We start from the raw sequence: 57,671 nt of genomic DNA, 5'->3' as shown, positions 1-57,671 counted from the left end.
GTGTTATTCATTTTATTAATCATCGTTGGAGCTTCTTGCTTCTGCTAAGACTAAACAAACTATCGGAAAAGACACTCTATATGGGTGTCTTTTCTTTATGGAGTAGAATGATGAAAAGACAGATTTACAATGCTAAGCGATTTGTTGGTACTACTCCTATAAAAAAACATGCCTTTATGACCTATCTTCTTATTTTACTGAAATACTTCATCTATTCATTCATGTTCTTCGTATTCATTGATGAATAACCAAGAGCTTCTTATACTCCTCGAATGTTCTCAGTCTTTTTAATTCCCTTCTCTTTTCTATCTACATAATCTATTTTAAAGATTCTACACATAAAAAAAGAAAGTGAAAAAAAACACTTTCTTTTTGTTAAAATCTACATATCTATTCTATTTTTTCTAAAGCACCTGTTTTCTTATTTACTCCATAGAAAACTGTTTCATGCTTAGACCAATCTGTTACTTTATATCCGTATTGATCTTCAGTTTCAAATTCTTCTACATATACCGCAGTCCCTGGATGACCTTGAGCTTTTAAGAATGAATTTACAATAGACAATCCAACCTGGAAATTAGGTACTTTTAGAGTAGTAGCTTCATTATTCTTTTTCTCTTCTACATTAGACGCTTCTGTTTTCACTGGCTCTTGTTTTTGTTTCTCTTCTTGTTTTTGTTTTTGTTTTTCAGCAAGTTGCTTCTGCTGCTCTTCTCTTTTCTTTTGTTCTTCTCGTTTTTTCTGTTCAGCTAACTTCTTTTTCTCTTCTTGGTCTTTTGCAAAAGATTTTGCTTCTTCTTTAGCCTTTGTAACGAATTCTGACCACTTCTTTTCTTGCTCTTTAATTAATGGATGATCAATAGTGAACTTCATAAGACCATCTTTCGTTACTTCATCAACATTACTCAATTCTTTATTTTTAAGAACTTCTTCAACCAACTTCATATTCTTTTCGTTTTCTTGCAATTGAGATTGGAGTTCTTCTGTCTCTTTTTCAACACTTAATAGAGATTTTGTAATTTGTTTTTCAAATTGATGTTTAGGTAGCTCTTTTATTTTATTAACTTGCTCTAGTGTAATCTTCGGTGTTTCTGTTTTTTTCATATCATGTAAACGATCCATCTCTTTAGACAGAGTTTTTAAATCATCTGTTTTCTTATCTTGTTTTAACTCACTAGCTTCTGCATATAAATCACTAGCCTTCTTGTAATCTTGTTTTTCCATTAAGGAATCTGCTCTCTCAATAATATTATTCACTTTCCCACTTCCTAGGAAGTAATTAGCTCCGAATCCTAGTGCTAGAACTAAGATGACCAATAATGGGATCCATAAAGCTTTTTTCATACGTTTGTAACTCTCCTTTTTAATTTCTTTTATTAATATATACAACATATTAAAAGTACAACTCATTATAAACCACTATAGTGGAAAAATGAACCAAAAAACTTTCGTAAAATAATTTGTTGGAAGTTAGGGGTAGCGTCACATTACTATCAACTTAAGAAATTGATTGTTCCCCAAAACGAAGGACATGAGCAGATCTTATGAATGCTTGTGAAAAGGAAAATTTTTCGTTATAGGGGGCAAAATCTTAGATTGATGGGCATATAGCGCTATCCTCTGTTTTGCTAAAACTAAATACGCTTAAAACATTTATTCAAGAACAAGATGTTACCAAAAATTATTAACATGAAAATTGCTAATGAAATAATTAATCAACTTATAAATCATCATGTAAAAAAAGAATTAACTCTAGAGCAGAAAATGAAATTGCTTCTTTTTTTCATTATCAGCTACTAACACATATCCACAGAAGGTTAAGTATGTGAAATTCCTCTTGACCGCTGAGTAAATTCTTATAAATTGAATTACAAAATTTCCCCTTTTATTTTTTTGCTATAGTAGTTTATAATAAAATGTATTTCAATATATAAATAGGGTGATTTTAAGATGATAAAATGTAATGACTGCGGAAATTCCATATCTGCAAACGCCGAGTTTTGTGTATACTGTGGATCAACAAGACCTTATAGTAACATTGATTTAATATTCGATTTTGTATCTGCCGGGGTATCTTTAGTAGGAAGAGCGCTACAATTGATTCCATTAATAATTCTTGGCGCTTTTTTAGAATATATAATTTTTAAAGAGCTAAAATATAGCTGGATATTTTGGACGAGTAGTGCCATTCTCTTTTATATTTATTTTAAATATAAAAAAATATCCGTATTTTTATTCCCTATTATTCTTGGAATCATAATATGCTTTATGAGTATACTTTATGGATTTTTGATAGGTTTTGTCCTGCTCTTGGTTAACTACTATTACTATAAAAAAACACAGTAACCAGAAATATAGTTGATACTCTAACAAGAGAACTACGTAACATACGTATATGCCTTATCATCTTGATCATTGTCATTGCATTTTGGGATCGTGAGAAAACTGTGAAAATCACTGACCATGGTAGTGATCCTAGCTTAAACATTAGCAATATGACCCAAGTTTCCGATAATACATTTGCCTATAAAGACGAATCGAATCAAATTAAAATATTTAAGTTTGACCCGGATACAAATGAAATAAAGCTAATAAAAGAGTTTTACGTTAACGAATATTAATTACATAAAGGCACCTCAAGGTGTCTTTTTTATTTTCAAAAGGACCTGCTCATGTTTATACGTTAAAACATAAAGTAAATGGAATCCGTTAAAAAACACGAGTGACCCTTTGTTTTCCCCTCTTATTAAAGGAGGAACTATTATGGGATTTGGTGGTAGTTGCGGCGGAAGCTGCGGTTTTTCTGGAGGATTTGCACTATTAGTTGTGTTATTCATTTTATTAATCATCGTTGGAGCTTCTTGCTTCTGCTAACAAACTATTGGAAAAGACACTCTTATATGGGTGTCTTTTCTTTATAAACTAAAAAGTATGAGAATCCGATCCTTTAGACATAATTACGACTAAAGGCTATTTTTGTATGTAAATAAATGAAAAAGGAGCTAATTATATGGAACATAATAAAAATGGAATGCTTGCTTTAATCGTTTTGTTTGTAGGACTAGCTTTTTTTGTTTTCGGTATGGTTTATCATTTATGGGGAACGGTTTAAAAATAAATAGTACTTCATTTAGAAGAAATTCAGAAGCAACATCCTGGACTCCATCTCATTAAACACTAATAACAATTTCCCTAGCTATGTAACCCCTCTCTTATGCTTGAGGGATTTCTACTTTGACACAATTATAAAAAAAGGCCCCATCACTGGGGCACTCAAAAAATAATATAAGTAAATGAATTAAAACAAATAACAGACAACTAAAATATATACAATAAACATCATATAATCTATATATATGCAACATTACATAAAAATATTTACTATTACATGCTATACTAAAAAAGGAGTCGACAATCGTTATTTTCTTCTTATTATTAAAGCAATATGGATATATCTTCTTAACTTCATTTGGATTGTACAAGCAAAAGAAGACATCGTAATCGATGTCTTCTTTTCTTATACTTTTATGAATTTTTTTGCGAAGATGCTCTCCAAGCACGAAAAGATGTTGGGCGTCCAGAATGAGCTCTTTGCTTTGCAGCAGCTGATTTTTCTTCAATATTCATTGGTTTTTCTTCAATAGTCGCTGGTTTTTCTTCCACAATCACTGATTTTTCTTCAAGAATAGTCACAGCTGTTTGCATTTTTTCCAGCTGTTCTTTTAAAGCTTGCTGTTCAATCTTTAAATCCGTAAGTAATCGTAAAATCATTTCAGAATTGGCCATAAAGATCCTCCTTCCCCCAATACACAGAATAAAATAGAATATGTCATCAGCATAATACCCGTGACAAAAATAAGGTCGTCAATTCTTATTAACTCTAAGCACTTTTTATTTTTCAAAAGGACCTGCTCAAGTTTATCCGTAAAGACATAAAGTACATTAAATCCATTAATTAATGGTCTTTAGGGAAGGAGGAGTTAATATGGGCTATGGCGGTAGTTGTGGTGGAGGCTGCGGTTTCGGCGGCGGATTCGCTTTACTTGTTGTACTATTTATTTTATTAATCATCGTAGGAGCTAGCTGTTGGGGCGGCGGATTCGGCTGCTAATAAGAGGCACTCTTGAGAGTGTCTTTTTTTTGTGTTTTTTGATGTACAACCCCTTTGCATTCGCACATTTTAAAATTGACATAGTACTTCATGCACTATATACTGTTAACAACAGTATACTGTCATTAACAGTGTTAATTCTAATTCATTCAAGGAGGTATATCCATGAAACATACAGGAAGACATACAGGTGCATTTCTTTTGTTATTTTTAGCTGAAAGTGATAATTATGGCGGGCAATTATTGCAAAAGTGCGAGGAAGAACTTCCAGTCAATCCAATCGATAGCGCCATTTTATATCGTACGCTAAAGAAATTAGAAAACGAAGGTGCAATTGAATCTTATGTAAGTACAAATCATCAAGACAAACCGAGAAAGATGTACAAAATTACGCCTGCTGGAAAGGAACAATTGGCAGATTTCCAAATGGATATTGAAGAAAAAATGAAGAACTTATCCTTTTTCATAGACAAATATAAGGACTTAAAGGATTCCGACCATGATTAATGGCGTGATCCTTTACACTTTGGCCATTATTCTTACGGGGATTTCTTTTATGAAGGACCGCAATAAAACGAAAAGAGCTCTAATGAAATCGTGGAAAATGTTTCGCAATCTTCTACCTGCGATGCTTTCCATCATGCTCTTCGTTGGCTTATCGCTTTCTATATTAACACCGTCTTTCATCTCTTCTATTATTGGGGAGCAATCTGGATTTCTCGGCATTGTTTATTCAGCGATACTCGGATCCGTTGCACTTATTCCAAGCTTCGTCGTATTTCCACTCGGCAATACATTAGTCCAACACGGCGCAGGCCTTCCTCAAGTTGCGGCACTTATGTCTACACTCATGTCAGTAGGAATCACAACATTACCGATGGAACAAAAGATATTTGGGCGAAGCTTTGCTTACGCACGTAATGCGTCTGCATTACTCATGTCACTTCTATTCTCCTATATTATTTGGGTGGTGATGGTATGAAAGAACTAAAAAGATACCGTTTCTTTTTCATCTTACTACTGGGGCTCATTGTATTAACTTTTATAAATCAATCTTTAGGATGGAACGCATTACAATTAACAGGAAATAGCATTTTAGATATGCTATTTCTACTCCCACCTGTCCTACTATTTGTAGGATTACTTGATCAATGGGTGAAAAAAGAAACGCTCATGAAATATATGGGGAAAAATTCCGGCGTATACGGAATTTTATTCTCTCTATTATTAGGTGGCATCGCAGCTGGTCCTCTCTACGTTGCCTTCCCAATTGCAGCACTACTCTTACAAAAAGGCGCAAGCATTCGGTACATCGTATTTTTCTTAGGCGTTTGGACAACTGCGAAATTGCCAATTCTCGTGTATGAATTTTCTTCATTTGGCACTACCTTTACACTTATTCATGTTGGTTTCGGTTTAGTATTCTTTTATGTAATGGGGATTATTTTTGAGAGGTTTTATGATCAGGGGCAGTTGCTAAAGTATGATGTTATAGAAAAAATGTAAGGTTTTTCGAAAATCTTACATTTTTCTACATTATTATATTGTATTTTCGAATATTTGAATGTAAAATATTTCAATGTAATACATAATATTGGGAAAAGGGAGAAAATCATGAAAAAACTATTAGTTTCAGCAACAGCGTTCACACTTTTAACTGTGGGGTACAGTTCTTCTGCATTTGCAGCAAAAAATCCAAACGACAAAAACTGTGGTCACTTCAAAAACAAGCAAGAAGTTATGGAGTTCTGGCACAACAATGGATATAGCGCAACTAACGACCCTCACGATCTAGACCGTGATAACGATGGTTTACCTTGTGAAGTTAAAAAAGGGGATTATGACCAATTTATAGCTAGTAAACAAACTACTAAAAAAGATGAAAACAAACCACAAGAACAAACTAAGCAAGAACCTGCTAAACAAGAAAACACTAAACAAGAGAATACTAAGCAGGAACCTGCTAAGCAAGAAAACAAAAAGCAAGAACAAACTAAACCTCAAACAACTGTAAAAGAAACAAAGAAAGACACAAATACAGCTGTGAAAAAAGATGATAAAAAACAAGGCGAAAAATTGCCAAATACAGCATCAAACGGTGTTACAATGATGTTAGCAAGCTTAGGTTTAGCTGCAGTTGGATCTGTATTAATGTTCCGTCGTAAAAAAACAAACGCATAAAATAATTCCTTTAAAGGACAGGATTCCCCTGTCCTTTTAAAATGGAGTGATATAAATGAGAATAAACCAATGGATAGGCTTATGTTTATTTATCGTTGGAATTTCGATTTTTTCTTATTGTTTTATAGAATGGTATAGTGCTAGAAGCTCCGCAGAATCTTTAGCTACAAGCGAAATAAAGAAATACGAAACACAAATACTAATCACAGCACAATCTGAAGACAATAACGATCAAATAGACACTCCTCAAAACAATGAAGAAATTGTACAAATTCCATCTTCAGAAGTAAATTATCAATTAGGAAAAAAAGTAGCCTACTTAATCATTCCTAAAATACAAAAGAAATACTCCATATATTGGGGAGCTGATGATAAAGTACTAAAAAAAGGTGTGGGCATGTTCATTAGTGAATTAACGACTACACCATCTGGAAATGGTCATACAGTTTTAAGTGGCCACCGAGATACTGTATTTACTGGTTTAGGTCAATTAAAGGAAAATGACCAACTTATTGTAGAATACGAAAATAAGACCTACACATATAACATTAACAAACATTGGATAACAGACGCAGAAGATCGAACGGTTATTGTGGAAAAAGATGAACCAACATTAACCTTAACAACCTGTTACCCTTTTAACTACATTGGTGATGCCCCAGATCGATACATTATTGAAGCATCTTTAATTTCTACTACTTAAAAGGAGTTGTCCCACGAGTCATCTTTTGACCATGTGACACCTCCTTTTTATTTTAGAAACATTACCATAACCTTAATTCGATACAGTATAATAAATGTACAATGAAAAAATTCCATATTTTGTATTGCGCTATTTTTTGGAGGTGATTATCTTGAGTAAAAACGTGAATTTACTTCTTCAAATAGTAATTGGAATTATCATTATGATCGCACCCATTCTCATTACAGGGACTATGTATGATGTCACTAAAACGATGGGTGACTTATTAGTTGCAGAACTTATTATAAGAACACTATCCCTTATTATCGGCCTTTTAGTCATTAGTAAAGCTTTACATCGTTACTCTCAATAGTTCTTCATACTAAAAAACAGACAATACATATACCACATTTCCCTTGGCTGTTTGAACTATTTTACAAAAGAAATAAAAAAAGACATCTTTAATCGTAAAGATGTCTTTTTTATATAAACCTTAATTCTCGTTCTGTAAAACCCTCGCTGCCTTTACTCCCTTTTTCTCTTCTTTTAAAAACAGCGATACGATAAATGCAACAACGATAAAGACTAACCCTAGTGTAAACGCACCTTGGAATCCTGAAGTTAAACCGTTTAACTTCTCTACTGGATCCATTGGATTTGCGGAACTTTCCATATAGCTAGTTGTTCCTGAAGACATTTTCGAAATAAAGATAGCTGTACCAATTGCGCCAGCTACTTGTTGTAACGTACTAAACAGTGCGGTTCCGTGCGGATATAAATCTGGTTTTAATTGATTTAAGCCGTATGTTTGTGCTGTCATGACAAACATGAGTCCAACCATTAATACGCTATGCATAACGATAATTTGTACCATTGATGTATCAGGAGTAATACCCTTAAATAAGAACATTGCAATCCCCACTAATACAATACCGGGAACGATAATAACTTTCGGACTAAATTTATCAAATAGTTTACCTGCGATTGGCCCCATTATAGCGCTAATAACACTTCCCGGAAGCATGATGATTCCTGATTTAAAGGCTGTAACGAGTAAAACTGTTTGCAGGAACATCGGTAATAAAGTCATCGTTGAAAATAACGACATCATTACAATGACAATTAATCCAACTGATAATGTAAACATCGGAACTTTAAATGCGCGTAATTCTAAAATTGGATTCTCAATTTTCAATTGTCGAACGACGAAAATACATAATGAGATAAGCCCAACAAGTAAAGTGCCATACACTTTCGCATCAGACCATCCTAAATCACCCGATGCACTAAAGCTATACACAAGCCCGCCAAATCCTAATGTCGATAAAAGGATAGATGGATAATCTACTTTTGGCCTTGTTAACTCTGAAACATTTTGAATGTATTTCATCCCAATCATAATGGAAATGATCACGATCGGAATAACAATGTAAAATAACCAGCGCCAATTTAATGAATCCACAATTACTCCAGATAATGTAGGTCCAATTGCTGGAGCTGCCATCATTACAAGTGCGATTAATCCCATTGTGGCACCACGTTTTTCAGGTGGACAAATGATTAAAATCGTATTCATTAATAACGGTGTAATTAATCCCGTCGCTACAGCTTGGACGATACGGCCGACTAATAAAATGGAAAATGTCGGTGCGAATCCCGCAATTAATGTACCGACTAAAAATGTTACCATAGCGATCAAAAACATTTGTCTCGTTGTGAGCCATTGCTGAAGTAACGCTGTAATTGGGACTAAAACCCCAACTACTAACATGTAAGCTGTAGAAAGCCATTGAATCGTTGAAGCTGTTACGCCAAATTCTTTCATTAATACAGTTAACGCATTACCAAGTAACGTTTCGTTTAATAACGCAACCATTGCCCCTAAAAGTAATGCAATTAAAATGGGGGTATGTTTCATATTAGAAGTATCAACTTTGCCACTTGCAGGGCTCTTAGTTGTCATATTCATTTACAGATTCTCCTCCTGTTTCTTACTTAAAAAACTTTAAATACACCGGAACACATGTAATATAATATACATATGTAGATTAAAAAGGGAGAATCAATTTTCAGCCACTGTATATTTAATCTACAAAAAAGGAGAATTGTAGATGAATGATAATGAAAAACAAATTGATTTACGTATTAGACGTACACATAAATTATTGTGGGATTCCTTATTTGAATTAATGACGCAATCAAAACAGAAATATAGTACGATCACGATTAACCAAATATGTGACCGCGCGATGGTACACCGAACAACCTTTTATAAACACTTTGAAGATAAGGATGCTTTATTAGCATTTGGATTTAAACGATACAGCAAGATGATTGGTGAAATACCGGTTTCAGATCGATTAAGTAAACCATTTCAAGTAATGGAACAATTTCTACATCATGAAGAAATCGGTAAAATATTAGAAACGCAAATGTCTGATGAACAATTTATTAACCGGACACAGTATTTAAGTCACGAAACGAGAAAACAAGAAATAGAAGCGTTAAATCAACTTTGCAAAAATCATACGATGCCAAATGATTTAATCATTGAATTTTATTCAGGGGCAATCACCTCATTAAGCGCATGGTGGTTTAAAAATGAAAGAAAAGTTTCTGCGGCTGAAATGGATAGGTATCTCCACCAACTTATTAACCGGGATATTTTTCAGTTTGGAGAGGAATAACTTCCCCATCAAAAAAACGCCTATATGAAATAGGCGTTTTTTTGTACATACTACGTACCGAGTCTCTTCAATTTTATATTTATAGCCTTTATTAAGACGGACCATAACCAATAAAATGAGCAATTATAACTGCTATTAAACCAATTGAGTATTCAATTATAATTAAAGGAAGAATCCACCTTGCCCACCTTGTCCATGAAATTCCTGCAATTGCTAATCCAGCCATTAGCGTACCACCTGTCGGAAAAATAATATTTCCAATACCATCCGCGAATGAAAAGGATAATACTGCTGTTTGGCGTGTAATGTCCAATAAATCTGCAAGTGGCGCCATGATAGGCATTGTCAACATCGCATGGCCACTACCTGATGCTAAAATAAAATGAATAGCTACTTGGAAGTTGTACATTCCGACAACACTTAAAAAAGGAGACACATGTTTCATTTCTTCCGATACTTGATACAGTAGCGGGTCTATAATATGCCCTTGATTCAATACAACTAAAATAGCGCGTGATACACCAATGATTAAAGCTCCCCCGATTAAAGATGCCGATCCTTGTGTAAAAGATTCTACAGTATCATCAAGAGATATCTTGCCAAGGATTGCAATGATTATAGTTAAAATAATAAATAAGGCTGCAATTTCTTTTATATACCACTCGTACTTAATAACACCCAATACAAGAATAATATAATTGATTAAAAAGGCCGTTAATATCCATTTATGTCTTTTTGTTAACTTTACTTTCGCTGTTAATAGGCTGTCTTGCTCATTTGTATCGAATTTTCCGTAAATTCCGTTTGCAGGATCCCTCTTTACTTTCATAGCATGACGATAGACGAATGTAACAGCAATTACATATATGACTACGAATAAAATGAGGCGGAATCCCATCCCCGAATACATAGGAAGACCCGCTATCCCTTGCGCAAGCCCAACTGTAAACGGATTCATAATTGCAGTTGTAAATCCGACGGACGCTCCCACTAGTACCATCGCGGTTCCTGTTATCGTATCAAATCCAACCGCAAGAGCTAGCGGGATGAATAGAGGTACATACACTAAAGCTTCCTCAGCCATTCCCATTAATGATCCGCCAAGTGCAAAGAACAGCATGATAATAGGAATCATTAACTTTTCACGATTAGCGAGTTTTTTTGCCATCGTTGAAACAAGAGCCTCAACCGTACCAGATGCCTTTAATACACCAAAAAAACCTCCGATAATAAGAATAAAAAAGATAATATTAGCAGCTTCTACCATCCCTGTAGGAATAGATTTTACTGTATCAAAAAATCCAAGTGGCGTTGATTCAATCCATTTAAATGAATTTGGATCTACTGTTGTATACCCATTTTTTTCAATCTGTTCATATTTTCCGGCCGGCAATATATGTGTAATCACAGCCGCAATAACTAACAAGACAAGTAACATTGCAAATACGTTTATTTTCCATTCTTTTTTTTCCTTTTTTTCTTCTGGCTCGAATGAAACTGCCTTCTCTGATACTTGACTCATATACCAATCCCCTTTGCAATAAAGTGAAACTTTAATCATTGAGGGTGTTCTTCCCCCAATGATTATTACTTTTACAAGCAGCCGGCAGTCTGGTTGCCCCACTACCATGACGTACCAAGCTATCCACCAATTCTTTTATTTATAACACGCTAGGATTTTACTACATTTTTACTAATTTCATTTACAAATTGGTTAAATAAACGTTGCTGCAAGACATCCCTTTCCGACATCATTTCTGGATGCCATTGAACCGCTGCTACATAACGATGAGCTTTGGATTCAATAGCCTCTATTACACCATCAAAGGACCATGCGCTCGCCTCAAAATCTTTTCCTAATGTTTTCACTGCTTGATGGTGAAAAGAATTAACCATTACATTTTTTTGGCCAATAGCCTCATAAATTTTCCCCTCTTCCAGAAGATCTACAGAATGAGAGCCTTGCCATTTACGGAACTGTTCTCGAACATGGAAATATTCTGGCCCCATCTCGTGCTCTAAGTCTTGATAAAGAGTTCCACCAGCTGCAACATTTAACACCTGTAATCCTCGGCATATTCCTAGAATAGGAATATCTTTTTCTAAAGCCTGCTTTGCCAGATTTAATTCAAAATTATCTCGTTCTTCCTCTACAGTACCTATATACGATTTTGGAGTATCACCGTAATAAATTGGATTGATGTCCGCGCCACCAGCCAATAACAATCCATCTAATTGATTAAGTGTGGACTCAATTTGATCAACTTCCTCAATTGGAAGAAGAACAACCGTTGCACCTGCTCGTTGAATTGAACGAATATAGTCATAAGAAAAGATAGCCATATCTTGACCTGGTAGCCCTCGTAAGCCCTCCTTCCCTATTTCACTATGATCAATATAATACCCAGTAACACCAATTAGTGGTTTCATTTTCTCTCACCTCATAATTTAAATGGTTTCGTTGTCTTTCTCTGTTGAAATTGTATACTCTTAACCTCCCTTTTCTAGCAAGTGGTAAAGAAATAAATATGTAAATTACGACTCTACTCATTTCACTATTTCTTTACACACCATTGATATAAGCAAATATCGTGCCAACATCGAAATTAAAGTGATTATTTACATATTTTTAAATATTTTGTCGTTTTATCGGTGTTTACTATGTTGAAATGTATTATAATTGGTTATTAATTGGCTACATAATAACCAATTAATAACCAACTTTAGACCAATTACATTCAACTAAAGAGGTGTTCTATGAACAAATTTGAAACCAACCACATTGTATTGATCACCGTTTTAAAAGAAACACGAAAAGCCCTACATCAACAACTAACGGAGATGGTAGGTGACCTCATAGATATCGAAAGTTTTTCTGTAGAAGAAAGTATTCCAAAAGTATTTCATTCTACATTAATTGTATTACCGAATACATTTACGATAGAAACGGTAAAAGACTTTATTGGGGAAAACTGCGAAGTAATAATAGCAAAACGAACATTAAATTACGAAAACGTGGACCAGCTTTTATTTTTACCAGAAGGAACACAAGCCCTATATGTGAATGATAATCATGAAACAGTATACGAATCAATTGAAACGATGCGTCAATTAGGGCTGAACCACATTGAATATGTCCCATACTATCCTGGAAAAACGAATATACAAATGATTAAGCTCGCAATTACACCTGGCGAACTTGAAATTATCCCTGACTTTGTAGAAAAAGTAATTAATATTGGTCATAGATTAATAGATATTACTACAATCATGTCCATTCTAGATCGATTTCATTTAATGGAGGAATCAGGTAACCACGTTTCTGAAAGATACTATCGAAAAATAGTAGATTTAACAAAGAATTTAGCTAAAGCTCATCGACAACTGCATCAAGTAATTGATGGTGTTGGTGATGGCATACTAGCTATTGATTATGAAGGAAGAATTGTTGTCTTTAATGAATTTCTGGAAAGCATGCTGAAAATAAAAAGCAAACATGCTATCGGTCATCCGATTGATGCCATTATTGATAATATTGATTTAGTAAACTTCATCCTTTCAAATAAACAACAAGAAAGCGGGATATTTGTTGTAAACGGCTTGGATGTAATAGTGGAACGTCTACATATAAATGATCAATCAATTATTGTTACTTTTAGAAATGCCCTTAAGGCTATCGGATTTGAACGGAAATTAAGAAAAGAATTTGTCAAAAAAGGTTATGTAGCAAAATACAATTTTCATAATATTGTTGGCATTAGCTCTACTATTCAAGACACGAAACAAATTGCCAAAAGGTTAGCTAATACTGATTTAACTGTATTAATTGAGGGTGAAAGTGGTACCGGAAAAGAGTTGTTTGCAAGTGCTATTCATAACGCTTCCCAGCGAAATAGCGGCCCTTTTCTTGCTGTTAACTTTAGTGCTTTATCGGATGATTTAGTCGAGAGTGAATTATTCGGTTATGAAGACGGAGCGTTTACCGGAGCAAAAAAGGGCGGGAAAATGGGATTATTTGAACAAGCAAATGGCGGCACTATTTTTTTAGATGAGATTGGAGATATTAGCCTGAAACTCCAAGCACGACTACTTCGAGTATTGCAGGAAAAAGAGATCATGCGCGTTGGAGGAAGCCAAATTATCCCGATAGACGTTCGGATTATTGCAGCGACCAATAAAGATTTACTGAAAATGATTCAAGAAAATGTGTTTAGAGAAGATTTATACCATCGGCTTAAAGTACTCTTTATACACCTTCCCGAATTAAGGGCGCGCCGAAATGACATTGAATTATTGGCTAAACATTTTGTTGCACTATCGGACCCTAAAGTCAAAATTGAACAAGAATTAATTGAAGAACTTCAAGGATATCCATGGTACGGAAATGTAAGAGAACTTAAAAATACGATAGATTATATGCTTGCTGTCCGTACCGGAAACCAAATAACAAAAAATGATTTGCCTAATCAACATTATTTTCAAAAGCCTCCACATAAGAAAACAGATAGTGACCAGGGCAAGAGTATAACACCCTTTTCTACAAGTCCAAACGCTCTTGATCAAGAATCACTTTTCATCCTTACCCTCATCATAAATTATGAAGAAAAAGGAAAAACAATCGGAAGAAGAATTATTTCTGAAAAGAGCCAAGAAGTCGAAATGAAATTAACTGAGGCACAGGTGAGACATCGGTTGAACTTCCTGAAAATGAAAGGGTATCTGGAAATAAAAAGAGGTAGAGCAGGAATCAATCTAACAAGAAAAGGTTTGGAGATTGTACGTAATCTTTAGTCAAGGTTCGGATTTTCAGATACATAGAGGCTGTTTTATAAACAGCCTTTTTTTTGATCGAATAAAACGTCGATAAATTTAAGTTACAAATATTCAGAATTAATATTAAAATGAAGAATGGGGATAGGGGTATGGGATTTTAAATTTTATACATAACGAGGGAATAGAAATGAAACTACAATTAAAAGCGGATTTAGGGCTACTACTAGTTACATTCTTCTGGGGTGCATCCATCTTACTTACAAAGGTTGGACTCGAAGGCATAGAAGAATACAATTTAATCGCATTACGATTTATTATCGCCTTTCTTTTATCAGGTTTAATATTTTACAAACATTTATTCAAAATCGATTTTAAAACTGTAAAATATGCATTTATACTCGCTTCAGTTTTATTTATCGTCTACATTTTTGCGACTTTCGGCACAAAGTATACGAGTGTTTCAAATGCTGGTTTCTTACTATGTCTCACAGTCATTTTCATTCCGATATTATCAGCTATATTTTTAAAACACATTCCGGAAAAGAAAGTTATAGTAGGCATCTTTTTAACGATAATAGGAATCGGCTTATTAACATTAACGAGCGAATTCAAGATCGGTAATGGCGATATATTTTGCATACTGTCTGCCTTATTTTATGCAATCCACGTCATCATCACTGGCAGCGTAACAAAACATGTAAACTCCATTGCACTTGGAGTCATACAACTCGGTTTCGTCGGCCTATTTAGTCTTATTTTTTCATTCATTATCGAAACACCAAAACTTCCTAGCACAACCAACTCATGGCTAATCATCCTAGCCTTAAGCATCTTTTGCACCGCAGTCGCTTTCATCGTGCAAGTTATCGCCCAGCAATACACGACGCCTACACATACCGGACTTATTTTCTCATTAGAACCTGTCTTTTCCGCAGGCTTCGCTTTCGTTTTCACAGGTGAAACGCTCACTGGAAAAGGATACTTAGGCGCGACACTTATATTAGTAAGTGTGTTGATTGCTGAGGTGGATTTTAAGGGATTGTTGCGGGTTGGAGTTAGGAGGAATGTGGAGTAGGTAGTGAACATAACCCTGAGAAAATAATTTCCACTCACTACACCAGTATTCATCTAAACGATACTGGTGTTTTCATGTTGAGAGGCCCTTCTATTCCCACACCATATTTGACGAACACCATTATACGTTATATGGTAGAAAAGGAAATAATAGAGAAAAAGAGGGGTATTTATGAAAAAGATTAAAGTAATATTCACACTCGCCACATCACTACTACTTTTACAAGGTTGTAATAACACTCCGAGTAAAGCAAATGAAAATACGAACTCTACTACCGAATTACAGACTGTCCAAAAGGAAAAAGACTCCCTAGAAAAAACAAATAAAGAACTAACAAAAAAACTTGCTGATTTAGAATCTAAAACAGGTAAAGAGCAAAAGACATATGAATTAGATAAAAAATTAGCACAAAAAATCTACAGCATCTATACAGGCACTCCTTGGGACAATAGCCTTGAAGATGCGGGTTGGGAATTTAAGAAAAACTCCAATACAAAAGGTACAATCTCCACAAATCGCGGCGGCGGACAAGTTATACAAGTCCTTTCAAATTACGCTATTATGTTTGAAGTTGGCGGTTTAGATGCACCAACTATAAGTAAACTTAAAATCATTGATTTAAATACTGAAAAAGTAATGAATGAATATCCGGATCAAAATGCGAATGACAGTACAGAAAATAACAAAGAAGAAACTACAAAATCATCTTCAAAAGTTGATAAAGAGAAATTGAAGAAGCAGTTGACTGATAAGACGTTTGTTGCTCCTTCACCTGAAGAATCAGGATACAAAGCCAAAGAAATTATGGCTGCAGTGGAAGATTATTTGATTTCTAGTAAAAATAATCCTCAAGACTATCAAGTGGACGTAGAAGGTACAACTGATGATGGTAATACACTACTTGCTTTAAGACAAGATAATCACGCTGGAGCTGTAGTCGTAATGAAACGTTATGTACTAGATAAAAATGGGTATATATATGAATATGATTTTATCGAACAAAAAGCGAAAGATACACCTTTAACAAATATATATATTAGAGACCTTTTAAATCAAAGAGACTAGTTTACTAGTCTCTTTGATTTTCTCTACACATCCAAAATTATAACAGACTTTTCCTATTCAACATCCACATCATCCAAGAGATATGCGCTAATTCTTCCCCTCCACAAACCGCCCAAACTCCTTCAAAAACCTCAATTTAAAACTCCCCACAGGCCCATTCCGGTGCTTTGCCACATGAATTTCCGTCATCTCTTTCTGCACCGTTTCCTTATCGTAATAATCTTCACGATACATAAGCATAATGACATCCGCATCTTGCTCAATTTGTCCCGTCTCTCTTAAATCAGATAAAAGAGGTCGCTTATCTTGCCGTGCTTCTACCGAACGAGATAATTGCGATAATGCTACTACACAAACATTTAATTCACGTGCTAATACCTTAAGCTTACGAGAAATTTCACTAATCTCTTGAAATCGATTGCCCTTATGCTTCGGATCGCCCGTAATAAGCTGCAAGTAATCTACAATAATTAAAATCTTTTTATCACCGTGCTTCCTCTTTAACTTACGAGTTTGCATCCAAATATCTTGCACCGTAACCCCTGCATTGTCGTAAATCTCAAGTGGCAACTCACCAATCTCCGCAAATGCCTTACTCACCTTTTCCCAGTCCTCTATCGCAAAACGATGCTTCGGATTTTTCAGCCTACCTCCTGACACTTCACCTATGCAAGACGCCATTCTTTTCAGCAATTGCTTACTACTCATCTCTAATGAAAATAGTCCTACCACTGATCCAGACTTCGCCGCATGCAGTCCAACATTTAATGCAAACGCAGTTTTCCCCATAGAAGGACGCGCACCAAGGACAACAAAATCACCTTCCTGCAATCCGCACGTCATTTTATTTAGCGATGTATAACCAGTCTCAATACCCGTAATCTCTTTCGCATCTTGATGAAGCTCTTCATATAAATCTACTAGCGCATCCTTCAAATCAAACTCACATACACAGTCCTTTTCCTCTAACTCACAAAGTGCCGTAATCGTCTCACCAATAACCTTCTCATTCTTCTCCGCAATAAGACGCTCTCCCATCTTGTGCCCGAGAACACCCGCCTGATACATTTTCCAGGCACCTCGAACAAGCCCCTCATAATAAGAGAAGTTGGCAGTTGTAGGCACACCATCCATTAACCCTATAAAATACTCCATTCCCCCGATCCCCTCTAAAAACTTCGGATCTACCCTAGAAATGAACGTCACAAGATCAATTGGTTGCCCCTCTTCTTCCATTTTTCGCATTAACTGAAATATAGACTTGTGCACTGACAGAGAAAAATACTGCTCCGTCAAACGGCACTCCTTAATAAGCTCTCCATCAAGGAATAGAGAACCTAATACCGTCTTTTCCGCCTCCACATTTTGAATACTCATGGCCGCCACCCGCGCTCCGCTAAAAAGCGCTGCAACTCTTCCTCAGACGGCGCATTCTTCTCCCACTCCTCACACCTCGCCAAAAACTCCTCCGTCTCCCCCGTACTAACAGACGACTCCTTCTTCCGAAAGCTCGCCGTATCTGCCTCAACCTCAGAAACTTTCGTAAATCCTTTCCCGTGCCACCCTCTCAAAATACCCTTCACATAAGCAACCGTCCGCTTATTATTCTCAAACGCAATTTGAAGGGCCTTCAGCACGAGCTCCTCTGACAAATCTTCCATCCACGCACTCAGTTCCTCCACAGTATAAGGAGACAAACTTCCAAAATGTTGCTCATAAAAAGAAAACACGCGACTTCCCGGTTCTTCCTCTATAACCTCTTCTTCCGCCTCTGTCTCCTCGCAAACTGGCTCAACATCATCCATAGCCAAATCACTTGGCATACCGAAATGCGCTAAAAGCATCGGAACATTCAGCTCCTCCTCTACGCACTTCTGAAGAAACATATGTACAAACTCCTTATTCTTCACACCCTTAAGCTCGCGAAGCACACACTTCTCCACATTCGTATTCGTCACCGGATTATAGCGAAGCCAATTTAAAACGAATAACTCCCGCGTATCCGCATCATAAAGAATCTTCCCATAATCAATGAAGCGCTGCACAAGCTTATCAACAGTCTCCCGATTATAACCCGTCTCCATCTCAGCTAACCGCTTTGGAAAAGGAAAAACCCCACACTGCGTCGTCTTCGAACAAGTTAATAAGTAAACATAAAAATACCGCTCCTCCGGCGTCAAATCCAAAACAAAATCATCCTGCCAAAAATTCACCTGCACAGTACGATACACCGCCATCCCAATTCCTCCCGTCCTAATTCAAAAATGAAAATTTCCTCTTTGTACTATATATAGGAAGGAGGGCCGGGTTTTTGGCGTGTTATTTCAAATTTTTTTCGACTACTACTACGGTGTTTGTTGGTGTTTTTGTTTTGTTATGTTTTTTCTTAGTGATTTATTACTTGGTAGGGGCTTGTAAGGGGCTTAGGAGGGGCTAGTTTGATTAGGAAAGTTCTGTTTTGGAAGGTGCTTCGTTCTTCCGTTTAGTATCTTAAACTCCTTTGCTCTCTTTGTACTACCTGCAACAATAAATTTATAAGTTAAGTAATCGTACAAATTACCTATTGAATATCCATTAATAAAACCTTAAAGCAAGTAGGTGGTTTCTTTTGAAATTCAAAAACATCCCTTTAGAACATATTGAACTAGAAGATGAATTCCGAAAGAATTTAGAGGATTTTAATCTTGCTACAAGTATTAAACAAAATGGATTAATAGAACCACTTATTGTAGAAGAAAAAAATTCTAATTGTTTTATACTAGTCGAGGGTTATCGTCGTTTTTGGGCTTTAAAACATTTAAATGTTCCATTCGTAACATGCAAAGTGGAACAACTCACCTCAAAAGACTCTAGGGTTCTAAAACGTCTTCGTGTTGAATTAAAATCCAAGAAAAAAACAGGTTATGAGGTAGAACGAATGATTAGTTTTTTAATCGATTACGGTTATACAGAAGCAGACATAGCCAAGGAATGTAATATACAAAAAAAGACTGTAAAAAAATATATCAATGGCCAAGATGTTAATACTCTGTGGAAAATTAGAGCTGAACAATCTGGAGCTGGAAGACATGGATTAACAGAAATTCATCATTTAAGAAATATACATCCTGAAAATAAAGAATACGTAGCTGATATTTATATTAAACGTAAAATAAATGCTAATAATGTAGAAAGTATAAAAACACTTACCAAGTTAGATGAATTTAATAAATCCTCAAAGGATTTACAAAGAGACTGTATTAACGATATGATCGGAGATGAAAGTTTAAATAACGAAAGACTGAAAGATATCGTTTTTACAAGATCATTAAAACAACAATACACTCTCTCCGTACATCAATATATATTTGCTAAAATTCTCCGTCTATTCGATAAAGTAATAGATAGTTGCTGTCATAACTTTGTTAATCACCTTACTCCCGTACAAAAGAAAGATTTACAAAGAAAAATAAAAATAATTTCTAATAAAATTGGATTATCGCCTATTTCACCCACTCCTCCCCCAAAAACATTTTCCACTTCTCTTAAAAAGTATCAAGAACATACTATATTAGTTAATATCAATAAAAAGTCCTAAAACTCTACTCGATACTGAAATTATGTTTTTTTGAAAAAAATTGATATATTATTTAAATTTTATCAGTTAATAAAACAGCAACACTTATTTAAGCGTTGCTGTCCTTCTTTCAAATTATGTATGAAGATGATATCGTATATCCTCTTCTTTTCTAGCATCTATACTAAGAAAAATTGATATTCTCACCAAACAGAAATACCAATTTTTAGTTGCTACTACGTGCAGTAGTTTTTGTCTTGTTTTTTCTTAGTAATTTATTATTTAGTAGGAGGCTATTTATCGGTTACTTCGATTAAAAAAACTCGATTTGAGAAGCCACCTCGTTCTTCTGCTTTCCTTTTTCGGATGTTGTTGATTTCTTCTAGTGTTGTGCCTTCGTGTTCGGCTAGGGCATTTATTAGTTCTAGTAGGTCGGATAGCTCTTCTAGTTTATGTTCTTTTGTGTCTGCTTCTAAATATTCGGTTAGTTCTTCTATTTTATTGCAAATTTCGTTTATGTATTCGTCTTCGGGTAGAATTCTTGTTGTTGGTGTTTTTCCGTTAGCTTTTATGATTTGTGGGATTTTGTTTCGGATTAGTTTGTTGTAGTTTGGCATGTGGGTTTCCCTCCGTTTGGTTTTTCTTCTATAAAAAAGAGAACACTTTATATAAGTATCCTCTTCTAAAGTATATAACTTATAATTAACTTATGATAACCCATCAGTGGCATAGAAAGCTGCTAAAGAAGTCAATGTCATGCGATTTATTTTAATACTATCACTATCATAAACCACAACTTCAAACCTGTCTGTTTGCCTATTCTTTCTTACTTCACCTAATGCTGCAAATGGTACATTTTTATATTCGGTTAAATACCTCTGGATATGATGAAAATATCCTATTGCATCAGGACTATTCGCTGTAAATACTTCTTCAAATTTGAAATCTACTAAAACATTTTTATGTTCAATAGTTATCGTTGCATGTTTTTCGCCATAGCTTACAGATTTTAGAAAGCCATAAATCGTTTTTGTTTTCTTTATATCGGTATCTTTTATCCTATCAGCCACCTTACTACTTCCAAGCCTAGGCCTTACAGAATCGTCTACTTTTGAAGCAGTGCCCTCATCATTTAAATCTAAAACGATTGTCGTTTCTGGTTTCGGTGAAGAATTTGTAACTTTCTCTTTTGGGGGCTTATTCCTTCTTTCTTCCCTTCTTCTTCTCTTTTCTTCCTCAGTCATCGATAATAAATCGAATGCTCTGTCAAGTGAAGAACTTTTTTGTTTTCTAGTTAAAACCCCAAAAACTTCTCCTTCTTTATATGTTCCTGTTTTTCCCTTTACATTATCATTATGATAGTCACATTTGAGAGAATGTTTTTCAAATCTCCAATTTCTAAAATACCCACGCTGTAGCAAACTATCATATACAAAGCTCATTTTTGCACCGCAACCCTCATTAGTGCAAAACAAAAATCCCCTATACTTATTTTCATATTCTTGGGTTGTCATTGAGTCTACATTAATAGTAACTTCTTCTGTTTCTGTCCGAAAAATCACTTCATCAACACTCGCCATTGCGCTCACCTCTTTCAATATAAAAACAAGGAAAAAAACTCCCACTTAACACTTAAAATCTTTCAATCCTTATATTTATATTTTAAGAACATTAAAATAAATTGTCAAAATACATAAATTTATCATCCAATAAACATATGATATTAATTAAACACTAGAAACAGACACCAATTTATGAATTACTCATATACAAATAACTTACTCATACAAAACGTTAAGTACATAATCTTTAAACTCAAAATTCTATTTAAATCTTACGCAAAAAGGGATAGCCTCGTAGTGGCTATCCCTTTTTGTCAAGCATCAATCACTTAATAAATCTTTTTAGCATTTCAACTCAAAACTGTATTCCCTCAATTGTTTAGCATAATTTCTCTTAATACCAATAACAGATATTCTTTTAGGAATACCTGTTATTGGTTGTATATTGTAAAAAACTAAAATAAGTTGAGGAAATCCTACCTTTTCTAAACAAACTCATTATTCTTCTCATTTATATAGCTTCTATATCTATTTCTTCCTCATCTATTGACCACATAAATTTTTTAACTTCTTCAAAAGAAACTTTATGTATTTCCACTGATAGCAATAATAAATCAAACTCAACATTCGTAATTCCATCTGCTTTCGTTAAACGAGGAAAACCCTCCGTTACATGGTAAAACCACTCGTCCTTTATTTCAAAATAAATAGGATTCTCAAATCCACCAAGCGGATAACCGTATGCTAATAATTTATCATGAAACCTTCCAAGAATTTCAGGTTCAGTTTTCAGCTTTGCTTCTATCCGTTCAATCATGTCAATTACACTCTCACCGCTCACCTCTGAAGACTTAACTGTGATCACATGCAAAAAAAGATTTTTGTTAGTTGGTGGAGTTAATTGTTCTAATCCATTAATTCTAATAGTAACTGGATCTTTTCTCGTCGTTACTTTGGAATCCATATGACAGGAAGGAAAGTGAAAATCTTGAGATTCTTTGAAGGGTCCTTGCCACCCTACAATAATCTCGTCTAAAGAGAGCTTATCTTGAGCTAATTCAATGGCTCGTAGTTCTCCATAAAGACCCTTTTGTTTTTCAGGAGAGAGTGCTTTATCCCCATGCTTTTTAAAAAATTCTTGCCATAAATTAATCCGATTTATAGCATAAACTATCATCTTCTGCTCATCATTTATATGTTGCAAATAATGAAGCAAATCATCAGCTACTCGTAAAAACAAATCATCATTTTTTACACAGACACACGATAAAATAAGTGATAGTTTTGACCCTTCTGTAAAAGGGATCGTTCCCCAATCCAAACTAAATCCTTTACAGTTCGGTAGATTTCCCTTTAAATTATTCGCATTTTGCAATTCTACAGCGAAATAAATTTCTTTTTTTAATCGATGATAATATAAATAAAAATGATGGTACTTCGACTGTAATTTTCTTGAAATAATAGTTTCCGTTGGAGGTAGTTTGCTCTCGACATCTAACATTTTTTCTAACAAGCGTTCCATATAACCACTCCTTTTAGATTTAAATTGCATACATTTACAGCAATCAACAGAATACAACTACTGTCATACTACATTCCCACCTAGTACTTGATTAAGATAATAAATTTCATTAACAAGTGATTCTCGCTCCCCATATTCCTGACAATACGGTAGATTAAAGTGAAACCCAATCGGTGATTCAGTAATATACTTACCGTATTTATTTAACTGTTTATTGATAGGCTCAATACAGAAAGAATAAAGTATTAATTGTCCTCTGTTTCCTCTAAATTCTCTAACCTCTTCATCCGTATGTATCTCGTTACCTAATATCGGATACTTTTTTTCTAATTTTGTTTTCTCACTATCTGTCAAACCTAATTTTAAATGCCGTCCTGTAAGTGCACGTCCCTGTGAAAGAACATAGTGAATTTCTTCTCCCGTTTGAATAACTTCACACGAGCGTTTAGCTGTTTTGGTTGGATACCCACCAATATTCCCATCTTCTCCTCCCCTAGACAATTTAGGAATTGCTACATCAAACTTCAGTGTACTTCCATATTCATTCATTATTTCTAGAAGATACTTTTGAAGAAGAGTTGGCTCACAAAAACGAGCATGGTAACTATACTTATATTTCATTAAAAAATCTATGACTAATTGTGTATCAATAGCATGCCAACTCGTTTGCTCAACATTAGTAGGTTCTCCTAGAAGTTCAATAAATTGATTTGCTACTTTTCGATTCTGCTCAGTAATTTCATCATCTGCCAAAAAAGCAGCAACATCCTTCGATTTTCCTGAATAATTAGAATTGACAGTATATGCAGCTCTTTGGCGATTTTTAGCAGTGGGTTTGTATAATTTTTTCTTACATGTATCTATATATAACCCAAACTGTTCAGGTGTACTTTTCTCCTTGGCCATAGCCTCTAATTGATTAGATAATGAAAAAAGAGCTTTCGCTGATTCTTGCAAGTCATTATCAATTTCTTGTGTTGTATATACTCTCACTAGATCTCGATATCCTTTTCGATAACCGTAAAACCGTCCACACTGGAGCATAGTATCATAATGTAATGAATTTCTTGCAAAGTAGGAACAACTCAGCCCCTCAATAGTATATCCTCTACCTAAGATAGCTCCTCCCACACAGATAATTTTCAAAGCGTTCTCCGCCCTATGGAAATCTAATTTATCATCACTTTCTCCATTAATTTTTCGTACTTCTTGCAACTCAGCAATGAATTGCTTGACTGCTGCCATAATATCAGAAAAAGTAAAATTCATATCATATTTGACCTTGGTTTTAAAAAGAGACGTATCCAAGTTTTCCATCTTTTCAGATGTTACTACATAATCATCGTTCCACAATTCCTCAATACTTTTCCAAAACTGCGGAATTTGTGATTCTTTTATTTTATTAATGTAATTTTGAATAGCCTGTGTTACTACATCGTGCGAACTGACTCTTGTGCTGATATGCACCATCATTGAATGGTGCTTTTCACCCTGCCCTCTCAAAATCCTTATAGCACCAGACAAAATAAAAGAATTAATTGCCTCCACTAAAGAAGGGTTTACACCATTCACTTTATAGTCCCAATTGTAAAGGGTATCCCCTTCTACAAATTGAGAAGAATCTAGTCTTTTTGTATGACGAACCAGCGGCATTCTCGGTACACTCTCACCTTTATAATTGACACCAAAAAACTCAAAAGGTCCCATGTAAGTTGGCGGCGATTTTAATAAATACATAAAATCACTTGGAAATAAATCATCTTTCTGCTTTGAATCTGAATATATATCTGCAAATGGTGTAGCTGTATATCCACATACCACTCGTTTATTGAATAGACCTAAAATGTCACGTACTAGCCCATTAATAGAGCTTCTTTCTCCTTTATTTTTATGACTATTAATAGTAGCATTATCTGATTCATCATTTAGAAGCAGTAATGAAAGTTTTTCGAGTTTTCCAGTTTCTTGATTAATTAGCGGTAGGGTTTCTAACCATCTTTTAATAGCACTTAATACATGACTGTGTTTTTTTGATACAATTACTATTTGTTTGTTCCCTCGATAAACCGGCAAATGGGATACTCGTATTAAATTAAAATCTCCCCCTACTTCTCGAAATTTATTTTCTAATGCATTTTCATTATCAAATTCCCATTGTTCTTTGATAATGTCTTGTTTTGTGTACATTTCAATATTACTTGGCTTAGAAAAGCAATTACCAATACCAATAGTATGACCCGTTAAACTATCAACCCCTACTACGTCCATCTCCATTCTTCTTTGTGTTTGATTGCGTAAACTAGCAGGAACTCCTGATAAAACGATTATTATGTCATATCCAATATCAATTGCTTTATTTATAACTCCTGAGTAATTTAATGTTTTTCCTGATTGTACATTTCCTACTACCAACCCCTTAATAAAAAACTCTTTTTCTTCTTTTGGGACCGGTATATTCATTACAATATTGTCTGTTTCCCTATCTATATCTTCAACTACTTCCATCGTCATATCTTCCTTAGTTTTTAGAAGATGCTCTTTATATGCATCCCAGTTATTCCATTTTAAATTAGCTTTCAACTCACTCATTTTCTTTCTTTTTGTTTGAATTGTTTTTTCATCATCTTTTGTAAGAAGTTCTCCCTCTTGTTGAATAGTTAAAAATGTATTTTGATGCACATTCCCTAATAACTCTCGCTCTACAAACGGAAATTCTTGGATAAAAATAGATTTTTCTTGGCCAATCAGCAGACAATACGCATCTATTACCTCTCCTACAATCTCAATGACATTTTGTTGTTGAGTCCAGTCATCTATCAGTGATAGTCTCAAATTAAGCATGGAGCGTAAATAGTTTATATGTTGTATTTCAATCTTGTCTTGATTCATACAGTCTTCTCCTTTGTTGTGAAAAAGATAATTTTCTAAAAACATATGGCCGAACATGCTTAGAACATTATCTTTCAACTCTATTTGATTTCAGCCTTTACAATTATACTGTTTGCTATTTACCGGCCAAATATACCAACATTTTTAAATTAATGAAAAGTTTAGGGTTAAAGTTAAAATTTTCATTAAAAGCATTGTGATTATGAACAAATATTCATCTAACAAACACTTTAATAAAAAACGTCCAATGCATATTTAAATTTCTTATGCATTGGACGAATAATAATAAATCAAAATATTTTTCACTTTACCATTACAATACAGTTAAGGACATAATTTTATGATCACAAATTGCCACAGAATTATACACATACCCTACAAAATCTCTTTTATTTTATATTAACTGCATCTTCTTGCTTTATTAGTAATGCATGCGAATAAGTGTCTAGTATTATTTTGATGTTACCTGCCCTAATCCTTCAGAAATCACCTTCTTACTGCTGCCTAACTTTTTAATGTCTTTACAAAACGAACAGATTAATATTGCATTAACTTTTTTATTTTTGTGATATAAGGAGGGCCTTTCTGTACAAGCCGTTGCTTAAGCAATCTAAGCCATGCTAAGTATCACGTGCGCTAAAGTCCCTCCCAACCTTCCCCCATGTAAGACACTTAGGGGGAGCTAAGAGCTTAGGAATGATAAATTGATAAAGGAACAGTTTAGTTTATTGGTTTTTTTTGAAATTATGGAAATTCCATTACAAATATATTGAAAATATATTTATTAATAACCTTTCTTATTTTCATGTTAGGCTAATTCTATAAATGTACTTGAGGAGCGAAAATAGTATGAAAGCATTTAAAATGTCACTAGTCATAGGCATTGCTTTAATGATGTTAGCAGGTTGCGGAGATACAGAACAAGCCCAAGAACCAGCCAAGCAATCCCAAAAGAAGGTTAACTATGCTCAGGAATGGGATAAGAAAGAAGAGAAACGAATTAAGGAAGAACAGGAACGGAAAGCGGCTGAGGATTATTTTAAGAAGTACCCGTTCTTAAAGGATAGTTTAGGCTCTGATACACTCGAATACTCCACTATTAAAAAGATAGCCAAGAATGAGGGCTTGAGCTTGGAAGAGTATGCACAAGATAGATTAGAAACAATGCAGAAGGCTGAGGAAGCTGAGAAAGAGCGTAAAGAGAAATATAATGATGGAATTAACCCAGATACATGCGGGCTAGCTGAGAAAGCCGTAAACTACCAAAAGGAAGCTAGAGAGAATGGTGAAAAGGTAACTAACAATAGAGAGATACGAGCACATACAGAGGCTAGATGGAAATATGATAAATGTAAGAAACAAGGATTTATAAAATAAGAGGAGTTCTTTAGAAGATGAATAATTTATTTATGGTAATTAGTATATTGGGAGGATTAGCCTCCCTTATCCTTACAGGAGGCCTTTTAATCTCTTTATTTATGAAGCGTTTAAAACCAAGTAGAAAGAAATTAACAATTGCTTTAGTTACATCCGTTATTCTTTGTGTGGTTGGTGGTGCACTTTATGAGATAAGCCCAGAAGATAAGGCGAGAATGGCACAAGAAGCTGAAGCTAAGAAAGTAGCGAAAGCTAAGGCAACAGAAGAGAAAAAGAAGGCTCAGAAGGAAGAAGCAGCAAAGGCTCAAGCTGAAAAAGAGGCTAAGGAGCAGAAAAAGAAAGAAGAAAAGAAATTAGCAGAAGAGAAGAAAGCCCAAGAGGAAGTCCAAAAGAAAGAGGAAGAGGCAAAACGTAAGGCCAAGAAAGAAGAAGCTGATAGAATCAAAGCAGAAGAAAAGGCCCAGAAGGAAACCGAGAAAGCAGAACGGGAAGCTCAAAAAAAAGCTGAGGAAGAGAAGAAGAAGGCTGAAACTGAGGCTAAGAAAAGAGCTGAGGAAGAAGAAGCTAAGCGCCTAAAGGCTGAGAAGGAAACTAAGGAAAAGGCTGAGGAAGAAGAAGCCCAGCGCCTAAAAGCTGAAAAGGAAGCTAAGGAGAAGGCTGAGAAAGAACGTAAAGCCCAAGCTAAGAAAGAGAAGGAAGAAAGAGAGAAAAAGGCAGGTATAAAAATAAAGATTGAGCATTATGATACTTGTAACGGAAGCGGTAAATACTGTGATAGAGGTGGATTCAACGATGGCTCATTTGATGCGTTAGCAATTGGAATGAATCCAGAGGAAGTAACTAAAACACTTAGAAGAAATGCAAAGAACGCAACCATAGAATATACGAAAGATAATTCTGGTAATTATGTAGAAGTAATCCAATACCATTTTGAAAGTGGTTGGTATTTCTTAGACGCCTCTTTTAAAGATGGGAAACTATACTATGCTGAGAGAAAAGAGATAAAACCTAGTAAGGATAAAAAAGAGGAACGCCGTATACTAGATGGAAGAGAAATACTAAAATAAATTTATAAAAGGTTGCGCATAACGGAAATTAATAGAGTATTTAATAGTGTCGATTCTTCCATTAATGCCTAATGCCTGTAGTAGTAAAAAAGAAGCCAACCTATATTATTTTGATATGCGCCCCTAAAACGGGACACATATCAAAATACCTAAACCACCTGTTCCCTAAATTCTTTAAGGGATAGGTGGTTTAATTTTTCTTGAATTCGCACATAGCCCTATTTTTCGAAGAGTAGCGGTTACTCTTCGATTAGAAAGACTCGATCTGAGAAGCCGGCTCTTTCTTCTGTTTTCTTTTTATAGATTTTGTTAATTTCTTCTAGTATTGTGCCTTCTTGTTCGGCTAGGGCGTTAATTAGTTCTAGTAAGTCGGGATAATTCTTCGAGTTTATGTTTTTTGTTTTTGCTTCGAGGTATTCTGTTAGCTCTTCTTGTGTTTTCTTGCAGAGTTCTTCTATGTATTCATCTTCGTTTAGGATTCTTGTTGTGGGTGTTTTTCCGTTGTTTTTTTATTATTTGTGAGATTTTGTTTCCGATTAGTTTGTTGTAGGTTCTTTCCGTTTAGTTTCTCTTTTTTGAAAAATAACTTGCTTTGAAATGCGATAAACTAATCAAATACCACTAATACCTACTCCAGATAATCATGATAAAATATTCAAATCATAAATTACACATCTATTTCATTTCCACGTTAACATTCATCATAAAAGCTGCATCCCCAATAATTAGAGATGCAGCTTATAAAATTTTCTATTATTAGAGACTCGATTGCAATTCATAAGCCTCAATATTTTTATTCACTAAGTCATAAATTAAATCAGCCATTTTAGAGGAGCGATCTTTAATCGCATCTTTATCAAAATGTCCTTTTGGATTAGGAACATACTTCGTTTCCTTTTCATTTACTAAATTAACAAACTTTGTGTTCTTCCCACCCTTTGTTGTGGAACTCAAGTCCTTTGCAATACTTTGCGTAATTATAAAATCTTGATCTGAATATAATTTGATTTTATCCTCAAATTTTTTATTTCCGGCACTCGCATTTTCATTATTAAACAATAACGTTAAATTTCCAATGAGATTCTTATGATTATTAAAGTCCTCAACTGAAAGAAAACCTGCATCCGAAATATCTTGATCAAAACTAACTTCTTTAGATAATATATGCTCAACTGTAATTCTTTGTTTTTTTGGAATCGTAACTACCGCACTATTATTATGAAAATATAATTCAATAAACTTTAAAATTACAGACGCTTTATTAGATAAAGCTCCATTTGCATTTTCAAGCTTTTTCAATGGCAAGATTTGTTTAATATCTGTTGACTTACTTAAAATGATTTTGCTCGCTTCGACATCAAGGGCTTTATAAGCAATATCGATTCCCTTCCCTTGTTCAAATCCTGCATAATATTCTTGTAAAATTGTTGGAAGAATACTTTCAATAAAATTCATTTGTGTAAATGTAAATAAAACAGAAGCTCCAAGCCTTACACCAAGGTCTAATACTTGTTCCTTCTCTTTTTGATCTGCTTGATAAAAAGGAATTAACAATGAATGTAATTGTTTAATATTAAAAAGTTTAAATATGATAAACATATTATAATCATCTAAAAAGGCTTTGTAATTCCCTTTTTCTACTTCAGAATATATTTTAGAAACAGACTTTAAGTCCTTTACTAAATTAAATATTTCATTACTATTAAAATTTTTCTTTTCAAAATAATCGTATACACGATCTTTTTTTATATTTTCTGCATACTTCCCAATAATATAATGTTTCAAAAAAGTTGAAGAAGATATTTTCTTTTTAGGGCTTAATTGGAGGTTAGAAATAAATTCATTCCAGTCATTATTAAACTCCTCTACGTCACCTTGTTTATTTATGCCTTTAGATATAATTTTAAGGAATAAATTTTTCACTAGATCTAGTGGCTCTAAACTTCTTCCTCTATCATTAAGAACCTCGAATAGTTGAAATGCTTTATTATAACTAGTTGATACTGTTACAATAAAATAGATTCGACTTTTAAAATAAGAAATAAAGTTTTTTAACTGCTCATCATCTAGCTCTTCTAAATAATCTTTAGCCGTTGTGTACACTTCCTCAATTTTTGAATCTGATTCTAGCTTTACTTCATACCCTTTATTATAAAGTATATTTTTATAGACCTTACCAAAATTCAGTGCTGAATCATGGATTAATTTACAATCCTTGATTTCATCATCATTATCTAAAATTGCATAAGATTGAACAATATCATTTAGTTTCATCTGCCACTTTTTAATTTCTTTTCTATTCTGTGAAGTAGCTATTTTAGCTTCAACAATCTCTTCTAGTGATTTACAAATCAATGTAGTTGTTGTAAGACGTTGCTGCCCATCAACTATAAGATAACGGTCAGTGTCTCTTGGTTTTATTAAAACTATATTCCCGAGTAAATATCCTTCTAGATCATCTTCACTTAGCATAAAACCATTCGTATCTTCTGACAGATCTTCTAATAGTTGTTGCACTTCTTCTTTTCCCCATACAAAATCCCTTTGAAAATCAGGGATCAAAAACTTATACGAGTCATCTGATAAAAAAGATTTAATATTTAATAGTTCTGAACTAATGCCATTTTTAATCATAATTATGTCCTCCAAATCGCTAGGGATTCCCCTAAAAAACTCATTAATGTATGTAACTGCTAACCTTCATTATATTCTATCTCTAGATTCAAGGAAATCACTTTTAAACTTCCCCCTAGCTATATTAATTTTAAGGTTTTTATTTCTATATTTCCTTATCAAGGAAATATAATTAGCCATTAATCCATCTCACATATTTTTAATCATTATTTATTGATGTAAGTATCACTATAATATCAAGCTCTTAAACAATATTTTTTAATAAAGCTTTAAATTCTTCAATAGTTAATACCTCATTTTTTCTATCACTCTCACCTTCTTTTTTCTAGAAAATCTAACACTTCTAACCGTAAAATACAAAAAGCACTCATCGCCTAAAATAGACAATCAAGTGCTTTAAGTTTGTAACAGATAATCTTATGCTGATAGTATGACAACTTACACATATATTGACAAGTATAACGTTTAAACCAACGATATTGTACGATTTCATTAATTTATTCTTGATACCATATATTTCATAATCGCTACCCAATGAAATGTCGTAATGACACTTTCTCATAACTATACACAAGTATTTGTGTATCTTACACCTTACAAAATTCTCAATGTTTTTTCAACACGGTACCGTTCCAATTCTAATAAATTTCTTTTTGTCGTGTTTATTCCCCACTCTGGTCACTTTTCTTACCTTCATAATCATAGCCAACAAGGATAGCGTTTAAATTCACCCATACGTTTGTATGGTATAAGCTAAAAAGCCGATTCTTTTCCTTTATTAGTTAAATAACTTTGTGTTGTAATTCAGTTCGAAAATATGAATTTCATTTTCATCATTTTCATTCATCTTCTCTAATATACTTGAATTTATTTTAATATTATTTTTATCAACATCTACCATTATATATTTTCGATAATTATTAACCAATAAGTTTGCTAGCCCCAGACTCAATCCATTTTTTATTAAACTTATTTTAACAGAATTGTTTGTACCGTATTTAATTTTTTCATAAAAACTATTCTCTAAAAGCCCAAGATCGTTTAAGACTTCAATATACTTTATTATTGTATTATCTAAAAAATCTTGTTCTTCCTTAATCCTTACTATAGCGAGGTTAATACGTTGTTCATGCTTTTTTTGACTAATATCAGTAAACATAGGGCGAAAACCATTTCTAGTTGTATCTCCCCATTTACCAACGTATACTATAGTATCTTCTCTTTTCATCTCCAAATTGCTCCAATAATTAAGAAAACTAGCAATCATTTCGTTATATGATGCACTTTTTATTCTCCAATCTAGAAACATTTGATAAAAGTTCCTCGATTCCCTATATGATAATCTTCTTAGATTATTATAATCCTCGTGATCTATAATAAAAGGTAAAAATACTTTTGCAAATGCATCGAACACTTCTCTAGCTGAATTAATAGACCTTATATTACCTTGATTAATAATTTGCTGCATTGAGCCTTCATGTTTGATAATATCAAGTTCTGTAATATTATTTAAAAAGCATAATTTTCCTATCTTTGTTTTCGCATACCACCTATCATAACCTGGTACAACGCCTGGTTCGAAGTTTTCTAAAAAATCATCCGCAGCTTCTTTTCGTTTAATATTATCATCTGTTATTTCTACAGTTTTTAACAATATATTTTCAGGATTATCTTTGTCCTCTTTATCTACCTTCATACAAGTTTTTATATATTTTTCAAGATTCGCTTGTTTTGAAAAATAATTCGATCCCACTAAATAAATGTTCGGTTCAAGTTTCTTCAAGTCTCCAGAAACAGGTGAAAATATTTCATTAAACCTACATACCCGTCCAATTAGGTTCTTAAATTGAGATGGGCTTAAATTACTTCTTCCCTTTTTATTATCTAACAAAAATAATTTTTCAGATGGAATATTTACACCTTCTAATAGTGTGGAGCTAGTAATAACAAATCGTATGTCTTCTACTTCAGAAAATAAATGTTCAATATATAAACGTACATTATCAGGAACAGACCCATGATGATATATAAAACCTTTCTTTAGACAATCTATTAAAAAATATTGGGGGTCCAAATATTTACTTAAATGGTCACAAGCTCTTTGAATCTTTTCAGATGAAATATCACCAATTCTTAGGGATAGTTTATAAGAAAATTTCTCCAAGTCTATTGGTTTGTTTAAATAAATAATATTTTTTCTACCCATTTTTTTCAATATTAGATCAACATCATCATGGAAATTCTCATTTTCCAAAACATAGTATTCATCTAGAAACTGGTCATATAATTTTAAGATTCCTTCTTTCCTAAAATCATATATATATAACCGTTCAGTTTTTATATATTCAGTTATTTTGAAGGTTTTGGGCGTATAGTTTGAATATTTGACCTTTAAATTTAGACTATCCATTAAAAATGGTGTAAGAAACTTAAAAATAACCTGTGGATTTCGCTTTTCTAAAATAGCTATTGCTGTTGCTAGCAACACGCTTCTACTATCATCTTCAAGTAAATTATGTGCTTCATCTATAAAAACTACATCAAAGTCTAGGTCTGGCTCTTTTCTCAATAACCTAAGAAGTCTTTCTTGTGTTAAGATAGCAGTTATATTACTATCTTCACTAATGAACATTTCTGGATGAGTTATTATTTTGGTCTCATTGTTATTTATACTTTCAAGTATCCGCCTCTTTGTTTGTGCCACTAAAGCTTTTGTAGGAACGATAACACACATATTACCTACCTTTCTACTTTTCAATGATGAAATTATTAGCTCCGATTTCCCATAAGAAGTAGGTGCAATAACTGATACAGAATCATTCTCTTTCTCATCAAAAAAAGATAAGAGATTTTTCTGTTGCTCACTATAATATATATTTCCCTTTCTATAAGTTTCACTAAATGCAGAATAAAAATTATTGAAGAAAGAATCTTTAAAATTATCTTTATATTCATCAATACTCTCAATTGATTTAACAATTGGTATTAATCCACTATTTAGGGCAACATCGTACAAGGGTTTATAATTTTTTAATTGATTGCAATAAAATACAATCATTCTGTAACCGAGTCTCGATAAGTCCTGGTTTGACTCATTTATAAAAATTATTGCTAGAGACAAAATCTTTTCATATTCCTTTTGATTTAACTTTTGTTCTAAAGCCAATTTTCTATATAAATCACTAAAATTGGTGTTTCGCAATCTTGCTAAAGATAGACCTTTCATAATTTAACCTCCTCCCTTAAAAATTCAACTACCCTTTCATATGTATTTTTTTGAATAGAAAATACCACTAATTCTTTAAACAATTTTTCTTTTTTCACTCTATCTGAATATATCTTAATTTCTCCTTCTTCAATCTGATCTGAAAAGCTAGCAAAAAGAGAAGTTACTAAAATTACATTCTTATCAGTACTAATTGCTTTATTTTCTTCTACTTCATCACTAATATCACTAAGTATCTCTAAAACTGCATCTTTTGCATCCCTTTTGTCCTCAAGTGCTACCAACGCCCCATTAATAGCATTTTCCCATAGAGTAGATTCATTCTCATTTAATCTACCTTTTAAGTCACGCTTTGCTTTGCCCAATAAAACCTTATTTGTTTGATTCGCATTCTTATTTTTATGAAGTTCCCCTGATTTAACTTCAGTAATCCAAATTTCACTATTTTCTTTAGAAAATAGAATGATATCAAACCCTTTTTTAACACTTTTTTCTTCCATATTAAAATATGGAGATACTGCATTGAACTCAGGAAAATACTCTAAAATAAGCAAATGTGTCAATAATTCACCTATCATACCAATTTTTATATCATCTGATTTTGAATCATATCTATCAAGGAAACCTTTTAAAGTATTTTTATAATTATATGCTTTTCTTTGCCATGATGCTTTTGAAGGACCATGGCAGACGGATGAAAGTTGATTTCTTACTAGACTTTTAAAGCCATTAGAGAAAAAATCAATGTGACATATAGCATGATTTTTTCTTTTGAGAAATCTAACTCCATCTATTACTGCCATTATTCATTTCTCCCCCTCAATATATATATAATACAAATTATATATATTATACCATTTTGTAATTTTTTAGGTAATATTGTTATATTATATTCTAAACTAAATTCCATTTAATCAAGAAGCATTGTAGACAGTTAATCAATTGCTCCAAAAATAATTCATACAAAATATAACGTTTAGAATCTCATCAAAATATTTTGTGTATCATTTCAATAGTTATCTCAACTTTCTTATTTATCATCACTTGTGATACGCTTCACCGTAATGTAACTAAGTCAGGCTTTATGTGTAATTTTTTAGAGATACATATAATGCTTTTTATGATATTCCTGTACACTATTAATATCATTTAAGTAATCTATGAGCTCGGAAAGAATGATTGCATTAAATTTTAATTCATGCGTATCAGGATCATGGAAACTATGTGTAACTCCATGAATTTTTCTATCATCAATATTAGTTAAGTCTAAATAAGAAACTACAGTATATTTACCTAACCATTTATCACCAATCTCCCACGAAATAACTAAATTTATATTTTTTTCACTTTTTTCTTTATTATTAAAGTCTTCCCACAATGAATTTAAATTATATTTATATTCTAAAATTTTAGGTGATGTTGTTGATTCGGTACTTGAAGGAGACTCTTTAAAATTTTTAAAACTATCTTGCCAAATTTTCTCTTTAATACCTAAAGGATTTGAATCTTCTTTAAATATGTGGTTTTGGCTAGGTTCACTATAATAATATTTAAATATCCCATCGTATTGATTAAATTGACTTGTAGACATTACTTTTAAACCTCTTATGATTCCACCAGCAATTAATTGACTAAATAAGACAATTACATCTTGTTCACTTAAAGGAGTAGAAGTAATTCCAATTTCCTTTGTGGGTAAGAAAAAATTTTTATTTTTAATTATTAGTGGACTATTTATTTCATGAGCACGTTGTTTATCAATCCATTTACTAATCGATTCTTCGCTTAATAATTCTGATTTATTCCCTTTATTTTCTCTTAAATGCTCATTCTTATATCTTCTAAGCATTTTTAATAACTTTTCTGCTATTTTTTCTCCCACCAATTTTAGTTCTGGTTGAAATCCTTTTCTTCCTAGGTCCGGTTCAGCCCCATCAAAATGAACAACAACATGGGTTTGATATTGATACCCTGTTTCAAAGCTTAAGGGGATTGAAAGAAGAGGTCCTTGAAGCATATTGTTAGTTGCTAGCTGAATTCCTGGTGCAAGAATTTCAATACCTTTTCTTACATTTAATATAACTTGATTGTATTCTTCCCATAGTTGTCTTGAATAGCCAAAGAATCCATATACACTAATTTCAAATTGCGAAATGAAATCTCTTAACTTTTCACCTGTATCTTCAGAAATAACAGAATTTAAATCCTCTTCTTTAAAAATTAATCCCTTGAGATTCTCCTTATTATTCAATAACTCATCTTTATCAACAAAAACAAAAACACCATTTAACTTTTTATAATCTTTATGAATTTTAGTAATGTCTTTACCCTGATTAAATAATTTTTTACGTGTATTCAACAATTCTTTATAATTTTTACATCTTTCAAATACTGTATGCGGATATAAATAATCAGCAAATGTTTCATTATTATTCCCAATGGTAGTTGTATTTCCATCTAAATCAACAACCTCTATTTCAATTGCTATTTTTTCATCTTCTTTAATTTCATTTTTCAAATCAAGTTCACCTAAAGGAGTCTTCAACTTAAGAATTTGTTCCCATTGCTTTGCCGTAGTAGCATTTATCCAATCTAATTTTTTGGGACGAGTAGTAGAATCACCGAATTTAATTGTAAATGTTGTACCCTCTTCAATATCATTGAATTTTTCATGAATTAGATCTGACTCTTCAAATATAGGAGCTTTTTCTCCCCCCTCATCCTCTAACCATGAATTCCCATTTTTTAATTGGACTAAAAAATTCAAACCTTTATTTTTTGTACCTACTTGAATAAAATTAAATCCATATGCCAAAAACGATGTACCAACTCCTTTATTCCCCCTACTTTCACCTTTTTTAAAAGATATATTCGGGGCAAAGAAGTTAATTTCACCTTTTTTGAAACCTGTTCCATTATCTGTTATGCTGAAAGTATTTTCTAACAAATTTATTTTAAGCCATATCTTTTTTCTATACTCAGAGTCATTAATTATTGACTTTTTTCTATCAACAGCATCCATAGCATTTTGAATTAATTCACTAAATGCATCATAATATCCCGCATAGGATTTAATTATATTTTTTAGTTCCCTTTTCTTTATTTCTTCTAAGTATTTTGTTTCTGCAATTTCAAGTGGATTCACACCTATAATTTTACTTTTCATTTTTACTCCCCCTTCTATTTTTAATTTAATTTCAATAATTAAATTAAAAATACCTTCTCACTTTTTAATAGAATAAAAAGTCTAAAATAATCCATTACAAACACTTAAACCATACTATGAATACAGACATTTTCTTTAATTGAAACTCTCATGCTTTGCTTTATTAATCTTCTCTTCAATTCTAAGCTTTCTTTATCGTAACTACCTATAAACAGAACGTGAAACCTATTATCGTGCCCACTATATACTCCAAAACGATTTAAAGGAATACATGTATTCCTTTAAATCGATAGCTTATTAAAATGTTCCCCTCTTTTATCTATGTGTTAATCATTTAGTGTTTATGAAATTTTTGTACCAACCACATGTCTTATTTCTCGTTCCTACAAGAATGAAATTACCATTTTTTTACACACCGTCATATCCTATCTCATTAAACATTAAGCTCTTACATCACTTCAGATACCTAAATAATAAAAGACCCTTAACAAGCGTTAAGAGTCTTTTATTATTGCTATTTATTTTAATTCTTTGTTTTACTTCTTCCATCTTTACATAGAAGTCAACTTCCCTATCATGCTCAAATAAATTCGCTAACTTACATGGATAAGCTATACGTTCTGATATTTCCTTACCTAATTCATTTTAAATCTATAATAATATATATCAATATATATATTATTATCCGGAGTACCTTTCATCTAATTTTTTCAGTTGTTAGAAACAATTCTCTTAATAACTCTGTTATCTCAGCAACTCTAGTCATTAATAACCTATGACTTATTAAGGTAAAAGACTGGCTTCTTTCATAAGAAGTATCCGTACAATAGAAAAACAAACCATATATTCTTCAAATTCTAGACTCACTTTAATTTTATTCGTAAAATATGTATATTAATAACAGTATATATTATAACCTTTAAAAAGAGATACCTATAGCTCTATGCTATTTTCGATTTATCAATTTGAAAATTTCAAATCATATTATTTACTCCTATTAACTTAAGTGCAATTTTAAGAACACTAACTTACAGTCCAAAGGATGTGTACAATGAAAAAGAAGCCAATCCCAAAAACTATCGGAGACAGCCACGTAAAATCAGTACAACAAGCATTATTACAGTCATTAAACTCCTTATCTATCAATAATTATCCACAGACAACAAAGGAAACAGTTACTTTTATCCAAGGTTTATATCCAAACATTGGTTCAGTTACTTCAAAGTTCGATGATCCACATCCAGATCGTACTAATGATCTTACGCTGTATTTAAAAGATGGATCGATTACCTATATAAATTTATTCTACATAAAAAAGGGTGGGAAAATTCAGCCCAAAAATCTTGGAGCAAAAAGCTTCTTAACAAAATACTTCTTATCCCAAGACATGCAGGATATTTTTAATAACAAATTCGAAAAATACTACTTAGAATTCTTAAAAGATTTAGTTGAACATAATGAGGGTACACACTATATCACTGATAAAAAGGAATTAAAAACACTTGTTCAAGACTATTTCCCTAAATTCACAAACGACATTAATGAATATAGAGGACGCTTTCTCTTTAATTTACGTGAAACATGTTTTTCTCTACTTCAACAGTTTCACAATCAAGGAAATATAGGTTTAGGTTTTTCCCATGCATTCAATTCCTTTTTTATGGTTGATAATGTCAACATTATTACCCAATATGGAAAAGATGAAAATGACATTCAAGTTGAAAAGTTCTGTCCATCATACCCTACTTTTAAAGATATTGAGTTATATAAAATAGGAAAGGCTTCAGTGGGTATTAAATTTGGTGAAGTAGCACTAACTTTACGGTTTAAATTTGAAAGCGACCCTACAACATCTATAAAACTTGCGACTAGTTATCATGAGTTTCCAGAAGAACAAGATATAAAAAATATCAATAAGAAAACTATTAACAAAATAAAAAAACTAATAACTAAACATGAGTATATCAAGATAAAAAATAACAGTAATGCGATAGGAAAATGTCATGAAGCCTTTTCATACTATTATTTTTTGAAGGAGTTTCCTAATATCGTCCAAGTAGATCCAAATACATGTATTGAATTACTCGGTACATATTATTCTGCTTTAAAACCAGAAACACTAAAAGAATTATTTGATTCAACTTCTACAATCGTACCAGCTATAACAAAGAAATTACGTCAAAAATATAACGACTATACTATAGAAAGCATCGAATTAATTCCAGATGCCTATATCGGTGATAGACTTGATACCGGTGACCTTCAGTTAATCTTAAAAGCGAACAATGATATTATTGTTGAAAATATTTCCCTAAAAGCTCTATCTAAAAAGAATAGCAAGATAACTACAAAAAACCCTGGGATCGGAACAATTTTAGGTCCTACATATTTTAACGTGGGAAGTATGGAATCTATTGTAAATGAGGTGAAATCTACCTTTAACACTGGGGGTTTAAATCATAGAGATAGTCTAGAAAAACTGTCTTATGAACTAGGAAAGCAATTAGAAAAAGCCAATCAAGAACAACTTCGAACAGGTACTGGAAATTTATTAGGAAAAGCAATGATGGCTATTACAATTTACAATGAGGGAGTTAGTCTTTGCAAAGAACATTCAGAGATCAATAGTGCGATAAAAGTTAAAATCAACACACCTACTACCATTCAAAACACCATATTGTGGAGCAATGATCAAGAAACAATTAGCTTGCGCATGAAATTCAGTAAAGGACAACACCATGGATGGTCTTCTGTTAAATTAACTTCCGAATACCAATTAAACATTAAGTAGGTAAAAATTATTAAAACGCTAAATAAGTAAGACTAAAAAAACACTTACATATCCAAGGCATTCTATGGCAAAAATATGATCACAATATTTTCACCATAGAATACACCTTTGAAATACAAACAAGTATTAAATATTCTTTATCAATTTCACAAAATACATTCCTAAATTTCACAACATTGATAGAATATTACAACCTGCCCTGCGGAAATATTACATAATAATCTGCATACTGGCCTTTTCCGGCTTAAAGTGTTAAAATAAACAAGTAATTATCGGAGGTGCTTGTATGAAAATCGAAGAACGAGGTAGGGCAAAATACCGTCCGTTAAAAGATTATGATATTGAACAAGTAAAAAATTTACTAATAGAGAAAATCCAAGAAGAGCAAGAAAATACACAAGGATTACCAGAAGAAGATACGGAAGCAAATATAAACTTCGACCCTAATAAGCTTAATCTTGTAAGTTTATTTTCAGGCTGTGGTGGTCTAGATCTCGGTGCTGAATTATCTGGCTTAGATGCAACGATAGGTAATACCAAAACCAATAACATATTATCTTCTCGTGAATCTTTTGATAGAGACAGAAACCAAAGTGTATTTCATACCATTTATTCTGTGGATATGTTTAAGGAAGCAAATCAAACATATAGATTAAATTTTCCACAAACAGTCATTCAAAACCAAAAAGATATTCGCAAAATTAAAACTTTCCCAAAATGCGATATCGTATTAGGTGGTTTTCCATGCCCAGGGTTCAGTGAAGCCGGTCCAAGACTAATTGACGATGAAAGAAACTTTCTATATATCCATTTCATTCGATGTCTTCTCCAAACAAAACCAGCCTTCTTTATTGCTGAGAATGTTAAAGGCATGTTAACCCTAGGGAAAGGAGAAGTCATTAAACAAATTATTCAAGACTTCGAATCCGCTGGCTACAATGTTAAGTTTCAGCTTGTCAATTCACGAGATTATGGTGTCCCACAACTTAGAGAACGAGTATTCATTGTCGGCGTAAGAAAAGGACTTGATTTCGAATATAAATTCCCAGAGCCAACACATGGTATTGGGAAAAATAAAAAATCCTATGTAACGTTAAAAGACGCTATCGGTGATTTAGAATCCAATCCTGGATCGTACTATGAAGGAAGCTTTTCATCCATATATCTGTCTCGAAATCGAAAAAAACAGTGGAACGAGCAAAGTTTTACTATACAAGCTTCTGGAAGACAGGCTCCTTTACACCCTAGCGGCGAACCTATGCAAAAGATTGGAACGGACAAATGGGAATTACCAGGAAATGAAAGATCTCATAGAAGACTATCTGTGCAAGAGATTGCACGCATACAAACATTCCCTGACTGGTTTGTATTTTCTGATGGTAACAATTTATCCATTAGTGAAAATGGAAAGTTAGACAAAATATATAAACAAATCGGGAATGCTGTACCTGTTGAACTCGCGAGAGTAATTGCACGCCCTATTGCTGAATGGAGCTTGAACAACATGGAAAAAATAAATAACAATAGATTAAACTCACAGCAAATGGAACTATTCGAAACACTTAATGTATATAACTAATAGTGTAATACTCAAGCTAAGTTAAAACAAAATGAACTTTTTAAGAGAGTTGCAAATATACATGGTGGAAGAACTACTTTTATGAAATTTAACCTAAAAGTAGTTCTTCCACCTTTTTGTTTATCCATTCATTTTCCATTTATACTCCACCCTACTATAGGTAAATAAAATAATACTCAATTCCTTTTTACCATCCCCCCATACCACTCATAACTATCCTCCAAAAACACCCTACTCTCCCCACTATCCCTATAATAAGAATTCCAACCCCGCTCCCTCAAAATCCCCTTCCAACTATCACTCTCCACCATCCTCTTAATAACACCATCCCAATAAGCAACCTCTTCCTCCGTCATATCTTTTGGGCCCATAATGCCTTTCCAGTGCTGGAAGATGACGTTGATTCCTTGTTCTTTCCATGTTGGGATTTCTGGTAGTCGGTCTAGACGTTTTGGTGCGGATACGGCTAGTATTTTTATTTTGCCGGCTTTGTATTGTTTTTCGGCTTCGGATAGGGTCATGGTTGCGGCGGTGATTTGTTTGTTCGTTAAAGCGTTTATGATTTTTTCTTTGTTTTCGTAGACGAAGAATTGTAGTTCGGCAGGGTTTATGCCGAATGCTTTGCTTACTTGTACGAAGGATAGATGATCGTCGTTTCCTAAGCCAGGGGCAACGCCGATTTTGAAGTTATTCTTGTCTTGTTTTAGTTGTTCCATTAGTTGCTTTGCGTTTTCTATGTTTGAGTCTTTTGATACGACAACGACTTCCCAGTCCGATGCGAGTGTTGCTAGCGGTGTGAAGTCTTTATATGTTAGTTTACTGTGGCCTAGTAGGTTGTTCGTTATGAGTAAGCTTGAGTTGATCGCCAGTACGTGACCGCCTTTTTGTTTCGTATATTTCCATCCGACATCACCGCTGCCGCCCACTTTGTTTGTGACTGTGATTGGTTTTGTGAAGATTTTTTCTTCTGTTAGTGTTTTTTGCATCGCTCGTGCTGTTAAGTCCCATCCTGCTCCTTGAACATTTGGCGCAACGATTTCTACTTTGTCTATGTTTACTGTATTCTTTTGAGACTTTTCTGAGGAACAACCAGCTATTACTCCCGTCATGATCCATATACATAGTAATAATCGTTTTTTCATAGTCCTCGTCCTATGCGATATTTTCGCTCTGGTCGTCCGATAATGCCGTATGTGTACTCTACTGTGCATTCGTTTGTCGCTACTAAGTATTCTAAATATCTTCTTGCGGTTGTTCTGGAGGCCCCCATTTGTTCTCCCATTTCTTCTATTGTAATGCCCTCTTCGAATCCTTTTATAATACCTTTCACTTTTTGCAATGTTAACGGATCAACACCAGTCGGTAAGTTTTTTATATCTTGTGTTTGCGAAATGCCGAAGAAGTTATCGATGAGTGCTTGATTTACTTCATTATTACTATGTAATAATTGCTTCTTTCTTTTATAGTCTTCAATTGTGCGAACGAATTTTTCTAACGTGACTGGTTTTATAAGGTAATTACTTACGCCATTTCGAATTGCTTTTTCTAACATATGGTTTTCATTTTCCGCTGTCACCATAATGACGTCAACGGTTGGAAAGTCTGCATGGATTTTTGGCAATAAGTCTGTGCCAATTCCGTCTGGTAAATAATTATCTAATAGAAGCAAATCGATTTCTTCCCTTTGTAGTAGTTCCATCGTTTCTTTTGCGTTCAATGCTTTTCCAATCACTTTTACGTCCTTTATTTTTGATAAAAACTCTTCCTGAATTTGTGCGACGCGAAAATCATCTTCTGCAATTGCAACCTTCAACATATGCCCATCCCCCTGTTTGTCATGTACTTTCTCTCAATGTTTTCGGAAGGTAAATTGTAAAAATAGCTCCCCCATTTTTCTCGTTTTGAATTTCAATTGCTCCCTCTAGTAAATCTACCATTTCTTTTACATTTGCTAGTCCGTAACCACGATCATTTCCTTTCGTCGAAAATCCTTTTTGAAAAATGGTCGTGATTTTTCCAACTGGTATCCCTTCTCCACTATCTATCACTTCAAACACAATGTCGTGGCCAATATCCGTAACGAAGAAGGAAACATTCTTCTCCTCTTGTCCACTCACCGCATCAAACGCATTGTCGATTATGTTTCCAAGAATCGTAATAAGGTGCGATACTTTTATATGGTCTGGTAACGGATGAAGCGCACTATCTCCTTCAATATGAAAATCAATTTTCTTCTCAGATGCTGTTCCGATTTTTCCTAATAAAATAGCTTGTACTTTCGCATCATGAATTTGATGGAATAAAATATGATTTTGACTTTGATGAATATTAGATTCTTGCTGAATAAATTCAATTGCTTCTTTGTAATGTCCTAACTGAAGTAATCCTGATAAAACGAACAGCTTATTTGTAAATTCATGCGTTTGAGCGCGTAAGTCCTCTGAATACTTTCTTACCTCAGATATTGTGTTCACAAGGTTTTGCAGTTCTGTTTTATCTCTAAAACTACATACAACTCCTGCCGTACTGTTATTTTCAAGTATCGGTGTCATGTTTAAAATAAACACTTTATCTTGAAACGCGATTTCTTGATCGTTTTCTAGCACTCTCTCCATATTAAATTCCGGTAAAACTTTTGAAATGTGCTGCTGCATATAATCACCATTTACATGTAGCATTTCTTCTGCCGATGTGTTCATCATCGTAATAAAACCATTTTGATCAATGGCGATAATTCCTTCTTTTATAGATAGTAGTATCGCGCTTCGTTCCCGATATAACGCCGCGATTTCATTCGGTTCCAAACCGAGTGTATCTTTACGAATGCTACGTGCTAAAAGAATACCGCCAACAATTCCAGCTAGTAATACAGCTAAGGAAAAGAGTATAATTTCTTTCGTTCTGCTCAGTATGTTAGATTCAATACCTTTTATTAAAAACTCTACTGTCACAACACCTACTACTTGATCGTAGTCTCCGTTATGAACAATAATGGGCGCCTTCGCCATTAAAGCCGGACCACTTTCCCCATTTCCTTCAAGCGTATAATAGCCACCAAAAGTGAGTGCTTCATAGTTATATGGATTGTTACTCTTTGTGCCAATTAACTCCGAATTAGAATGGGAATACATCACCCCAAAGCGATCTTCTATAATGACAGTATCTGCACCAGCTTGCTCACGAACTTGTTCCGCAATAGATGGGATCGTACTTTTATGCTCATTATTTTGAAAGGCATCTTTTATAGCAGGCATAAAAGAAAGAGATTTAGCTGTTTGCAGTGCTAACTGCTCCACTTGGCGTTTCGTATCAACGGACTGAATGTAAACAAATATTCCTGCTAATAGGAGAACGACAAATAAAATTAACGCGATAATTAAGCTGACTATTTTCGTTTGTAATGAGACTTTGCGTGATTTCTTCATACTTCATATCCTTTGATAAAATATTCAAAACTATCAATCTCCTCTTTCTATTATTATGACAAAACGAATAATGAAGCAACTATTAAAACTCTCCATGTACATAAAGTACAAAAAGAATAAAATTGTCATAATATTGAGATTTTATTCTATAGACAGTACAATTCAACTACGATGAACACGCTTTCATAATTATCATTCTATTTATAAGCAAGAGGAGGAATCATTATGGCTCAAGCAAAATCTAACCGAGTCGCCGGCAATATTTTCAAAGGTTCAGTCGGCAATTTAATTGAATGGTACGACTGGTACGTTTACTCTGCCTTCGCTGTTTACTTCTCAGCAGAGTTCTTTCCTAAAGGCGATCCAACGAGTCAGTTACTGAACACAGCGGCTATTTTCGCAGTTGGTTTTTTAATGCGCCCTATCGGAAGTTTATTAATGGGTCGCTATGCGGATCGGCACGGACGCCGGGCAGCATTAACGCTTTCGATTACAGTTATGGCCGGTGGTTCTTTAATTATCGCCTGTACACCTAGTTACGAAAGCATCGGTATTATGGCGCCAATTATTTTAGTTCTGGCTCGTTTACTACAAGGATTATCACTCGGCGGAGAGTACGGAACTTCCGCAACGTATTTATCTGAAATGGCTAGTAGTGGACGCCGCGGTTTTTATTCAAGCTTCCAATATGTAACGCTCGTTGCTGGGCAAATGGTTGCGTTAGGCGTTCAAATTGTTCTTCAACAATTACTAAGCGAACCAGATATGAAAGCTTGGGGCTGGCGCATTCCGTTCATTATTGGAGCGATGGGTGCAGTAGCTGTATTATGGCTTCGCCGTACAATGGATGAATCGGAGCAATTCTCAAACATAAAATCACAAAAACGCGAAAACGCAGGAACCGTTCGCGCTCTTATGAAACATCCGAAAGCAGTATTAACAGTAGTCGGCCTAACATTAGGAGGCACTGTCGCATTCTATACGTACACAACATATTTACAAAAGTTCATGGTAAACACAGTCGGTCTGCCGAAAGAAGTTGTAAGCTGGATTAACTTTGCTGCACTACTCATTTTCGTCGTACTTCAGCCAATTGCAGGGCTATTATCCGATAAAATTGGACGCCGCCCACTATTAATGGCATTCGGTATTCTCGGAACATTACTAACAGCACCAATCTTCTTCTTCATGGAAAAAACGACAGAACCAATGGTAGCATTCTTACTTATGATGGTCGGTCTCATTATCGTTACCGGTTATACTTCCATTAACGCGATTGTAAAAGCAGAACTCTTCCCAACTGAAATTCGCGCACTTGGCGTAGGTTTACCATATGCATTAACTGTTGCGATATTCGGGGGAACTGCAGAGTTCATCGCATTATGGCTAAAGAGTATCGGAATGGAATCACTATTCTACTTCTACGTAGCTGGATGTATCGCGATAAGCTTTATTACGTATTGGCGTATGGATGAGTCATCGAAGACTTCGCAGATTGAGGCGGAGCTTGGTGGTGGGGATACACTAGCTAACAATAAATCTAGCTAGACTCTCTTTTAATTCTTCTACTACTTTTAAAGGTTATCTCTAAACGACTGTTTATTGATAACCTTTTTGTTAAATAAAAAGCCTCTTATCAGCTATACTATGAGTACACAACGAGGTTCCTCTATTTGAAAATAGTATTGTATATAATACCACTCCAACACCTTCCGTCTATACTCAAAATCCATTTCTAACTTCTTTACCACTCTCTATACATACTTCCAAAACATCAATATATCACCCCAAAATGCACAGTAGCACATCCATAACATACACCATCCTCAAAAAGATGTTCCGGCAAAGTCTTTGTATTACAAAACTGACACTGCTGGTAACGCCTCTTTCTAAAATCAGCCACCATACGAATACTCTCTGTCATTTCCACAGCCTTTTCACTGTCACTTAATTCTTCCAGATGTTCCCATAATAATATATGATGCGTAAACCGTGTCATATCTGGTGCGACTGGACAAGTCCATACTAATCTATGAAACCCTATTTCTAAGCCCATTTCTCCCGCACGAATAAACATGTTTGGATCAAAATCCAGCCCTCGAACTGCGAATTCGACATCTAATTCTTTCAACTCGCAAAGCTCCAATTGTTTTAATATAAATTGCTGTATCTCTGTTTTTGCTAATTTCATAAATGAACAATCTCCTTTATTAAGTTAAAATAATTGCCAAGTACATTCCTCTGTACTTGGCAACCCCTCTTACATATAAACGCCCTCTTCAGTGATATCCGTTAACATTTGGATGACATTTTTACACCCTTCATCACTAAATAACTCGTTCATTGCACTCAGCACCACATCTTCACCTGACCAATTACTAATCGGACATGTTCGTGTATAAATTTTAGTAAACATCGCTTCCGGTCTTTTAGCTTGTAGACTTATTTTTTTCCCTTTGCTTTCAAGCTTATGTAATAGCGTTAGTCTCTTTTGTGATTCCAGCGGACCAATTTCTAACGTCAGCTTCAATCTATTATCTTTCAAACGCTCAAACCACATAATCGCACAGTTATTTAACCACCAATCCCATTTCGGTTTACCAAATTGTTCCTCAAGCGCGCGAAACTGTGGCATAATAAATGACGGTTTTTTACTACTGATATTATAAAATTCTTCTTGAAGCTTATGTTGATGAATAAATGATCGGAACGCATTAGCTAAAACATCTACTTCTATTTGATTACGTTCTTCAAACGTATCTTCTTCTCCATTTATAAAACTAGATATCGTATCGTCTATCGCGGAAACGACTTGATTAAAGTCTGCACAGTTATACATGTTATTCATCACTTGAAGAATCTCATCTTGATCCGCCCAATCCTTCACATCCATATATACCGTGTAAATTCTCGTAAACTTCGCTCCATTTTCTTTCGCTTTCTCTTTAATCGTTACACCATTCTCTTCTAACTTACATAATAATTTTAATCGATTTTCATATTGTTCTAACGGACCTACTTCAATCGTAAGCTTCATACGCCCATCTGGTTCTCTTTCAAACCAAGTAATAAGAGCATTGCGTAACCACCACTCACCTTTTGGCACGCCAACAAACTCATCAAGTTGTCTCCATTCTTCAAAAATGAATGATGGAATACGAATATGTTCCTTGTAGCAACCATTTGGTATTTGATTTTGTTCTACAAACTGTAAGAACGCCTCTCTCATTACACTATTTCCAGCTTTATGTATAAAACGAAGTGTTTCAGCATACTTCTTATAAATTTTGCGAAGATCTTCTTTCACTTCACCATCCAATTTCCTCACAGCCCGTTGCAACTCTTTACTAACAAACTTTCCAACCACTTTTCCGTTACCATTTACACATAGAAAATCAACAGCAGCTTTATGGTTTTTATACACAGTTAACGCTAGTTCAATGTCTTCCTCATCACGAACTAGTTCTCCCTCTAATATATCAATATAATAGGAAATAAAATCTTTAATCGTACTAGACGTATACTCACTATAAATCTCCAATTGTGCTTTCAGGATATTTAAAATATCCCCGTAATCTAAAGTAAGATACGACGTATGGCTTGGCGCACTACCATCTAAACTTAAAAAGATTGGAATAATCGTATACCCTTCATATTTCTCGCTAACAAAATTGATGTAATTTTGTAATTGTCCATCTGATTCTGACGACTTATATTTATTTTCAATCAAAATAGCAACCTTTTGCGACTCTGATATTGCCAAAATATCAATTCGTTTATTATTCTTCGTTTGTACTTCGCGGAAAACTTCCAAATCTTGAAGAGACTGCTTATGTAATTTAATAAAATTATATCGACCAATTAACTCCTCATTTTCCGCTTTTACAAACGTTTTAGAAAGCAACTTATTGACAAACATAGAACCCAGATGATGATTCTCCGTAGGATCAAGTAACCAAGCAATCATATTAGAATGCCTAATCTCAAACCTATCCACCTTCAATATTTTAAAAGGATTAAAACGATTAAACTTACTATGTAACTTCTCAAACTCCATCGAATCATCTAAAAGTGATAAAATCTCAAAATTATAATCCAATCCCTGCACCGCCGTTTATAAATTTGTGAACACTTCTCTTCAATAATCATTTTAATGTATTGTTATAAGTAAATTATAGTTTGTAATGTGGTAGTATGTGTGTCATATTAATTGTTTTTTACTAGTTTTCTAAATCAAATGCCAACTTGTCTGAAGCAAGTTGGCATTATTTATTACACTTAATTCAATTCATACAAGCCTTCAACAAATTCTGAGAAACTATTAGCTATATAACTAATTCCTTTTTCTATATTTTGATGACTTAGTTCATGGTCCCAAAATACAACAGCCGGTTCATTAGACGTTCTATAATCAAAACAAATATAATTGCCAAATTGATCACTCATAAATGGAACAATTCGTTTAGGTAACTGATTTTTTACGTTTTCAAACGTGTCCCATATATTCTCTACATTCGATTGATCAAATGACAATAGTGCTTTGGCAACTAACTCTTTTCTCTGAGCTGTATCAAATACGTTTGGTCTTGGACGACCAGCATTATAATTAGTAATACATAATTTATAATCATCTGGAAGTACTATTTCTAACATATTTTCAAAGCGAACAACCTCTTCTTCATCCCTTAATGGCTTGGACATAATCCAGCTTACATTCATATTATACTTCACCCCTTCTCTCATTAGTTACTTAGTAACCGTTTATCGATGTTCTGTTCCTCCGCCCCATAAGTTACGTCCACCTGTATGACCACTTTTATCGTGTAAATCTTTATCTACAAGTTGTAAAACTCCTGGCTGCTCAGAATGATGCCACACATAACCCTCTGGTGTTTCACCATATTTAATTTGTTCAAGTTGCTCAGGTGTAAATTTCTTTTGGAGGTCCGGGTTATTTTCAATTTCTTGAGCTAATTTCCCTATCGCCGTCTTAAATTGTCTTGCATCACTATCTAAGTATTGTTGCTCATCTAATTGCACTTCATATGTTACAGGAAACTCTGGGAAAACACCTTCTACTATTTCACCGCTTGGTAACTCAATTATTTTCTTTTCAAAAGGAACACCTGTGATAGGGTGTAAATCGTTCTCTAAACTTTGATTTCTTGTTTCTACATAGCGAATTGGCTTATTCGCCTCTTCATAACTATGTACCTCTTTTGGAGCCATTTCTCGTGCAAATGAAGGAATTTCTGTAGTCCCTTTCATCACATCTTGCTTTTGAACTTCTAAAAATGTTTGTGCCATTGCTTCAATCATAAATACAGCTCCTTTTGACGAGCATCCTCTACCCAATTGAAATAAAACTCTTTGAAAGCAGGCTTCTCAATAGAATGTTGATACAATAAGCATTGGATTATTGATTGCTCTAATTCATGATTTCCTTCCAAAACTGCATATCTTTTTAGTGCCAATCGTAACTTTTCATTATATTGATCAAATGACATAGCTGCTTTCGCATACTTTTGAATTTTATCCCCATGAAGTAAATTCCAAACTACGTTAGAAAGTTCATCAAATGAACTTTGTTCCCAGTATTTGACCTCTTCTTTGTTGTTAAAAGAAGAAAGTTCCGTGAGTACATTTTGTTTAAGACTATTTGGTAAACTCGTATTAGATAACCAAGTTTGCAACTCGTTGATTTCTTGTTCACTCTTATTAAAATATGGCTTTTCTGTCATACGACCAGCTAAGAGAATCTTTAAAATGTCACCGGTGTTTTTCTTACTTTGACTTAAAGATGTAACATCCTCTTTATGTACATATGGATTTTCATTTTCATATTTTTCAAAGGTGCATAATACCGGCTGTAACCAGTTGTTTTGATATACAATTGAAACCCCTGTTTTCAATTTAGGAATTTCATTAATCTGATCTTCATTTAAGCTAGCTGCAAGACCAACTTCACGACGATCACTTCCTTCAGGTAAACGAAGAATGATCTTTGTATTCGTATTACGAATAACTGATGTATCTAGCAAGTTCGGGGATTGATCTGCAATGATAAATCCTTCACCATATGTACGCATCTCTGCGATAGCATTCGTAATCATTTCAACTGATTTCCCTTGAAGATTACTTCCCTCTTGTGATTGCGAATTCGAAGTTTTAGGCAATAAATGATGAGCTTCTTCTAAAACAGTAACATGCTGTAATGGTTGATTCATCTCTTGCGTATTTGTCATACGATGCTCCTGCAATCTCATAAATAAAATCCCCATTAATAATGCCTTTGTTTCAGATGAACCAATACGACTTAAATCAATTAAGCAATTTTCATCAAATAAGTACCGATTCTCAATTTCTTCCCCTGAGAAAATACGCCCCACTAATCCATTAGTTAATGATTTTACACGAGTAACTAATGCACCTATATAATTACTCTTCAATTCCTCAGAATAGCCTGATTCATGAATAATTTCTGGTAAGACTTTTACTAAATCATGCATCGTTGGAAAACTTAGTTTTTCTTCAATGTGAAGCGACAGTTCAAGATCCCATCCGTTCTCCTCATAGACTCTCTCAAGCGCTTCTTTTAAAACTGCAGGCATTGCCGCATACATTGGCCAACACGCATTAAAAATCTCCACTAAACGATCTATATGCTCAAGTACATGAATTTCATCTGGAAATCTAAAAGGATTAATTTTTAATAATGGCGTGAATTTTGAATTTGTTCCAAACACATGTACATCTTCACGTCCACCAAATATTTGCTTATATTCTCCTTTTGCAGGTTCAATTACAAGAAACGGAATACGCTTACGGTTCAGTTCATGCAACAATTTATAAATTGTATTGGATTTTCCTGAGCCAGTAGAGCCCGTAACAAAAGTATGCATCGCTAAACTTTGAATATCTACCGCTACCTTTGTTTGTTCTACCTTTCCCATATGAAATACTTTACCAATATTTATTTTTGAATTGTTTTCTGTATCTTCATATGAAAATCCATTACGCCCAAACTCCGCAGTTTCAAGAACAGGTATACCACTTACAGATTTACGCGGTAAGTTCATCATAATCGCCACTTCTTTACCACTCAACAATGAACCTGGCGTTACATACGGCATATCCAATCCATTTTCTACTTTCATATCAATAATAGGATGCTTCAACTGTTTTAAATATCGCCCAACTTCAGAAACTTTGTCCTTTTGTTCTGAAGTCCACGTATTAATTGCTGAATGTTCTATAGCTGAATTTTCACCACGCATAATCGCTTTAAATGTACTTGCGGCTACTTCAGCCACTTGTTGATTCGGTGCTACAAAATAACAAGCTGTATTCCACATACCAAAATCATTTGAACTTTTTAAGCGCTTTAATTGCTCATCGATTTGTTCAAGTAAATTTGTTACAGCCTTATTCTCAAAGTTCAACTGAATACCTTTTGTATTTCCAATAGATAATGTTTCTGATTTCCCCTCTTGTGTCGAGGTAGAATTCGACTTACCAGTTGTACTAGATGTACCTTCCGTTTTGGATTGACTGTCAGTAACAGATTCATTTGAAGCTTTGCTTTCAGATGTACTTCCCATCATACTTGCTGCTGCACTACCAATACTGCCACCAAAAGCAGCTCCCATTGGTCCAGCAAATACTGCGCCTATTCCTGCCCCTATAAGTGGTGCTACTCCAGCTACACTTCTGGTCTTCCCTTTCGTTTCAGAGCTACCTTTCGTTTCAGAATTCCCATTTGTAAAACTTTGCGTTTGCGTTAAACTTTCATTAAGAGTTTCATTAAATCCTAGCGTTAAGCTATCTGTTATTGCCTGACTATCATTTATATTAAAGTTGAAATCACATTGCGCGAACGGAACAAGTTGCGAATATAATTTCTCATAACCACTTTGCATCTCTTCTACTTGCTTATGAAGAATAGGATCAGAGATAAAAACCGCAGTAAAAGTTTCGCCTTTCATTGCATCTACTAATTTCTCCATACCTTGTACAAAGTTTTCTTTATTACTATCCTTTAATGATGGGATACCTGAAACAGTAGAAATAACACGAGCATTACCGTTCTTTTTCACATCGATACTTTTATTTAACAGTTCCTCAATTTGAGGGTTTCTTAAATTCTCAATGTCACTACCAGGAAAATTACCTAAAAAACTTTTCTCTAATGTTTCTTTCGCAACATTAATGTTTTTTTCCTCGCAATTTGCACGAACCCCTAAATACAAATCTGTTTGCTCACCATCACTATCTAGAATCATAACAATCGCGCTTCTTACATTAAATAAGGCATTATATACACTTGATAACTTATCAATGCTATTCTCATTTTTATCATAAACTAGCTTACCTACTTTAAATAAACGGATTTGCTGTCTTATTGTCGCACTATCTAAGTCTGCATCAACAGGCACTACTTCATGACTCGTTAATTCACTAATATAGTTTTTTTGTACAAAACTACTTGCTAATTGGAATCCATTCTCTAGTTCTTCATAATTTCGAACATCTAGTTCTTTCCGATATACTAAAGATACATCTTGCGTCATTTATCCACTCACCACCAAATTTAATTGACTACCGTTTACGAGAATTTTTGTATATTAAATCTACATCGGAATTTGACTCTCTTTGTTTTATTTCTTCTCTCATTGACTGTCCAATGTTTGAAAACCTTTCAAAGTTACTATTAAACCCTTCGAGCGTACGTTCTATAAATTCAACATTTTGATTCATCACTACCTCAAAAAGTCCCACTCTTTTTTCCGAAGCATTTCGTTTATTCATTTCCCGCTCAGCTTGCTTATCAAACTCTTTTTGTTCTAATAACATGTGTAAAACTTCAACAAAATACTTCAAATTTTCTTCAGTAAAGTTTACTTTTAAATCTTTCTTTAGCTGTATATAGTACTGATTGTTCCAATATCTTTTCTCTTTAATGAGTACTCTACTAGAATCGTTCCACAAATCTTGTGCAGCAATTGTCCCCAGAACAAATGACACAATTTCCGAATATAAATAGGGAGACTTAGCGATATCCATTATCATTGCCTCCCTAATTAAACTAATTCTTCCCTTAGAAACAGAATCAAGCAAGTATCGAGAAGGGGTAAAGCTTGTATGACTACTTATTTTTTCTTCCCCTTGTAAGTACCCTTTTTCTATTCCTTCATTAGATACACTACTGCTGCCGCTGCCACGGCTACCAATATTCCGCTTATTACTAGCTGGCCCTTCTTGGATATTCGACTTCGATTGACTGACACTTTCCTTGTTGTTTCTGATTTTGTTGTTTTCTGTAATACTCTTTCGGGTTGGTTGTCCATGTGTGTCGACTTTTTTTTTTGATGAACTACTTTTCCAACTTCCAAAATATGATTAAATCTCTCTTTAGAAAAATTATTTCTTAAATCGCTTTTTAAATCTGCTAGATACGCTTTTGTCCATTTAGATGCATCTTTTTCTAATTTTCGTTCATCCTGCATTTCCCATAATTCTTCATTAAAGTTTTTTTGGACATAATTTAAAGCATTTGTTATTTCTCCGCCATCATTTGTCGGATTTTTCGTTAGGTAAGTACTTAGCGCTACCCGAATTCTTTTTAATTCACCTGAAGAAACTGCTTCTACCAGAAAGGCTTGTGGGTTAAACATTTTATTCACTCCTTATTTAAATTTCTAAAATATTATTTAAACGAACTTGGAAATCTTGTAACCATTCATACTTTTCTTTATCCTCAATCAATCTTTCTCTAATCAATTCACTATCACTAGATAATACTTCTATTTCTTTCACTTTATTTTTTAATAAATTTTCTAATCTATCAATTTCACTATTGAAATATACCTTTATACGCTTTTCTTCACTTTTTATATATGCCTGTGCATATTCAATATTTTCATACACATTAAGTTTCACAGGAAAAATCACATTTTCTGTAATGTCATCAACATTAACAAAAGTTTTTGTTGAATAAATGTTCCTGTTGTAACCATCTCCCCATGAAAATGGATTATACCATTTTGAAGTTGATACCCATTCTTCTCCTGTTACTACACTGGCATCATAAGAGATTTCACTTACTATCGATTCTGCATTAGGAATGTCCGTGAAGAAAATTGAGAATTCTTCAGTGCTAAGTGCATTACCACTCACTTCAATTAAATCTTGTACATATCCCTTATACTCTTCCAATAGCTCTTTTGCATTATTTTTTAATACCATTAAAATAATTAGCTCTAAATCCGTTTTAATATCACTTTGTAATGATTTTATATCTTCTTTTAATCTCTCAATTAGCTTATTGGCTTCGTATTCTTCAATCCTTACTTTATCTCGAAAAATTTCGACCATGTCATCAATTTTCCGCTCAATTTTACCCTCAATTCGTTGAATAATATCATGCTGGTCGTATTGTTTACGCTTGATGCGTTCTTTAAATTGCTGAGCTCTATTCCCTTTTTCAATTTCTTCATTTAGCTTTTTCATTTGCTCATGAATTTCTATACGTTTCTGTTCATTAGAAACTAACTCTGTTTTCAAGTTTTGTTCTAATCTTTTAGCTTCTACAACATCCTTAAAAGAATTGACGGCTGTTGTAATTTTAGATGTAACTGCATATTTCTCCAAATATTCATTTATAGCTTCTTCAATTGAAGGAACACCAGTATACATTAATGCCTCTTGATACGTATCTTCTTCATCTTTCGCCACTTGCACTTTTTCATAAAGATTTTCTTTACGTTTTTCACTTAAAGGTGCATGCTTTAATAGGTTTAATTCTTCTTCTTCAATGAACAAATCATGCTCACGTAACGCATTTTTTTGTTTTTTAGTTAATTTATGACCATTTTGATCCATACGAATTAGTTTCGCCATCAATGCTGATACTGGGAATATATTAGGGTTTTCAATTCCTTTTTCTTCAAGGTATTCTCTAACATCACGAATCGTTTCGCTAACACTTTCTCCTGCTTCCGTATCGAATTCATCTATTTTATTAACCGCAAAAATAAATCGATCTTTCGATTGCTTCCCGCCGCTTTTCATTTGTTCTGCTACTGTATTTAACAGATCATTATCATCTTGAATACCTAACTGCGTTGCATTTAAAACATATAGAACCATTGGTTTTGTATCATTTTTAATAACGCGATATGTATGATCACGGTGAGAGCTATTACGTGAATTATTCGGTCCTGGTGTATCAACAAGAACTAGATTCATTTTTCCTGAAGAAATATTAGGGATATTCGCCTTTATCTCAATGTCTGAAACTTCTTCATTGTTATTAAAACGATCCATCACTTCTAGATTAAGTTCTTGCCATTCCTCAATCTCCTCTTGTTCATGATTTAAGCAACGCCCTAACAAATCTTTCTGTTCAGTATTTTTAATAGTTGCAATTGTGGCTGTACAAGCCTCATTTTTTGCTGGCATTAATTCTGTTCCTAAAAGGGAGTTGATAAGTGTCGATTTCCCTGAACTCATTGTTGCAACGACAGCAATTTCAAAGTCTGAACTCAAAGCTTTATCAAAATTCCTTCGAATGCCATTACTTTTAAGATCTTCGAATGGTCCTTCTTGCATATATTCAAACAATTCTTTTAGCTCATCAATTTTATTATTACTATTTTCAGTTACCGTATAACTTACAGTTACACTCGCGTTATGTTCCGCATTATATTTAGCACACGCTTCTTCTACATCTTCAAAATCAAATTGTGTTCCTTCAAAATTTAATGAAAACGTATCTTCATTAAGTTCATCTATTAATCTCTCAATAAATTGATCAATCCACAATTGTAAACGTTCATTCTTAAATTGTGCTAAATAACTATCTTCCTTAATTGGTTCCCCATCAATAGTCACAACAGTCTCAACCTTATAAGGATTATATTTCAAGAAAATTGTCGTCATACTTCTCTCTCCCTACCTATTCATTAGACTCTAAATTTGAAAAATAATTCTCTAACGCTGGCACCCCAGTATGTACCAATGCTTGCAAAATTTCTTTTCTACTGTATTCATTACCAGCTACGGTAATATCACCATCTAGATTTCCATAGTTTACTAATAACTCTTCAACGGTAATATCGTTTAAAAAATGCAAGTTATACTCTTCATCTTGATACATTTCAAAGTATGTTCTAAATCCTCTCTCTTCTTTTGTCGTAAGCTTTCTTCCACTAAGTACTCCTTTGAAAATCTTTGCAGCACGAGCAGAAATCGGCATAACAACTGGTTTTTTTACACCATTTCCCTTTAAATACTCTTCAACGT

At 33.8% G+C, this 57,671-nt stretch carries 47 protein-coding genes and 1 pseudogene (2 of these 48 cut by a window edge); 20 read left to right on the top strand and 28 right to left on the bottom strand.

Annotation, left to right across the window (positions count from 1 at the left end):
* Positions 1-48, top strand: the end of a protein-coding gene (locus tag FOT98_RS21430; RefSeq protein ID WP_000505681.1) for a YjcZ family sporulation protein. It extends 63 nt beyond the left edge of the window; only the last 48 of its 111 coding nucleotides appear in the window; the start codon falls outside the window, past its left edge; it ends in the stop codon at positions 46-48.
* A 342-nt stretch (positions 49-390) separates the two neighbouring features.
* On the opposite strand, the gene FOT98_RS21425 is transcribed toward FOT98_RS21430, so the two are convergent.
* Positions 391-1,344, bottom strand: coding sequence for a hypothetical protein (locus FOT98_RS21425; protein WP_063263243.1), 954 nt, complete (start codon positions 1,342-1,344; stop codon positions 391-393).
* Between the two features lie 1,010 nt (positions 1,345-2,354).
* On the opposite strand from FOT98_RS21425, the gene FOT98_RS21420 reads away from it, so the two are divergent.
* Positions 2,355-2,621, top strand: a complete 267-nt coding sequence (locus FOT98_RS21420) for a YmzC family protein (protein WP_063263245.1) — start codon at positions 2,355-2,357, stop codon at positions 2,619-2,621.
* A gap of 142 nt (positions 2,622-2,763) precedes the next feature.
* On the top strand, positions 2,764-2,874 hold the full coding sequence (locus FOT98_RS21415; protein ID WP_000505686.1) for a YjcZ family sporulation protein: 111 nt from the start codon (positions 2,764-2,766) through the stop codon (positions 2,872-2,874).
* Positions 2,875-3,525: 651 nt separating this feature from the next.
* Here FOT98_RS21415 and FOT98_RS21405 read toward each other — a convergent pair.
* A complete protein-coding gene (locus FOT98_RS21405) occupies positions 3,526-3,786 on the bottom strand; it encodes a hypothetical protein (protein WP_061679467.1) in 261 nt (86 codons plus the stop codon).
* Between the two features lie 199 nt (positions 3,787-3,985).
* Here FOT98_RS21405 and FOT98_RS21400 point away from each other — a divergent pair, with 199 nt between their 5' ends.
* From FOT98_RS21400 to FOT98_RS21370, 7 genes are all read left to right on the top strand, one after another.
* The gene (locus tag FOT98_RS21400) at positions 3,986-4,111 is read left to right on the top strand and encodes a YjcZ family sporulation protein (protein ID WP_000540377.1); all 126 of its coding nucleotides are present in this window, start codon (positions 3,986-3,988) and stop codon (positions 4,109-4,111) included.
* A gap of 165 nt (positions 4,112-4,276) precedes the next feature.
* A complete protein-coding gene (locus FOT98_RS21395) occupies positions 4,277-4,618 on the top strand; it encodes a PadR family transcriptional regulator (RefSeq protein WP_063263246.1) in 342 nt (113 codons plus the stop codon).
* The gene (locus FOT98_RS21390; RefSeq protein ID WP_063263247.1) at positions 4,611-5,093 is read left to right on the top strand and encodes a hypothetical protein; all 483 of its coding nucleotides are present in this window, start codon (positions 4,611-4,613) and stop codon (positions 5,091-5,093) included. The genes FOT98_RS21395 and FOT98_RS21390 overlap by 8 nt, the downstream gene beginning before the upstream one ends.
* Positions 5,090-5,617 (top strand): permease, encoded by a 528-nt coding sequence (locus FOT98_RS21385; protein WP_063263248.1) that lies wholly within the window; start codon positions 5,090-5,092, stop codon positions 5,615-5,617. Before FOT98_RS21390 ends, FOT98_RS21385 begins: the two co-directional genes overlap by 4 nt.
* Before the next feature lie 108 nt (positions 5,618-5,725).
* Positions 5,726-6,292, top strand: coding sequence for an excalibur calcium-binding domain-containing protein (locus FOT98_RS21380; protein WP_063263249.1), 567 nt, complete (start codon positions 5,726-5,728; stop codon positions 6,290-6,292).
* A 55-nt stretch (positions 6,293-6,347) separates the two neighbouring features.
* Positions 6,348-6,995 carry a class D sortase gene (locus FOT98_RS21375; protein WP_063263250.1) on the top strand — a complete coding sequence of 216 codons (648 nt, stop codon included), beginning with the start codon at positions 6,348-6,350 and terminating at the stop codon, positions 6,993-6,995.
* 151 nt (positions 6,996-7,146) lie between these two features.
* On the top strand, positions 7,147-7,347 hold the full coding sequence (locus FOT98_RS21370; RefSeq protein ID WP_000042278.1) for a hypothetical protein: 201 nt from the start codon (positions 7,147-7,149) through the stop codon (positions 7,345-7,347).
* Positions 7,348-7,467: 120 nt separating this feature from the next.
* Here FOT98_RS21370 and FOT98_RS21365 read toward each other — a convergent pair whose 3' ends face one another.
* Positions 7,468-8,943, bottom strand: coding sequence for an MDR family MFS transporter (locus FOT98_RS21365; protein WP_063263251.1), 1,476 nt, complete (start codon positions 8,941-8,943; stop codon positions 7,468-7,470).
* 142 nt (positions 8,944-9,085) lie between these two features.
* On the opposite strand from FOT98_RS21365, the gene FOT98_RS21360 reads away from it, so the two are divergent.
* Positions 9,086-9,661, top strand: a complete 576-nt coding sequence (locus FOT98_RS21360) for a TetR/AcrR family transcriptional regulator (RefSeq protein WP_063263252.1) — start codon at positions 9,086-9,088, stop codon at positions 9,659-9,661.
* A gap of 91 nt (positions 9,662-9,752) precedes the next feature.
* Here the strand turns inward: FOT98_RS21360 and FOT98_RS21355 are convergent, their stop codons facing one another.
* Complete coding sequence (locus FOT98_RS21355; RefSeq protein ID WP_063263253.1) at positions 9,753-11,183, bottom strand: YfcC family protein; 1,431 nt, start codon at positions 11,181-11,183, stop codon at positions 9,753-9,755.
* Between the two features lie 149 nt (positions 11,184-11,332).
* Positions 11,333-12,091, bottom strand: coding sequence for a gamma-glutamyl-gamma-aminobutyrate hydrolase family protein (locus tag FOT98_RS21350; protein WP_063263254.1), 759 nt, complete (start codon positions 12,089-12,091; stop codon positions 11,333-11,335).
* 327 nt (positions 12,092-12,418) lie between these two features.
* Between FOT98_RS21350 and FOT98_RS21345 the strand changes: the two genes are divergently transcribed.
* The 3 genes from FOT98_RS21345 (at position 12,419) to FOT98_RS21335 (ending at position 16,574) form a co-directional block, all read left to right on the top strand.
* Entirely contained in the window at positions 12,419-14,452 is a 2,034-nt protein-coding gene (locus FOT98_RS21345) for a sigma 54-interacting transcriptional regulator (protein ID WP_063263255.1), read from the top strand.
* Between the two features lie 169 nt (positions 14,453-14,621).
* Complete coding sequence (locus FOT98_RS21340; RefSeq protein ID WP_063263256.1) at positions 14,622-15,509, top strand: DMT family transporter; 888 nt, start codon at positions 14,622-14,624, stop codon at positions 15,507-15,509.
* Between the two features lie 171 nt (positions 15,510-15,680).
* Positions 15,681-16,574 (top strand): hypothetical protein, encoded by an 894-nt coding sequence (locus tag FOT98_RS21335; RefSeq protein ID WP_063263257.1) that lies wholly within the window; start codon positions 15,681-15,683, stop codon positions 16,572-16,574.
* A gap of 87 nt (positions 16,575-16,661) precedes the next feature.
* Here FOT98_RS21335 and dnaB read toward each other — a convergent pair whose 3' ends face one another.
* Complete coding sequence (dnaB, locus tag FOT98_RS21330) at positions 16,662-17,951, bottom strand: replicative DNA helicase (protein ID WP_063263258.1); 1,290 nt, start codon at positions 17,949-17,951, stop codon at positions 16,662-16,664.
* Positions 17,948-18,811 carry a DnaD domain-containing protein gene (locus FOT98_RS21325; protein ID WP_063263259.1) on the bottom strand — a complete coding sequence of 288 codons (864 nt, stop codon included), beginning with the start codon at positions 18,809-18,811 and terminating at the stop codon, positions 17,948-17,950. Before FOT98_RS21325 ends, dnaB begins: the two co-directional genes overlap by 4 nt.
* Before the next feature lie 371 nt (positions 18,812-19,182).
* On the opposite strand from FOT98_RS21325, the gene FOT98_RS21320 reads away from it, so the two are divergent.
* Complete coding sequence (locus FOT98_RS21320; protein WP_063263260.1) at positions 19,183-20,151, top strand: ParB/RepB/Spo0J family partition protein; 969 nt, start codon at positions 19,183-19,185, stop codon at positions 20,149-20,151.
* Positions 20,152-20,423: 272 nt separating this feature from the next.
* Here the strand turns inward: FOT98_RS21320 and FOT98_RS21315 are convergent, their stop codons facing one another.
* The 4 genes from FOT98_RS21315 to FOT98_RS21300 all read right to left on the bottom strand — a co-directional run bounded on the left by FOT98_RS21315 (position 20,424) and on the right by FOT98_RS21300 (position 26,103).
* Positions 20,424-20,747 (bottom strand): nucleoside triphosphate pyrophosphohydrolase, encoded by a 324-nt coding sequence (locus tag FOT98_RS21315; RefSeq protein ID WP_063263261.1) that lies wholly within the window; start codon positions 20,745-20,747, stop codon positions 20,424-20,426.
* 90 nt (positions 20,748-20,837) lie between these two features.
* The gene (locus tag FOT98_RS21310; RefSeq protein WP_063263262.1) at positions 20,838-21,710 is read right to left on the bottom strand and encodes a hypothetical protein; all 873 of its coding nucleotides are present in this window, start codon (positions 21,708-21,710) and stop codon (positions 20,838-20,840) included.
* Positions 21,711-22,203: 493 nt separating this feature from the next.
* Positions 22,204-23,214: a PD-(D/E)XK motif protein gene (locus tag FOT98_RS21305; RefSeq protein ID WP_063263263.1), complete on the bottom strand. Its 1,011-nt coding sequence runs from the start codon at positions 23,212-23,214 to the stop codon at positions 22,204-22,206.
* A gap of 63 nt (positions 23,215-23,277) precedes the next feature.
* Positions 23,278-26,103, bottom strand: a complete 2,826-nt coding sequence (locus FOT98_RS21300) for a Z1 domain-containing protein (protein ID WP_063263264.1) — start codon at positions 26,101-26,103, stop codon at positions 23,278-23,280.
* Positions 26,104-26,952: 849 nt separating this feature from the next.
* Here FOT98_RS21300 and FOT98_RS21295 point away from each other — a divergent pair.
* Together FOT98_RS21295 and FOT98_RS21290 are read left to right on the top strand one after the other, a co-directional pair.
* Entirely contained in the window at positions 26,953-27,480 is a 528-nt protein-coding gene (locus FOT98_RS21295; RefSeq protein ID WP_063263265.1) for a hypothetical protein, read from the top strand.
* Positions 27,481-27,695: 215 nt separating this feature from the next.
* On the top strand, positions 27,696-28,547 hold the full coding sequence (locus tag FOT98_RS21290) for a cell division protein MukB (RefSeq protein ID WP_260851118.1): 852 nt from the start codon (positions 27,696-27,698) through the stop codon (positions 28,545-28,547).
* Positions 28,548-28,786: 239 nt separating this feature from the next.
* On the opposite strand, the pseudogene FOT98_RS33035 reads toward FOT98_RS21290, so the two are convergent.
* The 5 genes and pseudogenes from FOT98_RS33035 to FOT98_RS21265 form a co-directional block, all read right to left on the bottom strand.
* Positions 28,787-29,084, bottom strand: a pseudogene (locus tag FOT98_RS33035) (nucleoside triphosphate pyrophosphohydrolase).
* Positions 29,085-29,303: 219 nt separating this feature from the next.
* The gene (locus FOT98_RS21280; protein ID WP_063263267.1) at positions 29,304-31,181 is read right to left on the bottom strand and encodes a DUF262 domain-containing protein; all 1,878 of its coding nucleotides are present in this window, start codon (positions 31,179-31,181) and stop codon (positions 29,304-29,306) included.
* Between the two features lie 778 nt (positions 31,182-31,959).
* Positions 31,960-34,407, bottom strand: coding sequence for a DEAD/DEAH box helicase (locus FOT98_RS21275; RefSeq protein WP_064774881.1), 2,448 nt, complete (start codon positions 34,405-34,407; stop codon positions 31,960-31,962).
* Positions 34,404-35,210, bottom strand: coding sequence for a Hachiman antiphage defense system protein HamA (locus tag FOT98_RS21270; protein WP_063263269.1), 807 nt, complete (start codon positions 35,208-35,210; stop codon positions 34,404-34,406). Before FOT98_RS21270 ends, FOT98_RS21275 begins: the two co-directional genes overlap by 4 nt.
* A gap of 293 nt (positions 35,211-35,503) precedes the next feature.
* Entirely contained in the window at positions 35,504-37,573 is a 2,070-nt protein-coding gene (locus FOT98_RS21265) for an ATP-binding protein (protein WP_063263270.1), read from the bottom strand.
* 1,051 nt (positions 37,574-38,624) lie between these two features.
* Here FOT98_RS21265 and FOT98_RS21260 point away from each other — a divergent pair.
* Positions 38,625-40,364 carry a hypothetical protein gene (locus FOT98_RS21260; RefSeq protein WP_063263271.1) on the top strand — a complete coding sequence of 580 codons (1,740 nt, stop codon included), beginning with the start codon at positions 38,625-38,627 and terminating at the stop codon, positions 40,362-40,364.
* 286 nt (positions 40,365-40,650) lie between these two features.
* A complete protein-coding gene (locus FOT98_RS21255) occupies positions 40,651-41,943 on the top strand; it encodes a DNA cytosine methyltransferase (protein ID WP_063263272.1) in 1,293 nt (430 codons plus the stop codon).
* Between the two features lie 176 nt (positions 41,944-42,119).
* On the opposite strand, the gene FOT98_RS21250 is transcribed toward FOT98_RS21255, so the two are convergent.
* From FOT98_RS21250 to FOT98_RS21240, 3 genes are read right to left on the bottom strand one after another with little or no spacing between them, the layout of a single operon-like run.
* The gene (locus tag FOT98_RS21250; RefSeq protein WP_063263273.1) at positions 42,120-43,085 is read right to left on the bottom strand and encodes a tripartite tricarboxylate transporter substrate binding protein; all 966 of its coding nucleotides are present in this window, start codon (positions 43,083-43,085) and stop codon (positions 42,120-42,122) included.
* Positions 43,082-43,759, bottom strand: coding sequence for a response regulator (locus tag FOT98_RS21245; RefSeq protein ID WP_063263274.1), 678 nt, complete (start codon positions 43,757-43,759; stop codon positions 43,082-43,084). The genes FOT98_RS21250 and FOT98_RS21245 overlap by 4 nt, the downstream gene beginning before the upstream one ends.
* Positions 43,760-43,778: 19 nt before the next feature.
* Complete coding sequence (locus FOT98_RS21240) at positions 43,779-45,368, bottom strand: ATP-binding protein (protein ID WP_063263275.1); 1,590 nt, start codon at positions 45,366-45,368, stop codon at positions 43,779-43,781.
* A gap of 225 nt (positions 45,369-45,593) precedes the next feature.
* Here FOT98_RS21240 and FOT98_RS21235 point away from each other — a divergent pair, with 225 nt between their 5' ends.
* Entirely contained in the window at positions 45,594-46,916 is a 1,323-nt protein-coding gene (locus tag FOT98_RS21235; RefSeq protein WP_063263276.1) for an MFS transporter, read from the top strand.
* A gap of 226 nt (positions 46,917-47,142) precedes the next feature.
* Here FOT98_RS21235 and FOT98_RS21230 read toward each other — a convergent pair whose 3' ends face one another.
* From FOT98_RS21230 to FOT98_RS21190, 9 genes are all read right to left on the bottom strand, one after another.
* Positions 47,143-47,559, bottom strand: coding sequence for a hypothetical protein (locus tag FOT98_RS21230; protein WP_063263277.1), 417 nt, complete (start codon positions 47,557-47,559; stop codon positions 47,143-47,145).
* 69 nt (positions 47,560-47,628) lie between these two features.
* Positions 47,629-49,467 (bottom strand): PDDEXK-like family protein, encoded by a 1,839-nt coding sequence (locus FOT98_RS21225; protein WP_063263278.1) that lies wholly within the window; start codon positions 49,465-49,467, stop codon positions 47,629-47,631.
* A 179-nt stretch (positions 49,468-49,646) separates the two neighbouring features.
* The gene (locus FOT98_RS21220) at positions 49,647-50,087 is read right to left on the bottom strand and encodes an SMI1/KNR4 family protein (RefSeq protein ID WP_063263279.1); all 441 of its coding nucleotides are present in this window, start codon (positions 50,085-50,087) and stop codon (positions 49,647-49,649) included.
* Positions 50,088-50,129: 42 nt separating this feature from the next.
* Positions 50,130-50,687, bottom strand: coding sequence for an HNH endonuclease (locus tag FOT98_RS21215; protein WP_235608034.1), 558 nt, complete (start codon positions 50,685-50,687; stop codon positions 50,130-50,132).
* A complete protein-coding gene (locus FOT98_RS21210; protein ID WP_063263281.1) occupies positions 50,684-53,938 on the bottom strand; it encodes an ATP-binding protein in 3,255 nt (1,084 codons plus the stop codon). Before FOT98_RS21210 ends, FOT98_RS21215 begins: the two co-directional genes overlap by 4 nt.
* A gap of 28 nt (positions 53,939-53,966) precedes the next feature.
* A complete protein-coding gene (locus tag FOT98_RS21205) occupies positions 53,967-54,431 on the bottom strand; it encodes a hypothetical protein (RefSeq protein WP_063263282.1) in 465 nt (154 codons plus the stop codon).
* A 119-nt stretch (positions 54,432-54,550) separates the two neighbouring features.
* Positions 54,551-55,042, bottom strand: a complete 492-nt coding sequence (locus tag FOT98_RS21200; RefSeq protein ID WP_063263283.1) for a hypothetical protein — start codon at positions 55,040-55,042, stop codon at positions 54,551-54,553.
* Positions 55,043-55,058: 16 nt separating this feature from the next.
* Positions 55,059-57,308 carry a dynamin family protein gene (locus tag FOT98_RS21195; RefSeq protein ID WP_063263284.1) on the bottom strand — a complete coding sequence of 750 codons (2,250 nt, stop codon included), beginning with the start codon at positions 57,306-57,308 and terminating at the stop codon, positions 55,059-55,061.
* Between the two features lie 16 nt (positions 57,309-57,324).
* Positions 57,325-57,671: the end of a dynamin family protein gene (locus FOT98_RS21190; RefSeq protein ID WP_063263285.1), read on the bottom strand. 1,129 nt of this gene lie beyond the right edge of the window; 347 of the gene's 1,476 nt are visible here — the last part of the coding sequence; the start codon falls outside the window, past its right edge — the gene reads right to left on this strand; its stop codon occupies positions 57,325-57,327.

The sequence above is a fragment of the Bacillus sp. HY001 genome, assembly GCF_007558965.1.
Lineage (GTDB): Bacteria > Bacillota > Bacilli > Bacillales > Bacillaceae_G > Bacillus_A > Bacillus_A mobilis.
This window is presented reverse-complemented; position numbering and strand designations above follow the sequence as displayed.

Coding starts and splice junctions, on each gene's coding strand:
- FOT98_RS21260 (WP_063263271.1), top strand. CDS start 38,625: ATGAAAAAGAAGCCAATCCCAAAAACTATCGGAGACAGCCACGTAAAA.
- FOT98_RS21405 (WP_061679467.1), bottom strand. CDS start 3,786: ATGGCCAATTCTGAAATGATTTTACGATTACTTACGGATTTAAAGATT.
- FOT98_RS21230 (WP_063263277.1), bottom strand. CDS start 47,559: ATGAAATTAGCAAAAACAGAGATACAGCAATTTATATTAAAACAATTG.
- FOT98_RS21265 (WP_063263270.1), bottom strand. CDS start 37,573: ATGAAAAGTAAAATTATAGGTGTGAATCCACTTGAAATTGCAGAAACA.
- FOT98_RS21365 (WP_063263251.1), bottom strand. CDS start 8,943: ATGAATATGACAACTAAGAGCCCTGCAAGTGGCAAAGTTGATACTTCT.
- FOT98_RS21240 (WP_063263275.1), bottom strand. CDS start 45,368: ATGAAGAAATCACGCAAAGTCTCATTACAAACGAAAATAGTCAGCTTA.
- dnaB (WP_063263258.1), bottom strand. CDS start 17,951: ATGAGTATTCAAAATGTGGAGGCGGAAAAGACGGTATTAGGTTCTCTA.
- FOT98_RS21375 (WP_063263250.1), top strand. CDS start 6,348: ATGAGAATAAACCAATGGATAGGCTTATGTTTATTTATCGTTGGAATT.
- FOT98_RS21315 (WP_063263261.1), bottom strand. CDS start 20,747: ATGCCAAACTACAACAAACTAATCCGAAACAAAATCCCACAAATCATA.
- FOT98_RS21385 (WP_063263248.1), top strand. CDS start 5,090: ATGAAAGAACTAAAAAGATACCGTTTCTTTTTCATCTTACTACTGGGG.
- FOT98_RS21205 (WP_063263282.1), bottom strand. CDS start 54,431: ATGGATATCGCTAAGTCTCCCTATTTATATTCGGAAATTGTGTCATTT.
- FOT98_RS21345 (WP_063263255.1), top strand. CDS start 12,419: ATGAACAAATTTGAAACCAACCACATTGTATTGATCACCGTTTTAAAA.
- FOT98_RS21340 (WP_063263256.1), top strand. CDS start 14,622: ATGAAACTACAATTAAAAGCGGATTTAGGGCTACTACTAGTTACATTC.
- FOT98_RS21380 (WP_063263249.1), top strand. CDS start 5,726: ATGAAAAAACTATTAGTTTCAGCAACAGCGTTCACACTTTTAACTGTG.
- FOT98_RS21195 (WP_063263284.1), bottom strand. CDS start 57,308: ATGACGACAATTTTCTTGAAATATAATCCTTATAAGGTTGAGACTGTT.
- FOT98_RS21215 (WP_235608034.1), bottom strand. CDS start 50,687: ATGATTGAAGCAATGGCACAAACATTTTTAGAAGTTCAAAAGCAAGAT.
- FOT98_RS21270 (WP_063263269.1), bottom strand. CDS start 35,210: ATGGCAGTAATAGATGGAGTTAGATTTCTCAAAAGAAAAAATCATGCT.
- FOT98_RS21210 (WP_063263281.1), bottom strand. CDS start 53,938: ATGACGCAAGATGTATCTTTAGTATATCGGAAAGAACTAGATGTTCGA.
- FOT98_RS21350 (WP_063263254.1), bottom strand. CDS start 12,091: ATGAAACCACTAATTGGTGTTACTGGGTATTATATTGATCATAGTGAA.
- FOT98_RS21335 (WP_063263257.1), top strand. CDS start 15,681: ATGAAAAAGATTAAAGTAATATTCACACTCGCCACATCACTACTACTT.
- FOT98_RS21290 (WP_260851118.1), top strand. CDS start 27,696: ATGGCACAAGAAGCTGAAGCTAAGAAAGTAGCGAAAGCTAAGGCAACA.
- FOT98_RS21395 (WP_063263246.1), top strand. CDS start 4,277: ATGAAACATACAGGAAGACATACAGGTGCATTTCTTTTGTTATTTTTA.
- FOT98_RS21415 (WP_000505686.1), top strand. CDS start 2,764: ATGGGATTTGGTGGTAGTTGCGGCGGAAGCTGCGGTTTTTCTGGAGGA.
- FOT98_RS21295 (WP_063263265.1), top strand. CDS start 26,953: ATGAAAGCATTTAAAATGTCACTAGTCATAGGCATTGCTTTAATGATG.
- FOT98_RS21355 (WP_063263253.1), bottom strand. CDS start 11,183: ATGAGTCAAGTATCAGAGAAGGCAGTTTCATTCGAGCCAGAAGAAAAA.
- FOT98_RS21250 (WP_063263273.1), bottom strand. CDS start 43,085: ATGAAAAAACGATTATTACTATGTATATGGATCATGACGGGAGTAATA.
- FOT98_RS21220 (WP_063263279.1), bottom strand. CDS start 50,087: ATGAATGTAAGCTGGATTATGTCCAAGCCATTAAGGGATGAAGAAGAG.
- FOT98_RS21425 (WP_063263243.1), bottom strand. CDS start 1,344: ATGAAAAAAGCTTTATGGATCCCATTATTGGTCATCTTAGTTCTAGCA.
- FOT98_RS21300 (WP_063263264.1), bottom strand. CDS start 26,103: ATGAATCAAGACAAGATTGAAATACAACATATAAACTATTTACGCTCC.
- FOT98_RS21305 (WP_063263263.1), bottom strand. CDS start 23,214: ATGGAACGCTTGTTAGAAAAAATGTTAGATGTCGAGAGCAAACTACCT.
- FOT98_RS21245 (WP_063263274.1), bottom strand. CDS start 43,759: ATGTTGAAGGTTGCAATTGCAGAAGATGATTTTCGCGTCGCACAAATT.
- FOT98_RS21280 (WP_063263267.1), bottom strand. CDS start 31,181: ATGATTAAAAATGGCATTAGTTCAGAACTATTAAATATTAAATCTTTT.
- FOT98_RS21275 (WP_064774881.1), bottom strand. CDS start 34,407: ATGAAAGGTCTATCTTTAGCAAGATTGCGAAACACCAATTTTAGTGAT.
- FOT98_RS21310 (WP_063263262.1), bottom strand. CDS start 21,710: ATGGCGAGTGTTGATGAAGTGATTTTTCGGACAGAAACAGAAGAAGTT.
- FOT98_RS21360 (WP_063263252.1), top strand. CDS start 9,086: ATGAATGATAATGAAAAACAAATTGATTTACGTATTAGACGTACACAT.
- FOT98_RS21400 (WP_000540377.1), top strand. CDS start 3,986: ATGGGCTATGGCGGTAGTTGTGGTGGAGGCTGCGGTTTCGGCGGCGGA.
- FOT98_RS21255 (WP_063263272.1), top strand. CDS start 40,651: ATGAAAATCGAAGAACGAGGTAGGGCAAAATACCGTCCGTTAAAAGAT.
- FOT98_RS21390 (WP_063263247.1), top strand. CDS start 4,611: ATGATTAATGGCGTGATCCTTTACACTTTGGCCATTATTCTTACGGGG.
- FOT98_RS21200 (WP_063263283.1), bottom strand. CDS start 55,042: ATGTTTAACCCACAAGCCTTTCTGGTAGAAGCAGTTTCTTCAGGTGAA.
- FOT98_RS21325 (WP_063263259.1), bottom strand. CDS start 18,811: ATGGCGGTGTATCGTACTGTGCAGGTGAATTTTTGGCAGGATGATTTT.
- FOT98_RS21235 (WP_063263276.1), top strand. CDS start 45,594: ATGGCTCAAGCAAAATCTAACCGAGTCGCCGGCAATATTTTCAAAGGT.